Source organism: Luteitalea sp. TBR-22 (genome assembly GCF_016865485.1).
Taxonomy (GTDB): Bacteria; Acidobacteriota; Vicinamibacteria; order Vicinamibacterales; family Vicinamibacteraceae; genus Luteitalea.
The window spans coordinates 2484229-2541214 of record NZ_AP024452.1 but is presented as its reverse complement, the minus strand read 5'-3'; the positions used below and the strand labels follow the sequence as shown (position 1 = coordinate 2541214).

53 protein-coding genes and 1 tRNA gene (2 of these 54 running past the window's edge) are annotated in these 56986 nt (G+C 70.7%); 27 read left to right on the top strand and 27 right to left on the bottom strand.

Annotated features, from left to right (window positions below; translation table 11 throughout):
• On the top strand, nucleotides 1-1215 hold the 3' end of the coding sequence (gene lon / locus TBR22_RS10440; protein WP_239492919.1) for an endopeptidase La. The gene continues 1473 nt to the left of window position 1, outside the view; 1215 of the gene's 2688 nt are visible here — the last part of the coding sequence; its start codon lies beyond the left edge, outside the window; the stop codon is at nucleotides 1213-1215.
• Between the two features lie 3 nt (nucleotides 1216-1218).
• Nucleotides 1219-2316 (top strand): hypothetical protein, encoded by a 1098-nt coding sequence (locus TBR22_RS10435; RefSeq protein WP_239492918.1) that lies wholly within the window; start codon nucleotides 1219-1221, stop codon nucleotides 2314-2316.
• Between the two features lie 70 nt (nucleotides 2317-2386).
• Here the strand turns inward: TBR22_RS10435 and TBR22_RS10430 are convergent, their stop codons facing one another.
• Genes TBR22_RS10430 through TBR22_RS10420 form a run of 3 tightly spaced genes read right to left on the bottom strand, consistent with a single transcriptional unit; the run spans nucleotide 2387 to nucleotide 5473 of the window.
• Nucleotides 2387-3088: a class I SAM-dependent methyltransferase gene (locus TBR22_RS10430; protein WP_239492917.1), complete on the bottom strand. Its 702-nt coding sequence runs from the start codon at nucleotides 3086-3088 to the stop codon at nucleotides 2387-2389.
• A 52-nt stretch (nucleotides 3089-3140) separates the two neighbouring features.
• Nucleotides 3141-5018 carry a bifunctional homocysteine S-methyltransferase/methylenetetrahydrofolate reductase gene (locus TBR22_RS10425; RefSeq protein ID WP_239492916.1) on the bottom strand — a complete coding sequence of 626 codons (1878 nt, stop codon included), beginning with the start codon at nucleotides 5016-5018 and terminating at the stop codon, nucleotides 3141-3143.
• Nucleotides 5019-5026: 8 nt separating this feature from the next.
• A complete protein-coding gene (locus TBR22_RS10420) occupies nucleotides 5027-5473 on the bottom strand; it encodes an NADH-quinone oxidoreductase subunit I (protein ID WP_239492915.1) in 447 nt (148 codons plus the stop codon).
• Nucleotides 5474-5729: 256 nt separating this feature from the next.
• Between TBR22_RS10420 and TBR22_RS10415 the strand changes: the two genes are divergently transcribed.
• From TBR22_RS10415 to lepB, 4 genes are all read left to right on the top strand, one after another.
• Complete coding sequence (locus TBR22_RS10415) at nucleotides 5730-6353, top strand: PEP-CTERM sorting domain-containing protein (protein WP_239492914.1); 624 nt, start codon at nucleotides 5730-5732, stop codon at nucleotides 6351-6353.
• A gap of 125 nt (nucleotides 6354-6478) precedes the next feature.
• Entirely contained in the window at nucleotides 6479-7807 is a 1329-nt protein-coding gene (locus tag TBR22_RS10410; RefSeq protein ID WP_239492913.1) for a sensor histidine kinase, read from the top strand.
• Between the two features lies 1 nt (nucleotide 7808).
• A complete protein-coding gene (locus TBR22_RS10405; RefSeq protein ID WP_239492912.1) occupies nucleotides 7809-8585 on the top strand; it encodes a LytTR family DNA-binding domain-containing protein in 777 nt (258 codons plus the stop codon).
• A 32-nt stretch (nucleotides 8586-8617) separates the two neighbouring features.
• Nucleotides 8618-9253: a signal peptidase I gene (gene lepB, locus TBR22_RS10400; RefSeq protein ID WP_239492911.1), complete on the top strand. Its 636-nt coding sequence runs from the start codon at nucleotides 8618-8620 to the stop codon at nucleotides 9251-9253.
• Between the two features lie 63 nt (nucleotides 9254-9316).
• Here the strand turns inward: lepB and TBR22_RS10395 are convergent, their stop codons facing one another.
• The 5 genes from TBR22_RS10395 to TBR22_RS10375 form a co-directional block, all read right to left on the bottom strand.
• Complete coding sequence (locus TBR22_RS10395; protein WP_239492910.1) at nucleotides 9317-9841, bottom strand: ferritin; 525 nt, start codon at nucleotides 9839-9841, stop codon at nucleotides 9317-9319.
• A gap of 56 nt (nucleotides 9842-9897) precedes the next feature.
• A complete protein-coding gene (locus TBR22_RS10390; protein ID WP_239492909.1) occupies nucleotides 9898-11769 on the bottom strand; it encodes a long-chain fatty acid--CoA ligase in 1872 nt (623 codons plus the stop codon).
• A 58-nt stretch (nucleotides 11770-11827) separates the two neighbouring features.
• A complete protein-coding gene (moaC, locus tag TBR22_RS10385) occupies nucleotides 11828-12325 on the bottom strand; it encodes a cyclic pyranopterin monophosphate synthase MoaC (RefSeq protein WP_239492908.1) in 498 nt (165 codons plus the stop codon).
• Nucleotides 12306-12971, bottom strand: coding sequence for a redox-sensing transcriptional repressor Rex (locus TBR22_RS10380; RefSeq protein WP_239492907.1), 666 nt, complete (start codon nucleotides 12969-12971; stop codon nucleotides 12306-12308). Before TBR22_RS10380 ends, moaC begins: the two co-directional genes overlap by 20 nt.
• A gap of 112 nt (nucleotides 12972-13083) precedes the next feature.
• On the bottom strand, nucleotides 13084-13995 hold the full coding sequence (locus tag TBR22_RS10375) for a hypothetical protein (protein WP_239492906.1): 912 nt from the start codon (nucleotides 13993-13995) through the stop codon (nucleotides 13084-13086).
• A 95-nt stretch (nucleotides 13996-14090) separates the two neighbouring features.
• On the opposite strand from TBR22_RS10375, the gene TBR22_RS10370 reads away from it, so the two are divergent.
• Nucleotides 14091-16031, top strand: coding sequence for an OPT family oligopeptide transporter (locus TBR22_RS10370; RefSeq protein WP_239492905.1), 1941 nt, complete (start codon nucleotides 14091-14093; stop codon nucleotides 16029-16031).
• A 28-nt stretch (nucleotides 16032-16059) separates the two neighbouring features.
• On the top strand, nucleotides 16060-17208 hold the full coding sequence (locus TBR22_RS10365) for an Ig-like domain-containing protein (protein WP_239492904.1): 1149 nt from the start codon (nucleotides 16060-16062) through the stop codon (nucleotides 17206-17208).
• Here the strand turns inward: TBR22_RS10365 and TBR22_RS10360 are convergent.
• From TBR22_RS10360 to TBR22_RS10345, 4 genes are all read right to left on the bottom strand, one after another.
• Complete coding sequence (locus tag TBR22_RS10360) at nucleotides 17178-18302, bottom strand: hypothetical protein (RefSeq protein ID WP_239492903.1); 1125 nt, start codon at nucleotides 18300-18302, stop codon at nucleotides 17178-17180. The two genes, TBR22_RS10365 and TBR22_RS10360, sit on opposite strands and share 31 nt — an antisense overlap.
• 4 nt (nucleotides 18303-18306) lie before the next feature.
• Nucleotides 18307-18912, bottom strand: coding sequence for a DUF4126 domain-containing protein (locus tag TBR22_RS10355; RefSeq protein ID WP_239492902.1), 606 nt, complete (start codon nucleotides 18910-18912; stop codon nucleotides 18307-18309).
• Nucleotides 18913-18991: 79 nt separating this feature from the next.
• A complete protein-coding gene (locus TBR22_RS10350) occupies nucleotides 18992-19753 on the bottom strand; it encodes a lysophospholipid acyltransferase family protein (protein WP_239492901.1) in 762 nt (253 codons plus the stop codon).
• A 113-nt stretch (nucleotides 19754-19866) separates the two neighbouring features.
• Nucleotides 19867-20481, bottom strand: coding sequence for a CarD family transcriptional regulator (locus TBR22_RS10345; protein ID WP_239492900.1), 615 nt, complete (start codon nucleotides 20479-20481; stop codon nucleotides 19867-19869).
• Between the two features lie 224 nt (nucleotides 20482-20705).
• On the opposite strand from TBR22_RS10345, the gene TBR22_RS10340 reads away from it, so the two are divergent.
• The 4 genes from TBR22_RS10340 to TBR22_RS10325 all read left to right on the top strand — a co-directional run bounded on the left by TBR22_RS10340 (nucleotide 20706) and on the right by TBR22_RS10325 (nucleotide 22860).
• Nucleotides 20706-21260 carry a cyclopropane-fatty-acyl-phospholipid synthase family protein gene (locus TBR22_RS10340; protein WP_239492899.1) on the top strand — a complete coding sequence of 185 codons (555 nt, stop codon included), beginning with the start codon at nucleotides 20706-20708 and terminating at the stop codon, nucleotides 21258-21260.
• 64 nt (nucleotides 21261-21324) lie between these two features.
• Nucleotides 21325-21410 (top strand) — tRNA-Leu (locus tag TBR22_RS10335).
• 20 nt (nucleotides 21411-21430) lie between these two features.
• A complete protein-coding gene (locus TBR22_RS10330) occupies nucleotides 21431-21616 on the top strand; it encodes a hypothetical protein (RefSeq protein WP_239492898.1) in 186 nt (61 codons plus the stop codon).
• 197 nt (nucleotides 21617-21813) lie between these two features.
• Nucleotides 21814-22860: a hypothetical protein gene (locus TBR22_RS10325; protein WP_239492897.1), complete on the top strand. Its 1047-nt coding sequence runs from the start codon at nucleotides 21814-21816 to the stop codon at nucleotides 22858-22860.
• 19 nt (nucleotides 22861-22879) lie between these two features.
• Here TBR22_RS10325 and TBR22_RS10320 read toward each other — a convergent pair whose 3' ends face one another.
• Genes TBR22_RS10320 through TBR22_RS10310 form a run of 3 tightly spaced genes read right to left on the bottom strand, consistent with a single transcriptional unit; the run spans nucleotide 22880 to nucleotide 25946 of the window.
• Nucleotides 22880-23788, bottom strand: coding sequence for a hypothetical protein (locus TBR22_RS10320; RefSeq protein WP_239492896.1), 909 nt, complete (start codon nucleotides 23786-23788; stop codon nucleotides 22880-22882).
• Nucleotides 23788-24546 carry a M48 family metallopeptidase gene (locus TBR22_RS10315; RefSeq protein WP_239492895.1) on the bottom strand — a complete coding sequence of 253 codons (759 nt, stop codon included), beginning with the start codon at nucleotides 24544-24546 and terminating at the stop codon, nucleotides 23788-23790. Before TBR22_RS10315 ends, TBR22_RS10320 begins: the two co-directional genes overlap by 1 nt.
• On the bottom strand, nucleotides 24543-25946 hold the full coding sequence (locus TBR22_RS10310) for a phosphatidylserine/phosphatidylglycerophosphate/cardiolipin synthase family protein (RefSeq protein WP_239492894.1): 1404 nt from the start codon (nucleotides 25944-25946) through the stop codon (nucleotides 24543-24545). Before TBR22_RS10310 ends, TBR22_RS10315 begins: the two co-directional genes overlap by 4 nt.
• A gap of 87 nt (nucleotides 25947-26033) precedes the next feature.
• On the opposite strand from TBR22_RS10310, the gene gltS reads away from it, so the two are divergent.
• Nucleotides 26034-27260, top strand: coding sequence for a sodium/glutamate symporter (gene gltS / locus TBR22_RS10305; RefSeq protein ID WP_239492893.1), 1227 nt, complete (start codon nucleotides 26034-26036; stop codon nucleotides 27258-27260).
• 38 nt (nucleotides 27261-27298) lie between these two features.
• Here the strand turns inward: gltS and TBR22_RS10300 are convergent, their stop codons facing one another.
• Nucleotides 27299-28129: a M48 family metallopeptidase gene (locus tag TBR22_RS10300; protein ID WP_239492892.1), complete on the bottom strand. Its 831-nt coding sequence runs from the start codon at nucleotides 28127-28129 to the stop codon at nucleotides 27299-27301.
• Nucleotides 28130-28232: 103 nt separating this feature from the next.
• The gene (locus TBR22_RS10295; RefSeq protein WP_239492891.1) at nucleotides 28233-29066 is read right to left on the bottom strand and encodes a M48 family metallopeptidase; all 834 of its coding nucleotides are present in this window, start codon (nucleotides 29064-29066) and stop codon (nucleotides 28233-28235) included.
• A gap of 133 nt (nucleotides 29067-29199) precedes the next feature.
• Between TBR22_RS10295 and TBR22_RS10290 the strand changes: the two genes are divergently transcribed.
• The gene (locus tag TBR22_RS10290) at nucleotides 29200-30150 is read left to right on the top strand and encodes a PEGA domain-containing protein (RefSeq protein WP_239492890.1); all 951 of its coding nucleotides are present in this window, start codon (nucleotides 29200-29202) and stop codon (nucleotides 30148-30150) included.
• Nucleotides 30137-31024 (top strand): alpha/beta hydrolase, encoded by an 888-nt coding sequence (locus TBR22_RS10285; RefSeq protein WP_239492889.1) that lies wholly within the window; start codon nucleotides 30137-30139, stop codon nucleotides 31022-31024. Before TBR22_RS10290 ends, TBR22_RS10285 begins: the two co-directional genes overlap by 14 nt.
• A 31-nt stretch (nucleotides 31025-31055) precedes the next feature.
• On the opposite strand, the gene TBR22_RS10280 is transcribed toward TBR22_RS10285, so the two are convergent.
• A complete protein-coding gene (locus TBR22_RS10280) occupies nucleotides 31056-32003 on the bottom strand; it encodes a cation diffusion facilitator family transporter (RefSeq protein ID WP_239492888.1) in 948 nt (315 codons plus the stop codon).
• Between the two features lies 1 nt (nucleotide 32004).
• Nucleotides 32005-32496 (bottom strand): hypothetical protein, encoded by a 492-nt coding sequence (locus tag TBR22_RS10275; RefSeq protein ID WP_239492887.1) that lies wholly within the window; start codon nucleotides 32494-32496, stop codon nucleotides 32005-32007.
• A gap of 278 nt (nucleotides 32497-32774) precedes the next feature.
• Here TBR22_RS10275 and TBR22_RS10270 point away from each other — a divergent pair, with 278 nt between their 5' ends.
• Both TBR22_RS10270 and TBR22_RS10265 read left to right on the top strand, forming a co-directional pair.
• Nucleotides 32775-33398, top strand: coding sequence for an RNA-binding protein (locus tag TBR22_RS10270; RefSeq protein ID WP_239492886.1), 624 nt, complete (start codon nucleotides 32775-32777; stop codon nucleotides 33396-33398).
• A complete protein-coding gene (locus tag TBR22_RS10265; protein WP_239492885.1) occupies nucleotides 33395-35002 on the top strand; it encodes a DEAD/DEAH box helicase in 1608 nt (535 codons plus the stop codon). Before TBR22_RS10270 ends, TBR22_RS10265 begins: the two co-directional genes overlap by 4 nt.
• On the opposite strand, the gene TBR22_RS10260 is transcribed toward TBR22_RS10265, so the two are convergent.
• Nucleotides 34999-35490 carry an MOSC domain-containing protein gene (locus tag TBR22_RS10260; protein WP_239492884.1) on the bottom strand — a complete coding sequence of 164 codons (492 nt, stop codon included), beginning with the start codon at nucleotides 35488-35490 and terminating at the stop codon, nucleotides 34999-35001. The two genes, TBR22_RS10265 and TBR22_RS10260, sit on opposite strands and share 4 nt — an antisense overlap.
• Between TBR22_RS10260 and TBR22_RS10255 the strand changes: the two genes are divergently transcribed.
• From TBR22_RS10255 to ispG, 5 genes are all read left to right on the top strand, one after another.
• Nucleotides 35489-35644 (top strand): hypothetical protein, encoded by a 156-nt coding sequence (locus tag TBR22_RS10255; RefSeq protein WP_239492883.1) that lies wholly within the window; start codon nucleotides 35489-35491, stop codon nucleotides 35642-35644. The two genes, TBR22_RS10260 and TBR22_RS10255, sit on opposite strands and share 2 nt — an antisense overlap.
• Complete coding sequence (locus TBR22_RS10250) at nucleotides 35641-36135, top strand: hypothetical protein (protein WP_239492882.1); 495 nt, start codon at nucleotides 35641-35643, stop codon at nucleotides 36133-36135. Before TBR22_RS10255 ends, TBR22_RS10250 begins: the two co-directional genes overlap by 4 nt.
• A gap of 178 nt (nucleotides 36136-36313) precedes the next feature.
• Complete coding sequence (locus tag TBR22_RS10245) at nucleotides 36314-36913, top strand: hypothetical protein (RefSeq protein ID WP_239492881.1); 600 nt, start codon at nucleotides 36314-36316, stop codon at nucleotides 36911-36913.
• Nucleotides 36914-36923: 10 nt separating this feature from the next.
• Nucleotides 36924-37307 carry a PilZ domain-containing protein gene (locus TBR22_RS10240; RefSeq protein WP_239492880.1) on the top strand — a complete coding sequence of 128 codons (384 nt, stop codon included), beginning with the start codon at nucleotides 36924-36926 and terminating at the stop codon, nucleotides 37305-37307.
• Nucleotides 37304-38542: a flavodoxin-dependent (E)-4-hydroxy-3-methylbut-2-enyl-diphosphate synthase gene (gene ispG / locus TBR22_RS10235; protein WP_239492879.1), complete on the top strand. Its 1239-nt coding sequence runs from the start codon at nucleotides 37304-37306 to the stop codon at nucleotides 38540-38542. The genes TBR22_RS10240 and ispG overlap by 4 nt, the downstream gene beginning before the upstream one ends.
• A gap of 118 nt (nucleotides 38543-38660) precedes the next feature.
• Here the strand turns inward: ispG and TBR22_RS10230 are convergent, their stop codons facing one another.
• Nucleotides 38661-41087, bottom strand: coding sequence for an IPT/TIG domain-containing protein (locus TBR22_RS10230; protein ID WP_239492878.1), 2427 nt, complete (start codon nucleotides 41085-41087; stop codon nucleotides 38661-38663).
• Nucleotides 41088-41266: 179 nt separating this feature from the next.
• The gene (locus TBR22_RS10225) at nucleotides 41267-44236 is read right to left on the bottom strand and encodes an IPT/TIG domain-containing protein (RefSeq protein WP_239492877.1); all 2970 of its coding nucleotides are present in this window, start codon (nucleotides 44234-44236) and stop codon (nucleotides 41267-41269) included.
• A gap of 261 nt (nucleotides 44237-44497) precedes the next feature.
• On the opposite strand from TBR22_RS10225, the gene TBR22_RS10220 reads away from it, so the two are divergent.
• Entirely contained in the window at nucleotides 44498-45331 is an 834-nt protein-coding gene (locus TBR22_RS10220) for a DUF4097 family beta strand repeat-containing protein (RefSeq protein WP_239492876.1), read from the top strand.
• On the opposite strand, the gene TBR22_RS10215 is transcribed toward TBR22_RS10220, so the two are convergent.
• From TBR22_RS10215 to TBR22_RS10205, 3 genes are all read right to left on the bottom strand, one after another.
• Nucleotides 45276-46187 (bottom strand): DUF3810 family protein, encoded by a 912-nt coding sequence (locus tag TBR22_RS10215; protein ID WP_239493486.1) that lies wholly within the window; start codon nucleotides 46185-46187, stop codon nucleotides 45276-45278. The genes TBR22_RS10220 and TBR22_RS10215 overlap by 56 nt on opposite strands.
• 107 nt (nucleotides 46188-46294) lie before the next feature.
• Entirely contained in the window at nucleotides 46295-47635 is a 1341-nt protein-coding gene (locus TBR22_RS10210) for an NAD(P)/FAD-dependent oxidoreductase (protein WP_239492875.1), read from the bottom strand.
• Nucleotides 47632-49320, bottom strand: coding sequence for an amidohydrolase family protein (locus TBR22_RS10205; protein ID WP_239492874.1), 1689 nt, complete (start codon nucleotides 49318-49320; stop codon nucleotides 47632-47634). The genes TBR22_RS10210 and TBR22_RS10205 overlap by 4 nt, the downstream gene beginning before the upstream one ends.
• Before the next feature lie 113 nt (nucleotides 49321-49433).
• Here TBR22_RS10205 and TBR22_RS10200 point away from each other — a divergent pair, with 113 nt between their 5' ends.
• Nucleotides 49434-51506: a molybdopterin-dependent oxidoreductase gene (locus TBR22_RS10200; RefSeq protein WP_239492873.1), complete on the top strand. Its 2073-nt coding sequence runs from the start codon at nucleotides 49434-49436 to the stop codon at nucleotides 51504-51506.
• Between the two features lie 54 nt (nucleotides 51507-51560).
• Here TBR22_RS10200 and TBR22_RS10195 read toward each other — a convergent pair whose 3' ends face one another.
• A complete protein-coding gene (locus TBR22_RS10195; RefSeq protein ID WP_239492872.1) occupies nucleotides 51561-52106 on the bottom strand; it encodes a protein-disulfide reductase DsbD domain-containing protein in 546 nt (181 codons plus the stop codon).
• A gap of 7 nt (nucleotides 52107-52113) precedes the next feature.
• Entirely contained in the window at nucleotides 52114-53988 is a 1875-nt protein-coding gene (locus TBR22_RS10190) for an alpha-amylase family glycosyl hydrolase (RefSeq protein ID WP_239492871.1), read from the bottom strand.
• A gap of 252 nt (nucleotides 53989-54240) precedes the next feature.
• Between TBR22_RS10190 and TBR22_RS10185 the strand changes: the two genes are divergently transcribed.
• The 3 genes from TBR22_RS10185 to TBR22_RS10175 all read left to right on the top strand — a co-directional run.
• Complete coding sequence (locus tag TBR22_RS10185) at nucleotides 54241-55200, top strand: HD-GYP domain-containing protein (protein ID WP_239492870.1); 960 nt, start codon at nucleotides 54241-54243, stop codon at nucleotides 55198-55200.
• Between the two features lie 61 nt (nucleotides 55201-55261).
• Entirely contained in the window at nucleotides 55262-55819 is a 558-nt protein-coding gene (locus TBR22_RS10180; RefSeq protein WP_239492869.1) for a DNA-3-methyladenine glycosylase I, read from the top strand.
• 70 nt (nucleotides 55820-55889) lie between these two features.
• A protein-coding gene (locus tag TBR22_RS10175; protein WP_239492868.1) for an ABC transporter permease crosses the window boundary here: on the top strand, nucleotides 55890-56986 show its 5' portion. It continues 142 nt past the right edge of the window; the window shows 1097 of its 1239 coding nt (coding positions 1-1097); its start codon is at nucleotides 55890-55892; its stop codon lies off the right edge, out of view.

Here is a 56986-nt window from a genome sequence, read left to right as displayed (position 1 = left end):
AGCGGGTACACCGAGGAGGACAAGGCGCACATCGCGCGTCGGTATCTCATCCCGCGGCAGATGAAGGAGCACGGCCTGCCCGCCGACGGCCTCGAACTCACCGACGCGGCGCTGAGCCGCGTGGTGCGGGAGTACACGCGCGAAGCCGGCGTGCGCAACCTGGAACGACAGGTCGGCACCATCGCGCGCAAGCTGGCCGCACGCGTCGCCGGCGTCGACACGACGTTCCGCGACCGCGGGGCCGACGACGCCGTGGCGACCGTGGACATGCCCATCCCTGGCCAGCCCGGCGACGGACCGCAGATGCCGCCGCCCCCGCCAGGCCCCGAGCCGGACCAGGCGCCGCGCCAGGATCCCGACCCGCGTGAGACGCCCGGCGTGCCCCATCCCGACGAGGCGCCCGAGGGCGACCCGCCGCCGGCGCAGGATCCGGATCGCGACGATCCCGAGGCCCCCATCGGCGACCCGATGAAGACGCCGGACCTGCCGGTGATGAGTGGCGTCACGCTCGACGCGCCCTTCAAGGTCGACGGCGACGACGTGCCGGAGTATCTCGGGCCGCCGAAGATCAAGAACGACGCGCCATTCCGCTTGTCGCGGCCAGGCGTGGTCACCGGGTTGGCCTGGACCGAGACCGGCGGCGACGTGCTCTACGTCGAAGCCACCCTGCTGCCGGGCGGCAAGGGACAGCTGGTGCTGACCGGTCAGCTCGGGAACGTGATGCAGGAGTCAGCGCGCGCCGCACTGAGTCACGTACGCTCCCGCGCCGCCGCGCTCGGCATCCCTGCCGACCTGTTCGGGTCGCATGATCTCCACCTGCACGTGCCGGCGGGAGCGATCCCCAAGGACGGTCCGTCGGCCGGCGTCACCATGGCCACGGCGATCCTCTCGGCAGCCCGCCAGGTGCCGGTCAAGAACGATGTGGCGATGACCGGCGAGATCACCCTCAGTGGCCTGGTGCTGCCTGTCGGCGGCATCAAGGAGAAGGCCCTCGCCGCGCGCCGGCACGGTGTCAAGCTGATGCTGCTGCCGGCCCAGAACGAGGACGATCTCGACGAACTGTCGGCCGAGGCGCGCAAGGACATGACCTTCCGGCCGGTCTCCACCTTCGAGGAGGTCGTCGCGATCGCGCTCGGGGACGCACCGGCGCCGGCGACCACGAGCGAGACATCGCCGCCGGCGGCCACACCCGCGGAGCCGGCCGTCGCCGGCTGACGCGTGGCCGTCGCGTTCTGCATCTCCGGGCACGGCTTCGGGCACGCCAGCCGGCAGGTCGAGGTCATCAACGCGTTCGGGGCCTTGCGCCCCGACGTGCCGATCACGATCTTCACGGAGGCGTCGCCCTGGCTGCTGGACCGGACCGTGCGCGTCCCGGTGGCGCGTCGCCCGTGGGCCGTCGACACGGGGGCCATCCAGCGCGACAGCCTTCGGTTGGACATCCCCGCCACGCTCGAGGCAGCGCGTGGATTCGAACAGGAGGCCGACGCGTCAGCCGTCGCCCTGGCGGATGCGCTGAGGGCAAACGGCACGCGGGTGGTGGTCTGCGACGCGCCGGCAATGCCTTGCACCGCGGCCGTCCTCGCCGGGGCTCGCGCCATCGTCCTGGCCAACTTCACGTGGGACTGGATCTACGAGGACTTCACCGCCGACCATCCGGGGTTCGACGACCTGCCCCGGCGTCTCGGGCGGCGCTACGCCGAGGCCGAGGCGGCATGGCGGCTCCCGATGTACGGCGGCTTCTCGACGGTCCGGACCGTGCTCGATTTCCCGTGGGTCGCGCGACGGGCGCGGCGCGACCCGTCCGAGACCCGCCGCCTGCTCGGCATGGACCAGGGCCGCCCGCACGTGCTCGTCTCGTTCGGCGGCTATGGGGTGGCGGGCATGACACTGGCGCAGCACGACGGGGCGCCGTACCGGCTGGTCCTGTCCTCGGGCGCCCAGCATGGCAGCACGGACGCGCCCGCCGATGCCCTGCACGCCGACCGCGACCGCCTCGAGGCGCTCGACCTGCGCTACGAGGACCTGGTGGCGGCGTGCGACGTGGTCGTGTCCAAGCCCGGCTACGGCATCGTGTCGGAATGCGTGGCCAACGGCACGGCCCTGCTCTACACCGATCGCGGGCGCTTCCGCGAATATCCGGTGATGGTCGAGCAGATGCCGTCGGTGCTGCGCTGCCGATTCCTGGCCAGCGAGGCGCTGGCCAACGCGCGCTGGGATGAGGATGTCGAGGCGCTGCTCGGGCAGCCGCATCCTGCCGAGCGACCGCTGGTCAACGGCGCCGACGTGGCTGCGGGCATGCTCAGCGCGATGGCCTGATCGAAGGCCGACGGCCCGATGACGAAGGCCGACTGAAGCACAAAGGGCGCCGCAAGGCGCCCTTCAGGTCTCAGTCCTTGATGCAGGTGACCAGCGACCAGATCCTGGGGATGTTGACCTTTTCGATCGAGACCGGCTGGAGATTGGCCTGGGCGAGGAAGGCCGGCAGGTCGAGGTCGGACTTGAAGCCGATGTGGACCATCAGCGGCGAGATGAGCCGCTCGGCCTTCGACAACAGCTTGTTGGGGCTGAGGAAGTGGTTCAGGAAGATGATGCGGCCCCCGGGCTTGCACACCCGGCGCATCTCCTGCGCCACCTTGACCGGGTCGGGAACGACGCTGATCAGGTACGGCGCGTAGACGATGTCGAAGGCGTTGTCGTCGAACTTGAGGTCCTGCGCGTCCATCTGCAGCAGTCGGACGTTCTTCAGGCCCTTGCGAGCGACGCGCTCGCGCGCCTTCTCGAGCATGGCATCGGAGTAGTCGATGCCCGTGATCTCGGTGTTGCTCGGGTACATCGCGCAGTTGATGCCGGTGCCGACGCCCACCTCGAGAATCCTGTCGCCGGGGTGGATCTGCATGCGCTGGAGCGCCTGCACACGCCCGGGGTGCAGCGTGGGCCCGAACGTGAGGTCGTAGACGCTCGCGAGACGGTCGTAGACCTTCTCGACGAAGTCGTTCTCGACAGCCGTCACCGACAGTGCGCGAGTGGCGGCGTCGCCCTGCAGCACCTCTTCGTCGGTACGCGTCCGATCCTGCCCCAACAATGCCATCAATCGGCTCTCCTGCTGCGAACGATGCGGAAGTCTACCACGGCCCCGTTGCTCACGCGGATTGCCCCACCTGGGGCAGGAGGTCCTCCGACCTCGTCAGGGCGCCGAGCACGTCCAGCGCCGTCGCCACCCGACCACCGGCGGCTGCGACGATGATGCCAGCGACCAGCGGCCGGATCGCCACGACGAGTTCACGGGCGATCGTGAGCGCCTCCTCATGCACGCGACCGGTCCGCTCGGCCTCTGCCATGCGCGTCACCAGAGCCTCGGGCACGCTCACGCCGGGTTCCTCGTTGGCCAACTGCTCGGCCTGACGCGCGCTCTCGAAGGGGCGCACGATGGCCAGCACCGGCACCCGCTGCTCGGTCGTCTCGTCGAGGAACTGCCGCAGCGCGTCGACGTCGTAGATGGGGCCCATGACCACGAACTCGGCGCCGGCCTCCACCTTGTACCGATAGCGCGAGAGCTCACGCTCGGGCATCACCGCCGTCGGGTTGGCCGCGACGCCGATGTGGAAGCCGGTGGGCACCCCGATGGGCTGGCCCCCCACATCCTCGCCGCGGTTGAAGCGGGCGGCGACGTTGGTCAGGCCGATCGAATCGACATCGAACACCGCGGTGGCGTCCGGATAGGCAGACCGGCGCAAGGGCCGTCCCGTCACCAACAGGAGGTTGCGCAGCCCGAGCGCGTGCGCGCCAAGCAGGTCCGCCTGCATGGCGTGCAGGCTGTGGTCGCGGCAGCTGTATTCCAGGATGGCCTCGACACCGGCACTCTGCTCCACGGTGACGGCACTGGCCAGGGCGCTCATGCGGGCTCGCGTGCCCGACCCGTCGCTCACCAGCACCACATCGAGGCCGTTGATGCGGGCCTCGCGCGCCTGCTGCGCGATGCGGTCGTGTCCGAAGCCGGCCGGCGGCACCAACTCGACGCCGGTCACGAAACGCCCCCGCCGCAGGGCATTGGCCAGGCGCGATCTCGACTCGACCGGCACGGGCGTCACGGCTTCGCGCACCGGGGTGGTCCCGGTCACCGAGGGCGACGTCGGGGCCGGCGCTCCGAGGGCGTGTACGGCAAGGGCGATCTGGCGCACGTGATCGGGGGTGGTGCCGCAGCAGCCGCCGATCAGCCGCACGCCGGCGCCGACGAACCGCCGCGCGTACGACGCCATGTAGTCGGGCGAGCAGAGATACAGGTTGCGGCCGTCGACGTCGCGGGGCTTGCCCGCGTTGGGCATCGCGGCGAGCAGCGTACCGGGCACGACCTTGGCCAGCCGTTCGACCGTGTCGAGCATCGCCGCCGGTCCGACGCTGCAGTTGACGCCGATGACGTCGGCGCCGAACTCCACCAGTTGCGGCCCGAACTGCTCGACCGGTGTGCCGTCCAGCGTGTTGCCGTCCTCGGCGGTGGTCAGCATCGCGACGACCGGGCGATCACTGACGCTGCGGATGGCCCGGATGGCGGCGCCGATCTCGCTGACGTCCCGGAAGGTCTCCAGCACGAAGAGGTCGACGCCCCCGTCGGCCAGGCCACGCGCCTGCTCGGCGAAGATCGCCGCCGCCTCGTCGAGGCCCGTCTTGCCCCACGGCTCGACGCGCACGCCGAGCGGCCCGATCGAGCCGGCCACCCACGCCCCGTCGCGCGCCGCATGGCGCGCGATGCGCGCGCCGGCCACGTTGATCGCGTGCACCTTCTCGGCCAGCCCGAAGCTGGCCAGCTTCAGGCGATTGGCGCCGAAGGTGTTGGTCTCGATGATCTCGGCGCCGGCGCGCACGTAGGCCTGATGGACCCCGACGACGAGGTCGGGCTCGGTGAGATTCAGGTCCTCGAACGCGCGATTGAGGAAGACGCCGCGGGCGTAGAGCTGGGTGCCCATCGCGCCATCGCAGATGAGCACCCGAGCGCGCAGGGCGTCGAGGAAGGACTCGGTCACGGACGGGGTTACTTGCGCGCCGCCGGCGCCTGAGCCTGGCCAGGCACGGGGACGAGGAGGTCTTCCTTGTCCCACACGAAGTCGTCCTTGCTGTACACGGCCAGTTCGTAGTCCTTGCCCATGAAGATGGCAGACACGGGACAGGCCTCTTCGCAGTACCCGCAGAAGATGCAGCGGGTCTTGTGGATCTGATATGTGCGGGCGTAACGCGGCCCGGCCATCACGCTGCCGTCGTTCTCGGCAGGTTCGAGGTAGATCGCATCGGCGGGACATGCCACGGCGCAGAGCCCGCATGCCACGCACTTCTCCAACCCGTTCTCGTCGCGCATCAAGACCTGCTTGCCGCGCCACTTCGGGAACATCGGAACCTTCTCGTCCGGGTAGTTCACGCTGATGGGCTTCTTGAACATGTGCCCGAGCGTGGTCTTGAACCCGACGATCCAGGGACGAATCATCTGTCTGAGCCTCCGGTGGGCCCCGTCGCCCCACCAGGGCACGGAACCACTTCGTAGTGTAACAACAAGAACGACATGCGGGTATCGAAGGTGGCAGGGGACGGGCCCGGCGCCGCTCGAATTAGTCTACCCCTGCAGAGACAAGAGTCGCGAAGTCTGGATCAATCATCCCTCTTGAGGGTACGGGAGCGTCCGCCGGCTCAGGCGGAGAAAGCTCGGCCCTTTGGCGCATTTGCTGCATAATCAGCGCTCAACAATGAAGCTCACCCATTTCGTCGCTGCCCTCTCCTTCTTCGTCGGCCTGTCTTCCAGCGCTCCGGCGCAGGCGGCGCCGATCTCGGCCACGGGTCAGGTCTCCCTCGGTGTCGCGGACTGGACGCCGGCCGTCCTCATCAACGTCGGGACCACCTTCAACTTCACCTACTCCCTGTTCACGGGCGGCACCGGCGCCCTGACCATCGTTCCGGGCTTCGTCCCGCCGGCCGTGAACCCGGCGGCCGCCGTGGTCACCCAGTCGATCACCGCCACGGTGGGCGCGCCGGTCAGCTTCGATGCCGCCTGGGGCGACTTCACGGGCACGGTGACCACCGCCGCCCTGAACCCGGGCAGCACGTCGACCAACCGATCGGTGTCGGTGACGGCCTTCGGCACCTTCGTGCCGCAGGGGCTGGTCAGCACGTTCACGCCGGGCCCGATGAGCCTCACCTTCTCGGCCACCCAGACGCGCATCGGCGGCCGCCGTAGCGACGACGAACTCGGATCCGTGTCGGCGTCGTACACGGTGGCCTCGACGGTGCGCCGCATTCCGGAGCCTGCGAGCCTCACGCTGGCCGGCCTGGCCCTCGCCTCCGCAGGCCTGTTGCGTCGACGTCGGCGCTGACCGGCTCGGCCTGAATCCGGATCCGACCTGGCCGGACGCGCCCTGCGGCGTGCCCGGCCGTCGTGTTTCTGCAGCCGCCGGCCGGCGCCGACCAGCGACAGCCCGGCCGGAGGTTACACTGCCCTGTGCCCCAGGGTCCGCGCTTCCTGACGTTCGAGCAGTACCTGCTCGTGACGCAAATCGTGCAGCTGGCCGCCGTGGCCGCGCTGTCGACGATGCTGGTGCGGTTCCGGAGGTTTCGCACGCTCCTGCTGACCGAGCGCCGCGACTGGCCGGAGCGGGTCAAGTTCATCGGCGCCCTCGGCATCCCGCTGTCAGCAGGCGTCGCCAGCCGGCTGCTCCTCAATTACGCGGCTGCTGACGTCTCCCTCGGCGGCGCCTACATGGCCGGCCTGGTCGCCGGTCCCTACGCCGGCGCCATCGTCGGCGCCATGGTGGGGCTCACCGCGATGGCCGGCGGCGAGTGGATCGCGGTGCCGCTGTACGTCGGTTGCGGCTTCGCCGGCGGCGGCCTCCGCGAGATCTGCCCCAAGGATGCCATCTGGCACTTCTCCCCGTTCGTGCTGACCGGGTTGCTGCGCTACCTCTGGAAGCTGGTGCGCCGGTTCGAGGTGGACTGGCAGATGCTGCTCATCGCGGCGCCGCTGGCGCTCGAGGTGCTGCATCAGGCCCTCGGCCATCGTTACGGCATCGAACGCCTGTTCTTCTTCCCGGCGCACTCTCCCGGCATGCTGGCCCTGACGCTGCTCGCCACGACGCTCACCGTGGCCATCCCCATCAAGGTCTGGAATTCGGCGCGGATCGAGCACAAGCTGCAGGAGCAGGAGGCGCTCCTGCTCGAGGCGCGCATCGAGGCGCTCACCAGCCAGATCAACCCGCACTTCCTCTTCAACACCCTGACGTCCATCTCGTCGTTGATCCGCACGCGCCCCGACACCGCACGCATGCTGATCAACCGGCTCTCGGGGTTGCTGCGCCGCCGCCTGCGCGCCCACGACCACTTCGTGTCCCTGCGCGACGAACTGACGGCGGTCGACGAGTACCTCGACATCGAGTGCGTGCGTTTCGGCCCGTCGCTCCGGGTGGACAAGGACATCGATCCGGCGACCCTCGACCAGGTCGTGCCGAGCATGATCCTGCAGCCCCTCGTGGAGAACTCGATCAAGCACGGCCTGGCCGACAAGCTCGGCGATCGCGTGATCACCCTCCGGTCGCAGCGACAGGCCGGCCTCCTGGTCCTGGAGGTCGTCGACAACGGCGTCGGCATCGACGACACCCGGCCCGCCCGCAGCACCGGCAGCGGCAGCAGCATCGGGCTGGCCAACGTGGCGGAACGCCTGCGGGTCATGTACGGCGCCCAGGGTCGCCTGTCGATCGACAGTGCAGCGGACCAGGGCACGCGGGTGCGGCTGGAGATCCCGGACATCCTGCTGCCAGGGAGGCGGACGGCGTAAAATGAAGGTCAGCGTCCTTGTGGTCGACGACGAACAGCTGGCGCGGGAGGAACTGTGTTACCTCCTCTCGAAGGACGCCTCGGTCGAGGTGACCGGCCAGGCCGACAACGGCATCGCGGCGCTCGACCTGCTGGACGACCTCGAGCCCGACATCGTCTTTCTCGACGTGCAGATGCCGGGGCTGACGGGGTTCGAGGTGGCGCGGCAGCTCGCGCAGCGGCCGCGGCCGCCACACGTGGTGTTCGTGACGGCGTTCGACCAGTACGCGCTGGACGCCTTCACGGTGAACGCGGTCGACTACCTGCTCAAGCCGGTGGAGCCGGCGCGCCTCGAGGAGGCGCTGGCTCGGGCCCGTAGCCGCATCGACCGGGCACGGTCGGGAGTCGTGTCGCCGCAGGCGCTGGCCGAGATCGTGGAAGCGGTGGCCGCGCGGCAGGCGCGGCGATCGCCCATCGTCGTCAAGGTCGACGACCGCATCCTGCTGGTGCAGGCCGAGGATCTCGTGTACGCCTCATTGAACGAGGACGAGGTCACGATCGTAGCCAGTCAGGTGACGGGGACGTCCAATTACCGGACGCTCGACGAGTTGCAGGCCCAGCTCGACCAGGCGACGTTCTGGCGGGTCCATCGCTCGTACCTCGTCAACATCAACAAGATCAAGGAGATAGTCCCCTGGTTCAGCCGGAATTTCATCCTGAGGATGCGCGACGCGAAGTCGACGGAGATCCCCGTGAGCCGGGCGCAGACCAAGCGGCTCCGGGACTACCTGCAGCTCTGACGATCGAGCCGACGCCGTCCGGCTTCTCCCCCGTGGTCGGGCCCAACCCGCCGTCCGGCTTCACCCCGGTCGTGGCGCCGGTGAGCGCCCAGGCCGCCGACGAAGCGCTCAGGGCCGCAACGGCAGAGGTGCGTCGCCCCTCGATCTGGATGCGCGCCGCCGAGGAACTCTTCACGTGGTTCAAGACGCTGGCCTCGGCCGCCGTCTACGCCACGCTCATCGTCACCTTCGGGTTCCAGGTGGCGCGGGTCGAGGGCCAGAGCATGGCCCCCACCCTGTCGGATCAGGACCGGCTGATCGTCAACAAGGCGATCTACAAGGTCGGCGAGCCGCAGCGCGGCGACATCGTCATGCTGTGGTACCCGGTGGATCCGGACAAGTCGTTCGTCAAGCGCGTGATCGCCGAGCCACGCGATCGCGTGCGCATCGTCGACGGGCGCGTGTTCGTCAACGACGTCCAGCTCGAGGACGCCTACGTGCCGTCCGAGTACCGGGGGCACGACGACTGGGGGCCGCAGGAGATTCCGGAGGGCTACTACTTCGTGATGGGCGACCACCGGAACAACAGCTCCGACAGCCGCCACTGGGGCACGGTCCCCAAGAAGTACATCATCGGCAAGGTGCAGTTGCGCTGGTGGCCGCTGCCCCGGGCGACGGTGTTCGAGTGAAGCCCCCCGTCGCAGGCGACAGGCCGACGGCCTGATCGCCTGCCGTGGGTCGGCCCGAGCCGTTCACCCTCGCGCGCCCTCGCCCCCCGTGCCGCCGCCCTCGCCGGCCCGCGCACCGAGTTCCCGATCGATCTCCAGCAGGGCCCGCGCATCGCTGCCCGCCATCTCGAGCTTGGCGATGACGTCGCGCGCCGACTTCTCTTCCTCGACCTGCTCGGTCACGAACCACTGCATCTCCACCACGGCCGCGAAGTCCTTCTCCTGCATCGCGATCTCGTAGAGGGCGTCGATCTGCTTGCTGACCTGCTCTTCCTGGGCGAGCGACGCGCGGAACACCTCGAGCAGCGTGCGTACGGGCACGGTCTCCACGTGAATCTGGCGAAGGGTCACGCCGTAGTTGCGCGCGTGGATGAAGTCGAACAGGCGCAGGGCATGCCCACGCTCTTCCTCGCTCTGCACGCGGAACCAGTGCGCCGCGCCCGGGAAGTTGAGCTGCTCGCACACGCCCGACATCGCCAGGTAGCTGTGCGACGCCGAAAGCTCGTTGTTCACCTGATCGTTGATGGCCTCGTACACCCGGGAACTCATGCATCCTCCTCGAAAAACGGTTGGTGGGTCGCGACACGTCAGGCGAGACGGGCGCCCTACGGATTCTCGTACAGCCGATCGACGACGGCCTGCCAGCGTTCGAGCACGACGCGGCGACGCAGCTTGAGCGTCGGCGTCAGCTCACCACCGGCGATGCTGAACTCGGTGGGCAGCAGCGCCACCTTCTTCAGGCGCTCGAACTGCGCGAGATCGCGGTTGAGCGGCTCGACCACTTCCTGGTAGAGCGAGACCACGTCTTCACGCACGACCAGTTCCTCGCGCGGGCCGAGGGGCATGCCCAGCAGCTTGAGACGATGCTCGAGTTGCGGGAAGTTGGGCACGATCAGCACGGCCGGGAACTTGCGCGCCTCGCCGACGATCATCGCCTCGGCCACCAGCGGGTGCCTCTTCAGCAGCGCCTCGATCGGCGCCGGCGCGATCTTCTTGCCCCCCGAGGTGACCAGCAGTTCCTTCTTGCGGTCGGTGATCGTCAGGTAGCCGTCGTCGCTCAGCGTGCCGATGTCGCCGGTGTGGAACCAGCCGTCCGGTTCGAGCACGGCTGCGGTGTCGTCGGGCCGCTGCCAGTAGCCCTTCATGATGTTCGGGCCGCGCGCCAGGATCTCGCCGTCGTCGCCGATGGCGAGTTCCACCCCGTCCACCGCGCACCCGACGGTCCCGAACCGCGGTCGCGTGCGCGGGTTGACGGTGAGCACCGGCGAGGTCTCGGTGAGGCCGTAGCCCTCGATGAGCGGGATGCCGACGGCGTTGAAGAACACCGCGATGTGCGCCGGCAGGGGCGCGCTGCCCGACACGGCGAGCTTCAGCCGACCGCCGACCTTCTCGCGGATCTTCGCGGCGACCAGGCTGTCGGCCACGGCCTCCTGCATCTTGAGCAGCGGCGACAGGGACCGGCCGGAAATGCGCGCCGCCGACGCCTCGGTGCCGATGCGCACGGCCCACTCGAACAGGCGGCGACGGAAGGCAGGCGCGTTGGCCGCGACCTCGTGGATCTTCGCGTGCAACTTCTCGTACACGCGCGGCACGCCGGTCATCACCGTGGGCCGCGCCAGTTGCAGGTCGCGGGCCAGCGTGTCGAGCGACTCGGCATGGCACACCGTGAGGCCCTCGTACATGTAGAGGTACGTGACCATGCGCTCGAACACGTGGCTCAGCGGCAGGTAGCTCAGGGCGACGTCCTGCGGCGTGAGTTCGAGCACCGGCGAGACCGCGCGAAGGTTCGACAGCACGTTCTCGTGCGTCAGCATCACGCCCTTGGGCTCGCCCGTCGTGCCCGACGTGTAGATGATCGTGAGCAGGTCGTCGGGCCTGACCGCGGCGATGCCGGCCTCGTACCGCGCCACGGCGCCAGGATCGGCAGCCCGCGCCGTGCCGCGCTCCACCAGGCCCTCGAGCCGGAGCACCGTGTGGCTGCCGCGCACGGCGGCGGGCGGCACCTCGTCGGTGAACACGACGATGAACTCGAGCTCGGGGAGCAGGTGTCGCACCGAGAGGATCTTCTCGGCCTGCGTGGCGTCGGACACGAACACGCCGCGGGCACCCGAGTCCTGCAGGATGAAGCGGGCCTGCTGCCCCGAGATGGTCGGATAGATCGGCACGGTGACCAGCCGCGCCGTCACGATGCCCATGTCGGCCAGGACCCACTCCTGGCGCGTCTCGGACATGATCGCCACGCGATCGCCGGGCGCCATGCCCATGTCCGTGAGCGCCAGCCCGATGGCGCGCACGCGCTCGACGAAGGCCGACGTCGAGCAGGGCACCAGCCCCGACGCCGTGCAGACCTGCAGCAGGTCGGGGCGGGGGTACGTCCGCAGAAGGTCTCCCGGCAGCTGCGCCAGTGACGAGATGCGTGAGGCGATTGAGGGTGGGAAGCGATGGGAGCGGACTTGCGACGCGACGGCAACGGGCATGCGGGGCACCTCGGGGTCCGGTGTCGGGCCGACGCGGCCGGGCACCGTCTCTCCCAGTTCAGGATGTGCGTGCCTTGAAGGTACCACTTTGCCCGCCGCGCTTCTCGACGAGCCGGATCCGGTCGATGACCATCTCCCTGTCCACGGCCTTCAGCATGTCGTAGACGGTGAGTCCCGCGACCGCCACGGCCGTCAGCGCCTCCATCTCGACACCCGTCTGCCCGGTGGTCCGCACGCTGGCCTCGATCGCGATCCCGCCGCGCGCCAGTTCGACCGAGACGTCGACCCCGCTCAACGGCAGGGGATGGCACAGCGGGATGAGCGTCGCCGTCCCCTTGGCGGCCATGATCCCGGCGATGCGCGCCGCTTGCAGGGGGTCGCCCTTCTTCACGGTGCCGGTGCGCACCAGTCGACGCGCCGCTGCCGAGACGTGGACGAAGCCACGCGCCACCGCCACGCGATGGGTCACCGGCTTGGCCGAGACGTCCACCATCCGGACGCGGCCCTCGGCGTCGGCGTGCGTGAGCGCGCGGGGCCTACGGGGCGACGTGGCCATGGGCGAGGAAGAACGAGAGGCTCTCGAAGGTGACGGTGAGGTCCATGCTCTTCAACTTCACGTGGGACGGGACACGCAGGTTCCCGGGGGAGAAGTTCAGGATCGCACGGATGCCGGTGGCCACGACGTCGTCGACCGTGCCCTGGGCCGCCTCGGCCGGCACGCTGATGACGGCGATGTCGATCTTCTCCCGCTCGACCAGCCGCGCGAGGTCGCGGACGTGCCGGATCGGGACGCCGCTGCGGGAGTACTGCCCCACCTTCTCCCTGGCCGTGTCGAGCAGCGACACGACGTCGAAGCCGTCCACCCTGAATCCGGGGTAGTCGGCCAGGGCGAGCCCGAGGTTGCCGGCGCCGATGATCACCACCTTGATGCTGCGGTCCAGGCCGAGGATCTGCCGCAGGTGGCGCTTGAGGTCCTTGACGTAGTAGCCGACCCCGCGGATGCCGAACTCGCCGAAATGCGCCAGGTCCTTGCGGATCTGCGCCGCATTCAGCTGGAACTGCGCCTCCAGCCCCTGCGAGGAGACGGTCTTGACCCCGGCGGCGTCGAGCGCCTCGAGGCACCGCAGGTAGACGGACAACCGCGCCGTGGTGAGTTCGGAGACCTGGTCCCCACCGGGCCGGTCACGCGCGAGGTCGGACACGGAGGACAGGATAAGACATCAGGCGACGGGCCCCACGGAGGGAGGACATCACCGAGAGGACGCACACCAGGGAGGCAGCCACTGTCGGCCGTCAGCCTGGTCGGCGATGGTCTCAGAAGAACGGAACTCCCGGCCGCAGCACCACCTGGAAGAACAACAGGGTCAACATCACGGCCACCGCCGGACCAGCCACCTGCAGGCCGGAGGCGCCGCCGAGCGGAGTGACGCGCGCGGCCGGCCAGGACCACGCCTGCACCCACGCGATGCCGACCAGGGTCACGATGACGGGGGGCCCGACGACTTCGGGCAGTTCCCGCGGCACGCGAAACGCGATGATCGGCAGGATCGCAACCAGCGCCGGGACCGTCGCCAATCGCAGGACGACGCGGGCCCGCGGGCCGGCGGTGGCCAGTGCGCCAGGGTCGTCGACCATCGCCAGCACCGCTCTCGTCACGGTGAGCGCGACCGCCACGATCGCAACCACCGCCAGAACGGCAGCCGTCGTCTGCAGGCCATCACCGAGCCCGATGAAAGCGAAGGCCCGTCCGACGTCGCTGCGCGCGTCGAGGACCGCCGCCACCACCTGCAGCAACGCCTGCACCGCCCCCTGGTACGTCATCCAGATCAGGAACAGCGTGGTCGTCGGGCGCCGCGTGGTGGCACGCCGCAGCAGCAGGCACACCGCCGCGGAGACCAGGATGGCGAGGGCGCCGGTCCCCTGGAACAACTCGGCAAGGGGGTGATCGCCGCCCCAGTCATGGTTGTTGTGATAGAGGACCGGCCGCAGGCCGGGCGTGAGGGCCTTCGGCACCACGAGGAAGAGTTCCTGGATGAAGAACGTGACGTTGAACGCCAGCGTGTAGAGCAGCGCCGACGAGCAGCTCGCCCTCCAGTTCCACGGGGGCACTGCTGATGCGACGCCCGGACGCGGCCGCGACGCGAGCACCGCGCCGAGCGCGTTGGCGACCAGAGGGGCGGCGACCAGCAGCAACAGCGCCGCAAGTCCTGTGATTCGGGCGGCCATGGGTCGCCTCATCATAGCCACGCGATGGCGGACAGCGTGGGCTCGAGGCCCTCGCGTGTCCCGTTGTCACCTGATCTGCGGTACCTTCCCCCTCCATGGCCCAGCCCACGTTCACCCCGTATGTGCCCCCGGACCAGGCCCCGCCGGAGTTCACGGCCAAGGCCGTGCTCCTCGGCGCCCTCTTCGGCCTGCTGTTCGGCGCCTCCACCGTCTACCTCGGGTTGCGGGCCGGACTGACCGTGAGCGCGTCGATTCCCATCGCGGTGCTCGCCATCTCGGTCCTGAAGAAGTTCGGCGGCTCCACCATCCTGGAGAACAACATCGTCCAGACGATCGGCTCCGCAGGAGAGTCGGTCGCCGCCGGCGTGGTGTTCACGATCCCGGCCCTCATCTTCCTCACGCCCTACGGCCCGGCCTATTTCAACTACTTCCAGATCACCATGCTGGCCTTTGCCGGCGGCATCCTCGGCGTGCTGCTCATGGTGCCGCTCCGCCGGGCGCTGATCGTGAAGGAGCACGGCGTGCTCCCCTACCCCGAGGGCGCCGCCTGCGCCGACGTGCTCATCGCCGGCGAACGCGGCGGGCAGTTGGCGACGCTCGTGTTCCAGGGACTCGGGATTGGCGCCCTGTTCAAGGCGCTCCCCTGGATCTTCCAGCTCGTACGCACCGAGGTGGGTTACACGACGCCGAAGACCAGCGCCTTCCCCAACGCGACCCTCAACGTCGACATCTCGCCCGAGTACATGGGCGTGGGGTACGTCATCGGGCCCCGCATCGCCGGCGAGATGGTGGCCGGTGGCGTGCTCTCCTGGATGGTGCTGCTGCCCCTGCTGACGATCCTCGGCGCCTACATGCCGACGCCCTTCCCGCCCGCTCCGCCCGACGGCCTGCGGATCGTCGACATGGCGCCGGGCCAGATCTGGAGCCAGTACATCCGGTACATCGGCGCCGGCGCGGTGCTCGCGGCGGGCCTGATCACGCTGGCACGCACGATTCCGACGATCATCGGCTCGTTTCGCGACTCGGTGAAGGACTTCCGCGCCGACTCGGCCGGCCGCACGCAACTGCGCACCGAGCGGGACGTGCCGGTGGCGGTCGTCCTCGGCGGCACGTTGCTGCTCGCGGTGGTGCTCGCGATCGCGCCCGGCATGCCGACGCAGGGCAACCCGCTGGCCGCGGCGCTCGTCGTCATCTTCGGCTTCTTCTTCGTGACGGTGGCCTCGCGCATCGTCGGCCTCATCGGGAGTTCGTCGAGCCCGGTGTCCGGCATGACGATCGCCACGCTCATCCTGACGTGCACGATCTTCGTGAGCATCGGCTGGACCGGCGATGTCTACGCGCCCATCGCCCTCACCGTCGGCGCCGTCGTGTGCATCGCCGCGGCCAACGCGGGGGCGACGTCGCAGGACCTCAAGACCGGCTTCCTGGTCGGTGCCACGCCCCGCTCACAGCAAATCGGTCTGGTGATCGGCGTGCTGGTGTCGGCCCTCATCATCGGCGTCACGACGCTGTACCTCCACAAGGTCATGGTCATCGGTTCCAACGCGCTGCCGGCGCCGCAGGCCACCCTGATGTCGACCATCATCAAGGGCCTCCTGAGCCAGAACCTGCCGTGGGGCCTCGTCCTCACCGGCGTGTTCATCGCCGTCACGATGGAACTGTGCGGAGTGCGGTCGCTGTCGTTCGCGGTCGGCGCCTACCTGCCGATCGCGACGACCGCGCCGATCTTCGTCGGAGGCGTGGTGCGCTGGCTGGTCGAGCGCTCGACGGGCCAGCACGAAGAGTCCGAGGTCAGCGCCGGCACCCTGTTCAGTTCGGGCCTGATTGCGGGCGGATCGATCGCGGGCATCATCTACGCGGTGCTCTACGGCTCGCGGGAGTACATGCCGACGGCCCTGCGGGTCGAGGACGCCCAGGAGAGCCTCGGCCGCATCCCGGCGCTGCACGAAGGCACGGTCGGGCACCTGATCGGACTGGTCGTCTTCCTCGGGCTGGGCGTCATCCTGGCGCGGGTCGGCCGACGTCGCGTCAACTGAGACGGCTCGGCCGGCGTCGTATCACCATATGCTCCAGCGCGCGTTCGCCCTTGCCCTCGTCCTGGTCCTGGCCGGCAGCGTCCCGGCCCGCGCCCAACTACGGGCGGAGACCTCGTCGGGGCGCAAGGCGACGACGCTCGACGCGCTGGTCGCGTACGCCGGCTTCTACCACCTGCAGGCCGTACGGGTGCGCGGCAAGCTCGTCACCGACCAGGTCGGCACGGCGTTGCTGAGCGGGCAGACCCGCCTGCTGACCGTCGGCGAGGCCGCCGTGGCGCAGGTGGAAGGCGAAGTCGAAGCCACCGGCACGTTCATCGACGTCGGGCGCCTGCAGCAGGACGACCAGCGCGTCGGCACCTACAGCCTGGTCGCCCTGTCGCAGAAGGTCCTGCAGCGCGACTGGCCCGGGCAGGGCGAATTGCCGGTCCTGCTCGTCTCCGAGGTGAAGAAGTCCGAGCCGCTCACCGCGGCGTCGGTGCGCGCGCTCGCGCTCGAGCCGGCGCGGTTCGAGGGGCAGTCGGTGACCGTGAGCGGCCGGTTCCGCGGCCGGAACCTGTTCGGCGACCAGCCTGCGGCCCCGGCCCGCAGCAAGTTCGACTTCGTGATCCAGTTGGCCGACGCCAGCGTCTGGGTCGTCGGCCGGCGCCCCAAGGGCCCGGGCTTCGACCTCAACGTCGAAGCCCGCGTCGACACCGGCCGCTGGCTGGAGATCCAGGGCGACCTCCGCACGGCCAAGGGCCTGGTCTACATCGAGGCCATCTCGATCAGGACGACGCAGGCGGTCACCGACGCGGCACCGGCCGAGACGGTCACGGAAGTCGCGCCGCCCCCGCCCGCGCCGCAGGTCGTGTTCAGCACACCGACGGCCAACGAGATCGACGTGCCGGCCGACGCCCGGGTACGAATCCAGTTCTCCCGCGACATGACCGCCGAGTCGTTCAAGGGCAACGTCCAGGCCGCCTACGACCCGAAGGAGGCCGCCGAGCGCGGCGTCCCCCAGACGCAGCCGCCGCCGTTCGTCGCCAACTACGACCAGGGCCGGCGGATGCTCGAGCTGAAGTTCTCGGGCCCGTTCGATCGCTTCCGCACCGTGATCATCCGGCTCGCGCCCGGCATCGTCGCCTTCGACAACCAGCCGCTCGCCCCTTACGAGTTGCGCTTCACCGTCGGCGGCTGACCGGTCGCGGGCGGGGCTCCGGCCACGGCCAGGTCGACCAGCAGGCGCGCGATGCTCGCCCAGGCACGGTCGGCACGCACCGCCTTGCGCACGTCGGCGAGCCGCCGGGCCTGATCGGCGGCATGCTCGACGAGCGCCACCACCTCGCGTGCCAGGCGCGCGCCCCGGAAGTCGTCGTCGACCAGTTCCGGCACGACGAACTCGCCAGCGACCCGGTTCGGCCATGCCTCGAACGGCACCACGCGGCCCCCCAGGCTCGGCGCAACGGCCTGCGCGGCGCGTTCGGTCCACGTCCGTCGACGCGCGAGCAGCAGCGGCGTCCCCAACAGGGCCGCCAACAGCGTCGTCTCGCCATCGCTGCAGAGGGCGACATCGGCCGCCGTCACCACGGTGCGCGCCGGCGCGGCATGCACGGTGACACCGGGTGCGCCGCCAAGGAGCCGACGCGCCGGGTCGGCCTGCGCCGCGCCCGATACCGCGATGGCGACCTGGAGACGCTCGCCACTTCCCTGCCAGTGCCGCAGCGCCTCGCGGAGCACCGGCGCCAGGCACGGCAGGTCGCCGCCGGCCGCGCCCGCGCACACGGCCACCACGGGCAGATCCTCACCGAGCCCCAGCGTGCGGCGCGCCGCCGCGCGGTCCTCCGCCAGCGGCAACGTCACGTCGTCGGCCATCGGATGGCCGACGCGGTGCACTGTCGCCCCGGCCGCCAGCAAGTCCTCCACGTCGTCGATGGGCGACGCAATCACGAGATCGCAGGCCGCCGCGAGCCGTGAGGCCGGCCACGGCCACTGGATGCGGGCAGGCCCTGCCAGGATCGCCACCGGCACGCCATGCCGACGCAAGCGCCTGCCCAGCCTCGCCTGCCCCACCCGGCCACCGCCCACCAACAGCGCCGCGTCGACGGGCGTGCGCTGCAGACCGGACGTCAGCGAGCCGCTGATGGCGATGTCGCGGGTGTCCTCGCGGGCCAGCGCGATGCCCCCGAGGCGAGAGACGTCCAGCGACGGTGCCACGGTACGCAAGGCCCGCACCACGCCGACGGCAAGACCGTCGGCGTCGGACTCGAGCACCGCCACGAGCAGGTGCAGCACGGCGTCAGGCGGGCTGGTCGCCGAGCAGGGCGCGGCGGCGACGGGCGAACAGGCGCTTCAGGCTCCCGATGACCATGGAGAGCGCGACCAGCGACACCACGAACGCAATCGCGACGACGGCGAGGGCGAGGACGGGGTACCTCAGCGCGAGCATGGCCAGCCCGAGCACGAAGACGTCCTCCGACAGGCTCAGGATCCAGTTGGAAAACGGCTCTGGGCTCGCATTCACGGTGACGCGCGCGCCCGCCTTGGTCAGGTGGCTCGAGGCCGCGAGCCCGCCGCCGAGCAACGCGACGAGCCCCTGCATCAGGGGAGAGGCCTCGCCGAGCGTGCTGACGGCGATCAGCGCGCCGCCAAGGGGACGGATGGCGGTGTGGACGCTGTCCCACAGCGTGTCGACCCAGGGAATCTTGTCGGCGACGAACTCGATGACGAACAGGGCCAGTGCCGAGTAGATGATCGCGTCGTGGTCGAACACCTTGAACTGCGCGGGCAGCGAGACCCACCCGTACCGAGCGGCGAGGCCGAGGATGCCGACGGTGGCGTACAGGTTGACGCCCGCGGTCATCGAGAAGCCGAGGGTGCGGCCCAGCGTCACGAGGATGTCCATGTCTGCGCTCCTCGGGAGCACCCGGCGCCCCCGCCTCTCAGGCTACCCCGAAGCGTGTCCGGGCGGCGGGGTGAGTCGCTCAGCCGCGCGTCGACGCGGCATCGGCGGCCGCCGCCTCGACCAGCAGGCGGGCCACCTCGTTGCGCACGCGCTCGGTGAGCTCGTCGCGCTGCGCGATCTGCAGACCGACGGTCTCGACCGGGGGCCCGAAATGGACGCGCACCGTCGTCGGCCAGATCAACGGGCTGCCCGGTCGCATGGCGCGCGCCGCTCCGAAGATCGCCGTCGGCACGATCGGCGCCTGGGCCTTGAGCGCGAGCACGAAGGCGCCCTTCTTGAACGGCAGCAACTCGCCGGTCCGGCTGCGGGTGCCCTCGGGGAACATCAACAGTGAGTTGCCCGACTGCACGCTCGCGGTGGCCCGATCGATGGCCTGCGTGGCGCGCTCGCGGTTCTCGCGCTCGATGGGGACGAACCCCACCTGGTCGAAGCCACGGCCCAGGATCGGCGTCTTGCGCAGCACGGCCTTGTAGACGACCTTCAGCTTCGGCGTCAGGCTGCGCAGCACGGCGAACAGGATGGGGGGCTCGACGTTGCTCGCGTGGTTGACCGTGTAGAGCGCGGAGCGGTGGTGCTGGATGTACTCGCTGCCGACCACCTCGGCGCGGATGCCCAGGATGGCCATGGCGATCCGGACGCAGTTGATGCCGAGGACGATCAGGTGCCGGTGGGTGTTGGTCAGGAGGGCGACGAGCAGCGCCGGCGTGCCGATGATCACGATGTACGCAATCACGAAGACGTAGGCGACGATGCTGCGGATGGCGGTGATCAGCGTGAACACGTGGGCGTCTGTCTCGGCCGGGGAAAGGCGGGCGCTCTACGCGAAAGAGCCCGGCGATCTTTCGACCACCGGGCTCCCCGCGGTTTCATCGGGAACCGTGGACTGCGCGGAACCTAATTGCCGCTGAGGGCGCGGCGAGCCGTTGCACGAGACGCCGTCGCCACCTTCGGCGCGACCACCTTGGCCGCCATGGCGACTGCCGGCCGGCGAGCCGGGGTGGTCTCGTCCTTGGTCTTGAAACACCGGCACAGGGCTTCGTCGACCATGGTCTCGACGCCGGCCATCGGCTGGTGGGTGACTTCGGAGATTTCCGAGATGACGAGGAAGCGGGCCCTGTCGAGCATGCGCTTCTCGCGGAAGGAGAGGTTCTTCGACTTGCTGAGGTAACAGAGGCTCTTCAGTACTTCGACCACATCGTAGATGGAGCCCGTTCGCATCCGATCCGAGTTGTCCTTGAAGCGACCCTTCCAGTTCTGGTGACTGTCGATGTTGCCGTCGGAAAGCAAACCGTACAGCTTCTGGATTTCTTCGTCGCACACCGCGCGGCGAAGGCCGACGCTCTCGACGTTGTTGACGGGCACGAGCACCGTCGTCTCGTTTGCCACCATGCGCAATTGATAGAAATCGCACACGGTTCCCAGAATCGTCTTGGTCTCGATTCGTTCAACGACACCGAGGCCATGATTCGGGTAGATGACCTTGTCACCGACCTGAAATGTCACAGGCACCCCTCTCTCCGGAATGATGCACAGGTAGCGGTTCCAGCGATATGGTCCGAGAAACGCTGTCAGTATAGCGTAGAACGTGAGCGTCTTCCCAGCCACCGAGACCCGCCATCCAACCAGGTGCGGGGCCGGGACGTCGTAAGGGCGCCGGCAGGCCCGCGTTCGACTGCCGTGGAGAGACCACACCGATGAGTTTACGCGTGTTCCGTTCGCTCGGCGCTCTGTCCATGGCACTCACCATGTTGGCGCCCCCGCTTGCCCTGCAGGCGGCCGGGCCTGCGCCGGCAGCGGGCCAGCCGACGCTGGCGCCCTACGTGCCCACCCCACAGGACGTCGTCGAGCGGATGCTCACCATGGCCGGGGTCGGCGCCAACGACGTGGTCATCGACCTCGGCTCGGGAGACGGCCGGCTGGTCGTGACGGCGGCAAAGAAGTTCGGGGCCCGGGGCATCGGCATCGACATCGATCCGGCCCGCATCGCCGAGGGGCGGGCCAATGCCAAGGCGGCAGGGGTCGAGTCCCGCGTCGAGTTCCGACAGCAGGATGCGTTGGAGGCCGACCTCTCGCAGGCGACCGTGGTCACGCTCTATCTCCTGTCGTCCTCGAACGTGAAGCTGCGGCCACGACTGCTGAGCCAGTTGAAGCCGGGTGCGCGCGTCGTGTCGCACCAGTTCGGTATGGGCGATTGGCAGCCGGACAAGGTCGAAACGTTCACCGACGCCAACGGCACCAGCCGCACGCTCTACCTCTGGACGGTCGGCGCCAACACGCCGAAGCCCTGACCTCGGCCGCCGCCCGGCAGGGCCGCGTCACGAATCGGCGGCGTTTTGGTAGACTGCCGTCCGCGCCCGCTTGGCGAAATGGCAGACGCAGGGGACTCAAAATCCCCCGCCCGCAAGGGCATCTCGGTTCGAGTCCGAGAGCGGGCACCATACTTCTTCCTCGGCATCCCATGACCTCCTGGGCTGGCCTGCTCCTCGCCGCGACGAGCCTCTGGGCGATGCTCTCGCTCGTCCTCGGCCAGCCGACGCCCGGCAACGCCCGGACGCGGATGGCGTTCGTGCTCGCTTGGGGGATGGGCGTGCTCGGCGCGGGATGGCTGGCCCACAGGGGCCCGACCAGGCTCAGATCACGCTGACCCGGCCGATGCCAGCAGTCGCCACGGCTGGCCCCGAATCGGGGGCCCTCGTCCGCACGCTTGCCGGGCTCTCGCGCTACGAATGCCGACACTCGGGCAGTTGCTGTCGGGCGGGGTGGCCCATCCCGGTCGAGCCAGCACCGCTGCTGCTCCTGCGCCAAGGACTCGTCGCTGGGCGGGTGTCCACACGAGCAGATGTGGCCGTTGAAGAGGGCAATATACTCGGTCGTTTGACCGACGGCGAGTGCGGTTTTCATGCGAGTCACGCCGAGCAGCCGGGGTGCACGCTCGAGCAGCAGCTCGGCCATCTGGCCCTTCCCCACAGCTGCCGCCAGTTCCCCCGGATCCTGCTGCTCGACGCGCGGGGCTGGCAGCAGACCCTGTCGGCGTGGTGTGGCTCCTCGGCCGCGCTCCTGCTCGATGACTCGGTCAGCACCGCAGGATTTCTATCGTTCGCCCTCATTGAGGCTGTCCCAAGGGTCCATGTCGAGGGCCTCGATGCGAGCACGACATGGCCTCCGCTCCTGAGACCGGGTGTCCTGGCGGGCCACGATGGCTATGCCGCCTGGGAGCGGGTCGTGCTTGCCGACCTCCTGCCGAGGGCCGGCACCGCCCACTCGCTCACGGTCGTGCTAGAGACGTTGGTCCACTTCACGTCTGCGGTGAGAGAATGGCAGGCCACAGACGCCGCCCTGGTTGATTTTGTCGACAAGCACGCTCGCGCCCTCCAGTGGCGCGGCAGGCGCGCGACCGCGGACGGCGACGACCCCCTGGGATATCTGCTGAAAGACCTAATAAATAACGTACCCGAGGACTGGCGACCGTCAGACTGGCCTGCCGACCTGCCGGAGCCTTCGTCGGACGATCGTCCACTGACGCGCCCACATGCCGAACGCGCCCTGGCGCGGTACCTCGGCACGCGGCTGTGCGCGTCATGGGTGGCGTATCAGGGTGAGGGCTTGCTGTCGGTCACCGGGTCGCTGATCGCCTGCCACGCGCTGGTCGTCCTGGCGCTGACGTCGAGTCCTGACGCCCCCATGACATTTGGCCGAATGACCAATGCATTGCGCGCCGCCGACTGGCTGGTGCTGCACCTCCTCGATCGCGACCGATGGGCCGCGTCGTGCAGCGAGAGCGAAAGCTTCAGCGGAGCGACACGCCTTCACGCGTTGGTGGCGGCGGCCGGGGCCCGCCTCGATCGCATCCGATGGGCCTCCCGCCTGGACGACACCGGGGCCGGCTGAAGGGCGCGGAAGGTCGAGCCTAAGGGTTGGAGGGGGTGTCGAACGCCGCGACGGCCGCCGCCGCCGCCGCGAGCGCCTCCTGTCGGCGCTCGGCCTCTCGCGCCGCCGCGTCGAGCGCCGTGCGCCCGGCCTCCACGGCCTGAGTGGCCGACGCGAGCCGCGCGCGCGCGGCCTCGAACTCCCGCTCGGCGTCGTTCAACTCGCCGGAAGCAGCCTCGAGGGCACGCTCGAGTTCCACCCGCCGTTCCCGGGCCAGAGCCTCGCGCTCCTGGGCATCGGAGAGACGGGCCTCGGCGGCCAGCCGCTGTGGGTCGGGCGCGCGCGGCACCGCGGGTTCGGGCGTCGCCTGGCGGGCCACGATCTCGAAGCGCCGGGCAGGGGGTGGCGCTCCTGCTGGCAGGACCAGGCCGGCGAGGGCCTGCAGTCCCGGCAACGGCACCTCCTCCACCAACTGGCCGTGCGCGAGTCGCCCGTCCCGTCCGTGTGCGGCCAGCGCCTCGAACGAGGCGCGGACCGGACCGGCAAGGCTCTCGCCGATGCCCATCGCCTCGCTCGAGGCCATCGACAGGGCCTCGTCCACCGCCGCCTGGACGGCCTGGTCGCGCAGGCGCAGGGTGAGCGAGAGATCGGCGTCGCCGTCCCCGAGGAGCCGAGCCTGCTGCGCGGCACGCGCCGCCATGCCGGCGTCGAGCAGCGCGTCGTACGCCGGGCGGGCGCGCCAGAACACCTGATTCACCAGGTGCGCGGCGCGCGAGGGCTTGGCCGCGGTCGCGAGTCGGGCCGCCACGTCCTTGTGCCCGCTCGCCTTCAACTGCGAGACGACGGCGCGCCGGCGCGTGATGAACTCGGCCAGCGGGCCCTGATAGAGCGAGGCCAGCGCCGCGCTCGTGTCGACCATGGCGCCCTCGTCGGCAGTCCGTGTCGGCATCAGCAGAGGCCCAGGCCTTCCGCGCGCAACCACGCCCGCGAGGTCGCGTAGTCGGGGCAGACTGCGGCGACCTCCGCCCAGAATCGGGGCGAGTGATTCGGTTGCCTGAGGTGCATCAGCTCGTGGAGCAGCACGTAGTCGCACACCTCCGCCGGCATCTGCAGCAGCCGCCAGTTGAGCGCGATGCTGCCGTCGCGCGAACAGGACCCCCAGCGCGAACGCTGGCTGCGCACCGTGACTCGTGACACCGTGAGGTCGTGCCGCGCGGCGAACGCCAGCAGGCGCGGTGGCAACTCGGCGGCCGCACGGGCCCGCATGAGGGGTTCGATCACGGGCCGGTAGTCGTCGCGCGGAGGCACCGTGGCCACAAGGTCGCCGCAGCGCACCACGACGCGGGTCGCGTCGACCTGCGCCACGTCCAGGATCACCGGCAGGCCGCGCCACCAGATGCGCTGGCCCTGACGCCACCGCAGGTCGTGCCGCCGCCCGGCAATCTCCTGCCGCCGCTCGTCGATCCAGCGCGTGCGGGTCCTGACGAAGGCCTCGGCCTCGCGCCGCGATCCGTAACGCGGGATCGTCACGCGCACCGTCGCGTCGGGCAGCACCCGGAGGATGTAGCGGCGCGCGCGGCCGTTGCGCACGAAGGTGAGCGCCGGCGAAGGCATCGCCGGCGAAGGCGCCACGGCCAGCATCGGCGCCGCCTCGTCGCGTTCGGCGCACTCGCGCCAGGGGAACGACAGCTGTGCCGGACGACTCACACCTGCTCCTTGAGCAACGATGCCAGCAGTTCCTGGCCGCGCGTCAGCACGCTGCGGCGTTGCCAGTCCTCGCGCGCCACCGGCTGGCTGGCCGCCAGATCCTCCTCGAACAGGTCGGTCATCGCGGCCACGAAGCCCGTGTCGCACACGCACACGCTCGTCTCCTCGTTGTGGGCGAAGGACCGGTTGTCGAAGTTGCTGGTGCCCACGGTACACCAGCAGCCGTCCACGAGCATGACCTTCTGGTGCAGCATCGAGTGGTGATACTCGTACAGACGCACGCCGCCGTCCAGCAGGACGCCGTAGAGCCGGCGGCTGTTCTGACGGGCCAGCCAGTTGTCGGTGCGGCGTCCGGTCATGAGGACCCGCACCTGCACGCCCCGCGCGACCGCCTCCACCAGCGTGTCGATCGCGGTCTCGTCGGGCACGAAGTAGGGATTGACGATGTCGATGCGGCGTCGCGCCGAGACGATGGCCAGGTAGTACATCAGCCGCGCCGATGACGCGCCGGCATCCGGCGACGAGTGGATCACCTGCACCTCGAGCGGCCCGGCCTCTCGCCGCGGCGGGAAGAACGCCTCGCCCTGCACGATCTCGCCCGTCGTGCGCAGCCAGTTCTGCGCGAACCCCGACAGCAGCGGCCCGACGGCTGGCCCCTCCAGGCGGAACATCATGTCGCGCCACTCGTCGGGCGGCTGCGCCGTGCCGCGCCAGTGATCGGCGATGCCCGCCCCGCCGGTGAACCCGACGCGGCCGTCGACCACCACCGTCTTGCGGTGCGTCCGGTTGTTGAACCGCCCGACGGTGTACCACCGGATCGGCGTGTACCAGGCGATCTGGCAGCCGGCCTCCGACAGCGTGGCGTACGCGCGCTCGCCGAGCGTCGCTGATCCCACGGCATCGAGCAGCAGCTTGACCTGCACGCCGGCGCGGGCCCGCTCGGCCAGCACCGCGCAGAACGCCTCGGCCGTCTCGCCCGCCCAGAAGATGTACTGCTCGATGCAGATCGACCGCCGCGCCTGTCGCAGTGCCGCCAGCATCGCCGGGTAGAACGCGTCGCCGTTGTTGAGGATGTCGATCCGGTTGCCCGGCACGAAGTCGACGCCCGTCACCCCGATCATCGTGTCGAGGAAGCCGCGCGACCCCGCCGGGTCGGTGTGCTCGAGGCCGAGGCGCGGCGGCCGCTCGGCCGGCCGCAGCACGAACGTCACGAAGGCGAGCGCCAGCATTCCGGCCGACCAGTACCAGCGATCCTGGATCAGGAACCAGCCGGTCAGCAGGGCCCATGGCTGCCAGAGCCAGATCACCCGGCGGATGCGCGTGCTGAGCCACGGGGCGCCGCGCGGCCGGCGCTGCTCCTGCAGGGTGCGCCAGCGACGCGGAACCGGGCGCTGACGCAAGGCGTCCAGGTGCGCCCTGGGCCGCGACGAGGGACCGCGCCGGGGGGAAGCCATGGAGGCCGGGACGGCCTTGTGTATCATCGCGGCGTGTTCGCGATCAACGCCATCCATACGCTGGCCTTCGCCGGCGTCGTGCTGTTTGCCGGCTACGCGATCCGGCGTCGCCTCGGGTGGCTGGCGCGACTGAACATCCCGGCGCCGGTCATCGGCGGCCTGCTGGTCTCGATCGCGATGACCGTCGGCTACGCGCGCGGCCACGTGCCGTTCACGTTCGACACCACCCTGCGCGATCCCCTCATGATCGCGTTCTTCACCAGCGTCGGCTTCGGCGCCAGCGTCGGCCTCCTCAAGCGCGGCGGTCCGCTCGTGCTGTGGTTCCTCGCCGCCTCCACGGTCTTCACCGTCCTGCAGAACGTGCTCGGCGTGGTCGCGGCGCGCCTGCTCGGTCAGCCGCCACTGTTCGGCGTGCTCGCCGGTTCGGTCACTCTGGCCGGCGGCCCCGCCACCGGCCTCGCCTTCGCGCCCCTCTTCGAGCAGGCCGGCGTCGCCGGCGCCGAGACCATCGCCGTGGCGGCCGCCATGGCGGGCATCGTCACCGGCGGCCTGCTCGGCGGCCCGGTCGGCACGTGGCTCATCGAGCACCGGCTCCACCGGGGCCTGCGCCCCGGCGGCGGACACGAGGACCTCGTCGCCCACCATGTGGTGGAGTCGGCGCTGCCCGGATCGGCCGAGGCTCCCGGCAGCGAGGACCGCGAAGCCTACGCCCTGTTGAAGGCCACCGCGCTGCTGCTCTTCGCCATGTGGGTCGGCGCCGGCATCAGCGACTGGCTCACCGCGATGGGCGTCATCCTGCCCCGCTACATCGGCGCGATGCTCGCGGCCATCGTGCTCAGGAACCTCGACGAGTTCACCGGCTGGTTCGGCATCTCGCAGGCCATCATCGACGACCTCGGCACGGTCGCCCTGGCGTTCTTCATCGCCATCGCGCTGATGACGCTCAAGCTGTGGCAGCTCGCCGGCCTGGCCCTGCCTCTCGCCCTGCTGCTGGTCGTGCAGGTCGTCTTCGTGGCGCTGGTCGCGCCGCCGCTCATCTTCCGACTCATGGGACGCGATTACGACGCGGCCGTCATGTCGAGTGGCTTCATCGGGTTCATGCTCGGCACCACCGCCAATGCGATGGCCAACATGGAGGCCCTCTCGGAGCGGTACGGCCCCGCCCCCCGGGCCTTCCTCGTGGTGCCGATGGTCGGGGCCTTCTTCATCGACGTGGTCAACAACGTCGTGATCACGACCTTCCTCAACATCTACCGGTAAGGTCCGACGGTCGGCGGCAGGGTCCTGCGATTCCGGTCTCATCGGCGTGGCATCGGCCGGGCGGCCGGCAGGCTCGCCAGTCGACGACGGGCATCGGTGAACGCCGCGCTCGTCCGACGGCCGGCCGGCGCCCGGGCCACCAACTGGCTCAGCTCGCGCACCCGGCTGGCCGGCGCCGGATGCGTCGACAGGAACTGCGCCACCGACCCCGGCGACCGTCCCTCCTGCCGCGCCAGCACCTGCATGAACTCGAGCAACCCGCGCGGATCGTAGCCAGCTCGCTGCAGCAGGCCGACCCCCTCGCGATCGGCCTCGCGCTCGTCGTCTCTCGAGAACTTCAGCATGAAGGAGTTGGCCGTGACGCCGGCCGCCACCTGCGCTGCCGCGGCGCCGGCCCCGCGGTCGCCGACGATGGCGCCGAGCAACCCGAGCAACCCGTTGGCGACGGTCCCCTTGGTGATCTGCTGCGCCGCGTGCCGCTCCGAGATGTGCGCGATCTCGTGCGCCAGGACGCCGGCCAGCTGCGCTTCGGCGTCGGCCGCCTCGAGGACGCCGCGATGCACCCACACGGGGCCGCCGGGCAGGGCGAAGGCATTCAGTTCACGGTAGTCGGCCACCGAAAAGCTGTACGGGTAGGCTTCTCCTGACGCGTGTGACGCCAGCCGCGCGCCCAGATCGGCCACGTAGGCGCGGACTCGGGGGTCGGAGACCTCGGGCGTCTGACGCCGCAACTCCTCCTGGGCCTGCCGGCCCAGCTGCACCTCGTCGCGCACCGAGATCAGCTGGAACGCCGCCACACCGGCCGATGTCAACGAGAGCGCCAGGAGCAGGGAGCCTGTTCGTCGAGCGAATGCACAGGGTCGTGACATGCCGCCAGCCGGTGCAAAGCGGCTGCCATGGGCCAGCTCGACGAGCCGGGAGTCGGGAGTCGGGAGTCGACTCGATCCCCGACAGGTCCCGGCTCGAGGCTCTTCAGGGCATCGGCTGCGCGGGCCCGAGTCTCGAGAGGCGCTGCTTGAGCGCGGAGAACTCCGCACTGTCGCGACGGCCCGGCTCGGCATCGGCGATGAGGAGGCCGAGGTCGCGCACACGGCTCTTCGGATCGGGATGGGTCGAGAAGAAGCGCGCGACCGCGTTGGGCGAGCGCCCCTGCTGCGCGTCGAGCATCTGCATGAACTCGAGCAAGCCGCGCGGATCGTATCCGGCCTGTTCCAGGATCCGCACGCCTTCGCGGTCGGCCTGCTTCTCGTCGTTGCGGGAGAACTTGAGCAGCACGCTGCTCGCGGTGACCATGGCCGCGAGGTTGACCGCCTGCGCGCGCCAGTCATCGTCCCTGCCGTCGATGGCCGCGGCGATCGCCCACAGGATCCCCGTCGTGACCAGGCTCTTGGTCATGTGCCTGGCCGAGTGACGCTGCGACACATGCGCGATTTCGTGGGCGAGGACACCGGCGACCTGCGCCTCGTTCTCGGCCGCGTCGAGCACCCCGCGGTTGATCCAGATCGGCCCGCCCGGCAGGGCGAAGGCGTTCAGGTCGCGATAATCGGCCGTCGTGAAGCTGTACGGGTAGTCGGCGCCCGACGCGTAACCGGCCAGTTCTCGGCCGAGGCCGTCGACGTACTGGCGCACGCCATGATCCCGCACCACCGGCACCTCACGGAGCAGTTCGGCCTGCGCCTCGCGTCCCATCTGGATTTCGTCCTGCACCGACAACAGCGCGACCGCGGCGACGCTCCCCGATCCCATGGCCACCGCCAGGGTGATCGCCGTCGTCGACCGCGCGACACGGGAGAGGATGGTAGGCATGCCCGGCGACTCTGCAATCGGACTGCCACTGTCGAGCCGCCTTGCCGTCTGGTGAAGCGGACACTCGGGGGCGGCCGCCGAGCCGTGACCGCCGCCTTCGGTTGACGCTGCGTAGTCCGTAGGATACAAACCGATGGTGACTGAACCAGAACGCCCGGCCGGCGCGCCCTCCGGGGGACCTACCCCGGAAGAAATCAGCGCGCGCCTGGAGGCGCTCCTCAAGAGAACGCACGCACTCCGGGCCGAGCGGGCCGCGTCCCCGACCGGCCCGCCCCTCAGCGTCACGTGGCCCCCACCTGACCGCGAGCTCGACCACTACGACGTGGTGGATGTCCACAACGACGAGGGGCAGGGAGCCCAGGGCGCGTCCGTCGCGGCGCCGGCCTCGGCAACGCCTGCCGCACCCGCGCAGTCCTTCTCGCGGCCGGATTGGAGTGAGTTGCGCCTGCGGACGTCGCCTGTCGAGGTGCCCGAGCGCTCCCCGTGGATCGGCGTCGTCGCCGCGCTCCTGGCCGTGCTGGCGCTGGCCGAAGCCGGCTACATCTGGTATCTCCACTCGGCCCAGCCCGTCGTGACCGAGGGGCACCTTCGCGTCGATGGCCCCGACGGCGCCGAGGTGCGGATCGACGGCCAGCCGGTGGGCCGTGCCCCGGTCGAGCAGGACCTCGCCCCGGGTGTGTATCAGGTCGAGGTCCAGGATGGAGGCTCGGCCGTGCGCGCCGAGCGGGTGGCCATCAGCCGTGGGCGCACGGTCGTCCTTCTGCCACTCACCTCTCCGGCGTCCGCCGCCCAGGCGGGGCCGCAGGGGCAGGCGACCGCAGCCGACGGGACGCTCGCCTCGCCGGCGCCGGGCTCGGTCGCTGCCGCCGGCGGGGCCGACGCGGTGTCCGAGACGACCGGTGCCGTCGCCATCGAGAGCACGCCGCCCGGCTTGCCCGTCACGATGGGCGGCCGCCCGCGCGGCGTCACGCCCATCACGCTCGGACAGATCAAGCCGGGACGTCACGACGTGCTCGTCGGAGGCAGCGCCCGGCAGGTGGACGTCCGCGCCGGCCAGGTCACGACGCTGCGTGTCTCGCGCTGACGACACCGCCGCACGGCGCTTCCTGCGCTGGAGCCTGCGCGGCGCCCTGGCGGCCGTGGTCCTGGCCTACCCCACGGCGATTGCGTACCTGATGGCCAACGAGGTCTCGCTGGTCTTCGTGCCGCCGCAGACGACGCCGGCCGTCCCGCCCGCTCTCGCCGCGGGCCTCGAGCAACTGCCTCGCAGCCTGCCGGACGGCGCGAGGGGTCGGCTGTGGGTGCTGCGCCAGCCGGCGACACCGCAGGCGCCGTGGGCCGTCTACCTGCACGGGAACGGCGCCACCGTCGGTGCCTCGGTCAACGTCGAGCGGTACCAGCACCTCCGCGATCTCGGGCTGCAGGTCGTGGCTCCCGAGTACCCCGGCTACGGCGGGCTCCCCGGGGTCCCGTCGGAGCAGGGACTCGTCGCGGCGGCACGCGACGCCTACGCGTGGCTGCGATCGCAGGGCGTCGCGCCGACGCGCATCGTGATCTACGGCTGGTCGCTGGGATCGGGCCTGGCCACGGCGCTGGCCAGCGAGGTGGACGAGCGCGCGGTCATCCTCGAGGGCGCGTTCACCGGCGTCGACGATCGCGCCGCGGAACTGTACCCGTGGCTGCCGATCCGGCTGATGATCCGCACGCGGTTCGCCTCGCGCGATCGCATCGGCGCGATCGGCAGCCCGCTGCTGCTCCTGCATGCGGCCGACGACACCATCGTCCCGTACGCGCACGGCCAACGCCTGCTCACGCTGGCTCGTGAGCCGAAGACGCTGGTCACCCTGACGGGGGGCCACGTGCACCCCAACCGCGCAGACGCGGCGCGCTACCTCGCCGCCATCCGGACGTTCCTGGCGACGTCTCTCGGCAGCGACGCGCCCGCCGCGTCGCGCTGAGCGGACCTCGTCCGGTCCGCCCGGCGACGCCTCACGCCTGACCGTCCCGCGGCGGCGTCGCCCGTGCCGCGTCGCCGAGCCCGGCCGGCTCGACGTGCACCAACACGTCACTCACTTCCTCGACGTCGAGCCTGATCCGCTCGCGAACCCGCGTGGCGATGTCGTGGCCGGCGTCGACCGAAATCCATCCGTCGACCTCGAGGTGCAGGTCGACGTGGTACTGGAGGCCGGTCTTGCGGCCGAACAGCTTCTCGACGCCACGTACGCCGTCGACGCGACAGGCGACGCGCCGCACCTGGTCGAGCAGCGATTCGGGCGGCATCGTGTCGATCAGGTCCGCCGAGGTGGAGCGCACCACCCCGAGCCCCGCCACGATCACGAAGACGCCGACCAGCACGCCGCCGACGTGGTCGGCGGCCCGGTAGGTCTCCGGGTCGTACAGCGTGAGTCCGAGGGCCAGGATCGCCGCCAGCGACGACAGCACGTCGACACTGTCGTTCCAGGCATCGGCCAGTAGCGCCTGGCTGCCGGTCCGGCGGCTCACGCGCACCTTGGAGACCATGAGGGCGGTCTTGACGGCCAGGGCGATCGCCAGAGGCCACAGGGTGTAGGTCGCGGGCGGCGGATGGACGGCGTAGACGTCGCGGAGCGCGTGTACCGCGATCGATCCGCCGATGACGAACAGCGCCAGGCCGATCAGCAGGCCGGTGAGCGTCTCGGCGCGGCCATGGCCGTAGGGGTGGCGGTGGTCGGCGGGGCGCGACGCGTACCAGAAGCCGAAGAGCACCGCCAGCGACGCCACGACGTCGGCGGCGAACTCGATGCCCGACGCGACGACGGTCAGCGAACCGCCGCGCGTCCCCACGCTGACGTTGAGGGCCGCGAGCAGCGCGTTGACCACGACGCTGATCGCGGCGACGCGCCGCCCGGAGTGCAGGCCACGGGGGGCCGGCGCGCGCGGCTCGGAGGACGGGGTCACCTCAGAAGAAGGCCCTGGCGTGCCACGTCTCCGAGGCCGGCGACTCCCAGCGGCCGGCGCGCAGGGCGCCGACGGTGGGCACCGTGTTGTCGAAGACGGTCGTGGCCAGGTCGACGCCGCCGCTGGCGACGGCATCGGCGAACGCCTCCCGCGAGACGCGCCGCACCGCCTCGCCGTCGCGGTAGAAGACCGAGGCGTGATCGAGCAGGTCGACGCCGAGTTGCTGTCCCAACCCCTTCATGGTCCGGACCAGGCTGTCGACCGAGCAGCCGGACACGCCGGAGGCGGCCTCGTCAACGCCGACGAGCAGGAACTGGTCGTGGCGCAGCTCGCGCGCGCAGGCCAGCGGCACCTTGTGGGCGTTCCACTGGTCGAGGAACGCGTCGGCGGCGGTCAGGAGCGCATCGCGTTCCTGTGAGTCGAGGGGACGCGCCGCGGCAAAGACCCACAAGCGGGCCGAGTCGGGCAACGAGGCGAAGGGCTGGCGTGGCATCGGTCGAAAGGAGGAAGCAGGTCGGGCTCCCAGTCTACTGGTTGCGCCGGGCAGGAGAAGTATGCGATTCTGACGCGCCGCCTTCCAGCCGAGTACCGCATCGAGCCCATCAGTCTTTTCCCCGCCTTCTCCGTAACCCAGTTCCCCGTGGTGTCCCGCATCGCTGCATGCGTCGTTCACCTGTTTACCGCCAGACGGAGGCCTGGCCAGCCCGTGAGGACGTCGTGAGCGTTCGCTTATTCATTGGAAACCTTCCGTACAGTGCCACCGAAGCCGACTTGCGCGCCCTCTTCTCCGAGGTCGCGGAGCCGCAACAGGTGGTGCTACCGACCGACCGCGAGACAGGACGTCCACGCGGCTTTGCGTTCGTCGACTTCGCCGAGCGCGAGCACGCTGAACAGGTGGTGCAGCGGTACAACGGCCAACCCTTCAACGGTCGTCCCCTCGCCGTCAGCGAGGCGCGCGCCCGTGAGGATCGTCCCGCGGGACCGCGTCCCGGCGGGTACGGCGGACCGCGCCCCGGTGGCCCCGGCGGCTACGGTGGAGGTGGGTACGGCGGCGGCGCTCCGCGGCCGGGCGGCTTCGGTGGGCCGCGGCCCGAGGGGGGAGGCGGCTTCGGCGGTCCCCGCCCCGGTGGCCCTCCGCGCCCGTTCGTCCCGCGCGATCCGGGCATGCCGCCGCCTGCCGGCGACAGCCGACGCGCGCGGGGTCCGGCCAAGGGACCGGCCCGCAAGCAGACCTACGAGAAGGGTCCCCGCGGCCCCATCAAGGAGCGTCCGGTCAGCCGGTTGTACGACGAGGACGAGGATCTGGAAGCCTCGGTCGAGTTCGACGATCCCGCAGCCAGCCGCAAGGATCCGGACGTCGACCAGCCCGATGACGTGACGGACGACGAAGAGTGAGCCCACGCCCTGAACGAGGCGCCCGGACCGGCCGCAGCCGGTCCGGTCCGCGTCGCCCCCCCGCCCGCCCCCAGGCGTCGGCCCGCAACGCGGAGTTGCTGGCCAAGTTCGAGACCCTCACGCCTGACACCGCGCCACGGCGTTTTGCCGACCTGATCACGGTGCCCGAGTTGCTGCTGGGCGTCGAGGACCGACGGTTCGAGCAGACCACGCCCATCCAGAGCGCCGTGTTCGACACCGTGGCCGCCGGGCACGACCTGGTCGCCTGCGCCGAGACCGGCACGGGCAAGACCGCGGCGTTCCTGCTCCCGCTGATGCAGCGGCTCCTGCAGGAGAACCGCGAGCGCGAAGGCTCGGCCCGCATCCTCGTGCTCGCGCCGACCCGCGAGCTCGCCGTGCAGATCGAGGACGACGTGCAGGGGTTCGGGTACCACACCTCGATGCGCTGCGCGGCCGTCTTCGGCGGCGTCGGCATGGACATGCAGGAACAGGCCCTCAAGGCCGGCGTCGACATCGTCGTCGCCACGCCGGGGCGCCTGATGGACCACCTGCGCGCCGGGATCGCCAAGTTCGACGGGCTGGAGATCCTCGTCCTCGACGAGGCGGACCGCATGCTCGACATGGGGTTCTGGCCCGACGTGAAGTTCATCGTGTCGCAGCTGCCCACCGACCGGGCGCGGCAGACGCTGCTCTTCTCGGCGACGATGCCCGAGGAGATCATGGGCTTCGCGCTCGAGATCATGCGCAGCCCGAAGCTGGTGCAGATCGGGTCGCGCAACGCGCCGGCCGCCACGATCACGCACAAGGCCGAACTGCTCGGGCGGCACGAGAAGACCGCGTGGCTGGCCAGGTTCCTGCGCCGAGCCAGCGGGCCGACGCTGGTGTTCTCGGCGACCAAGCGGGGCGCCGATCGGCTCGCCCGCGACCTGCAGTCACAGGGCATCCGCGCCGCCGCGCTGCACGCCGACCGCACGCAGCAGGATCGGCTGCGGGCCGTCGAGGGATTCAAGTCAGGGACGCACAAGGTGCTGGTGGCGACCGACATCGCCGCCCGCGGCCTCGACATCGACGCCATCGAGACGGTCGTCAACGTCGAGGTGCCGTTCAACCGCGAGGCCTACGTGCACCGCGTCGGTCGCGCCGGTCGCGCCGGGTCGACCGGCACGGCGATCACGCTGGTGTCGCCCGACGAACGGCAGGACATGGAAGCGATCGCCGACGCGTTCGGGCTCGTGCTCTTCGAGGACGCGCACCAGGAACTCGTCGAGGCCGGCGAGCAGGTGGATGGCCCCGACGGCGTGACCCCCATCGCGCCGACAGAGCCCGCGCCGCCACGCGCCCGTCGGCCTCGTCGTCCGCGTGGCACGGTCACCGCCGTCGCGACGCCGGAAGCCGACGCGCCAGCCCCGGATTCGGCGGAAGGCGCGGCACACGTCGACGGCGAGCCGGGCGAGGCGCCAGAGGCCACCACCGCCGACGGCGACGCACCCAGGAAGCGCCGCCGCCGGCGCCGGCGGCGCAGCGGACCGCGTGCCGAGGGCGTCGAGGCCGCGGCAGACGACGCGCCGCCATCAGGCGGTGAGGATCAGGACACCGAGGCCTAGGCCTGCAGTTCGAGCGTGGGTTGTCCGGTCGCTTCCCAGCGTACCGGGTCGCCCACGCGCACCACCCCGCCGGTCACCACTTCGCCGTACACCCCGCCGCCGAGGTCGGCCGCCAGCGCAGCGCGCAGGCCGTCGGCCGCCTCGTCCATGCGTTCGCAGGGACGCGTCTCGCCCTTGATGCGCACGCGCGCCTCCCCCAGGCACAGGATGTCGCCGCGACGCAGGTCGAGGACGATGCCGCCGACCATCACGTTGGCGCGCCGCACCGAGGGGTCGGGCACCCAGCCCAGCGTCGACTCGACACGCCGCCAGCGCTCCTCGCTGATCAGCGTGACCTGCCGGAAGCGCGACCGATCGGCGCTGCCGAGCACGCCCTGGCCTTCCACGAAGGTCACCTCCCGCGCCTCGTCCATCGGGCCGCGATGCGCCCGCTTCACCCAGAGCGCTTCGACGCGGCCGTGCTGCGTTCCGTCGACCTGATCCACCATGGTGTTCGTGCGTGCCCTCGTCACGGTCCTCGTCGTCCTGCCGCTGGCGTTGCCGCTCGTGCAGAGCGCCGCCCCGCACGCCTACAGCATCGCCCATCGCGGTGCCTCCGCGTATGCGCCGGAACACACGCTGGAGGCTTACCGGCTCTCGTGAAGGGCAAGGCCGGCCTGTTCCCCGAGTTGAAGGGCCCCGGCCGCCTGCGGGCCAAGGGCCTCAGCCTCGAGGATGCCGTGGTGGCGGCCCTCACCCACAACGGACTCACCGAGGCCAGCGTGCAGGGGCGTCCGGTCGTCTGGCGGCAGTCTTTGGAGGAAGAAAGCCTGCAGGTGCTGGCGGCGCGGCGGCCTGCCGTGCCGCGGACCTTCCTGCTGGGGAACGACGAGGCCGCCCGGCGCTGGGTCACGGCCGACGGCCTGCGCAGGGCGATCGAGACCGACCGGGTGGACGGCCTGTTCACCGACAACCCGGACCTGTTTCCGCGGAGCCGCCCCTACGGCCAGGGCCGACGGCTGCAACTCCCGACTCCCGTCCAGGACGCGCCGCGCGTCACCGCTGCCGGCGGCGAGGGGGATTGGGCGGGAAGGTGCTCCTCAGCCAGAAGATCACCCGGCCGAGGGCCCACGACAGCACCATCAGGGCCGTGATCCCGAGCACGAGCACCACCAGGGGCCGACTCATGCGGCCATCCACGTCGTCATGCGCCGATCTTAGGCCGTGACCGGGTGGACCGCATCGCCGTCCGCCAGGAGGGTAGAATGACGGGATTGCCCAGCCGCGCTCGCGCGCCGGGCTTCACAGAAGGCTGCGAGGCGCGAACCGCACGTGGAGTATCTGATCCGCCATTACGGGCTCGAACAGGGCGCCCTCGAGATTGAATACATCGAGGAATTCTTCGGCGAGTTCGCCCGCCGCAAGACGTCAGCCGAGATCACCGCTCGACTCGCCGATCGCGAGCATCTCATCGTGATGGCGGTGGCCGCCCTCCCCGACGACCCCGGCTCCCTGGTGCCCGTCGCCTACAAGGTGTGCCACGAGCTGTTCGCCAACGAGTCGGATCCGCGCCTGGCCGACCTCGCGGCCCAGCTCGAGGACGTCGTGCAGTTCGACGGCCGGCGCGTGCTCTACAGCTGGATCGGTGGCACGCGGATCGACTGGCGTGGCCAGGGCCAGTTCCGCGCGCTCACCGAGGAGCAGGAAGCCTGGGCGGTGAGCGCGGGCTTCGATGAAGTGGTCGTCAAGACGAAGAACCGCCACTACGAGATGCGCGGCACGCTGGCCAACCTGCACTTCAACGTGATCAAGTACGCGCCCAACCCGATCGAGAACCTCGAGTCCAAGGTGTTCCTGAGCAAGCAGCTCGGGCCGCACGTGCTCGACCTGCATCGCAGCGCGCGGACCCGCCTCGAGGACGGTCGCCGCTAGGCTGATGGTGATGCCGGATTCGTGGACGCCCGACCGTCGCCGGGCCGATCGCCGGCCGGTCACCATCGCCTGCCACGCCGTCGTGCAGGGCGAGGACGAGCCGTGGCGGGTCCACGAGCTGAGTGCCGGTGGGATGGTCGTGGCATCGACGCGGCCGCTCGCGGCGGGCGATTCGCTGCGCTTCACCCTCGGTGCCGGTGCGACGACCATCGGGCCGCTCGACGGACACGTCGCCCACAGTCGCCTGATCCTCGCCGTGCGCTATGGCGAGCCGCCGGCGTGCCTGGCGGGAGTGGCGTTCCAGCACGTGTCGCCCGCGCACGCCGCACAGTTGTCGGCGCTGCTGCAGGCCCTCGACGCCCCCCGCGTCACCCTCTTGCAGGACCATTCATGACCATCGCTCGTCTCCATCGCACCATCGGCGTCAAGGTCGGCCACGTCCAGGTCGGCGGGGGCGCCCCGGTCGTCGTCCAGTCGATGACCAACACCGACACCGCCGACGTCGCCGGGACGGTGTCCCAGGTCGCGGCGCTCGCGGCCGCCGGCTCGGAGATCGTCCGCGTCACCGTCAACGTGCCCGAAGCGGCCGCCGCGGTCCCCGAAATCAAGCGCCGGCTGCTCGACCAGGGCTGCACGGTCCCGATCGTCGGCGACTTCCACTACAACGGTCACCTGCTGCTGACGCGATATCCCGAGTGCGCCAGGGCGCTGGACAAGTACCGGATCAACCCGGGGAACGTCGGCACCGGCGCGCGGCGCGACGAGCAGTTCGCGATGATCTGTGCCGTGGCGCGCGAGCACGACAAGCCCGTGCGGATCGGCGTCAACGGTGGGTCGCTGAACCAGGAACTGGTGATGCGCCGCATGCAGGAGAACACCGACGGCAACCTCGGCAAGTCGTCGGACGAGATCCTGAACGACTGCATGGTGGAGTCGGCCGTCACCTCGACCGAGCTGGCGCTCGAGGCCGGGTTGCGCGAGGACCAGATCATCATCTCGTGCAAGGTGTCGCGGCCGCTCCATCTGATCGACGTCTACCGTCGGCTCGCCCGGGCGACGCGCCAGCCGCTCCACCTCGGGCTCACCGAGGCGGGCATGGGCATGAAGGGCCTGGTGTGGTCGTCGACCGCGATGGGCGTCCTGCTGCACGAGGGCATCGGCGACACGATCCGCGTGTCGTTGACGCCGCGGCCCGACGGCGATCGCTGCGAGGAGGTCTACGCGGCATGCGAGATCCTGCAGGCCCTCGGCCTGCGGGCCTTCAGTCCGAGCGTGACCGCCTGTCCCGGGTGCGGCCGCACCACCAGCACCACCTTCCAGGAACTGGCCGAGCGCATCCAGGGTTACATCCGCGAACGGATGCCGACCTGGAAGCAGGAGTACGAGGGCGTCGAGGAGATGACCCTCGCCGTGATGGGGTGCGTGGTGAACGGCCCGGGCGAGTCCAAGGCGGCCAACATCGGCATCTCGCTGCCCGGCACGGGCGAAGCGCCCAACTGCCCCGTCTTCATCGATGGCCGGCACGCGATGACGCTGCGCGGCACGTATGAGGAACTCTCGGCGCAGTTCCAGGCGCTGGTCGAGGACTACGTGGCGACGCGCTACCGCAGGTTGACGCTTGACGTCTAACGCTTGACGGGGCTCAGCACTCAGGGCTCGAGGCTCAGGCGAAGCGCCCAGGCGAAGAGGTACCGACGTCAAACGTCAGACGTCAAACGTCAGACGTCAGACGCCAGACGTCAGCCCCCTACGGCAGCGGCATGGCCACGGCGTTGGTGCCGGCGGCCCAGGTCGTGGTCGCCGTGCTGCTGTACGAGGCCCGCTCCACCACCAGGGGCGCCGTGCCCGTCACGCTCTCGACCAGCACGCTGAACCGGCCGCTGGCCACTTCCGGGAAGGTCGCGGCCACGTCCAGCGAGTACCGCCCGTTGGCCGTCACCGTGTCCTGCACCGTCCGCCCCGCGCCCTGCTCGGTCAGCAGCGTGAACTTCACGCCCGCCGCCGTCGCGCCCGTGTTGGCCACCAGCACGTAGGTGCTCGCCTGCCCTGGGCCCCCGGCCTCGCCGTCGGCTACCAGCCACCGCGCCGCCGTCGTCGTCGTGCCACGGCTGTTGTGCGCTTCCACCCACTCGCCGTCCGGTGTCGCCCGCCACCACATCGAGCGCTCCACCACCACCGGCGTCGCCGTCAGGCACTCCACCACCACGCTCACTTCCGCGTTGGCCAGTTCCGGCGCTTCCTGGTCCACCCAGATGGTCAACCGGCTCTGGGCCGCGGCCGTGTAGGTCTTGACCAGCGGCGCCTTGCCCGCCCGCAGGTAGCTCACCCGCAGCTGCGCGGCCGCCGTGTTCGGGTTGGCAATCAGCACGAACTCGTCGAAGGTCCCGCCCGTCGCGCCCTCGGCCAGGAACCACCGCAACGCCGGCGCGTCCACCGCCGCGCTGTTGTGCCCGGCCGAGAACAGCTCGTTGCCGTTGTTGCGGTACATCGACCGCTCCACCACTACTGGCACGTCGTTGAGCGAGGTGATGCTGGCCGACATCTCCGCCGCGGCCAGTGCCGGATCGTCCTTGTTCACCCAGATGTTGGTCCGCGACAGGGGCGCCACCGGGTGGATCTTCTCGATCCGCTGCCCGGTCGCCAGCAGGTACTGCACCTTGACCTGCGCCGCCGTCGTCGTCGGGTTCTGCAGCAGGTAGAACGTGTTGAACCCGGCAATCGTCGCGCCCTCGGCCAGCACCCACGAGGTGCGCGGGGCCTCGACGCCGATCTCGCTGTGCGCGCCGTACGCCAGCCCGCCGGCCGCCCACGTCATCGTCCGCTCCACGCCGATCACCTTCGGCGCCTCGAACAGCGTCGCGAACGCCTCGGAAGCCAACGCCGGCCGGTTGTTCTCGTCGATGGTCAGCCGGGCCCGCGCCGGCAGCGTCACCTGCATCGGCGTCGCGGTCCCCTGCGTGTCGGTGAAGGTCACCGTCACCGGCACCGCCTCGTCGTGCGGGTTGGCCAGCGCAAACCGCGTCTGGAAGAACCCGCCCGACGCCCCTTCGGCAAAGTACCGCGTGAACGTCGCCGCGGGGTCGACATATGTGTAGGCGTTCACCGCAGTCACCGACAGGCCATCGCCGTTGCGCACGAGCACGCTCGCGACGCCGGCGGGACGGGCCGGTGCGCGAACCGTGATCATGTCGGCTGCGCGGGTGACCACGGCAGCGGCGACGCCGCCGATGGTGACGCTGCTGCTGGCAAAGCCGCTGCCGACGATGGTCACCGTGTTGCCACCGGCCATGGGCCCGGAGGGAGGAAGCACCTGCGTGATGGCGGGGCCACCGGCCACGTAGGTGTAGGCGCTCGCCTTCCAGGCCAGCTGCGAGTCGGGATTGGTCACCGTGATGCCGACCACCGCCTCGGCATGCGGAGGCATCTGCGCCACGATGCGCGTCGCGGTCACCGAGAGCACCTTTGCGGTGAGCGAATTGATGGAGACGCTCAGGCCGGGCTTGAAGTTGGTTCCGTCGATGGTCACTTCGGTGCCGCCCGCTGCGGGCCCGCGCGCCGGCGTCACCGTGGTCACGGTCGGGGCGGCGCCCCGGTACGTGAACGCCTGCGGCACCTGCACGCCGTTGCCATCGGGGTTGACGACCGAGATCGCGACAATGCCCTCGGCGCCGGCGGGGGTGCGGGCGACCAGGCGCGTGGTCGTCACGTTGGAGACCACGGCGGCGGCATTGCCGAACCTGACGACCACGCCGTTCTGGAAATTCGTGCCCGTGATGACCACATCGGTGCCACCGGTCACCGGCCCGAAGGCGGGCCCGAAGCTGGTGACGGTCGGCGCAGTGGGGGCCACGCCGGTCCCGACGACCACGCGGACCTCGTTGGAGTACCCGCTGTACACGTTGGCCGCGTTGAACGCGCGGATCGCGAAGTAGTACGTGCCGTCAGACAGGTTGGTGAACTCGTGGGTGACGGCCGACGGCGCCAGCGTCACCGAGGTCGTGTACGTGCCGGGGAGCCGGCCGTACGCAAGGACATACCCGGCCAGGTCGGCTTCGGTGTTGGCGTCCCAGTAGAGCCGCACGTTCCCGGCTGCCGCCTGCCCGACCTGCGCCCACAGGAGGAGGAATCCCACCAGGAGGGCGCGCAGCAGCGGGGAGCAGGTTCGACGATCCACGCCCGAGGTCAGGGCAACGGGCGTGCCCCTGACTCGACCGATGCAATCACGCGAATTCCCGAGGAATTCGGCGAACCTGCCGTTCGTCAGGCATTGTGCCGGAGGTGCCCGATCACAGATTCGTATGCCGTCTTACGCGATTGGTGCGCCCTGCCTGGGTCATGCCTCACGAGCCGTGCCTAGGGCAGCGGCATCGCCACGGCGTTGGTGCCTGCCGCCCAGGTCGTGGTCGCCGTGCTGCTGTACGAGGCCCGCTCCACCACCAGGGGCGCCGTGCCCGTCACGCTCTCGACCAGCACGCTGAACCGGCCGCTGGCCACTTCCGGGAAGGTCGCGGCCACGTCCAGCGAGTACCGCCCGTTGGCCGTCACCGTGTCCTGCACCGTCCGCCCCGCGCCCTGCTCGGTCAGCAGCGTGAACTTCACGCCCGTCGCTGTCGCGCCCGTGTTGGCCACCAGCACGTAGGTGCTCGCCTGTCCCGGCCCCCCGGCCTCGCCGTCGGCCACCAGCCACCGCGCCGCCGTCGTCGTCGTGCCACGGCTGTTGTGCGCCTCCACCCACTCGCCGGCCGGCGTTGCCCGCCACCACATCGACCGCTCCACCACCACCGGCGTCGCCGTCAGGCACTCCACCACCACGCTCACTTCCGCGTTGGCCAGTTCCGGCGCTTCCTGGTCCACCCAGATGGTCAACCGGCTCTGGGCCGCGGCCGTGTAGGTCTTGACCAGCGGCGCCTTGCCCGCCCGCAGGTAACTCACCCGCAGCTGCGCGGCCGCCGTGTTCGGGTTGGCAATCAGCACGAACTCGTCGAAGGTCCCGCCCGTCGCGCCCTCGGCCAGGAACCACCGCAACGCCGGCGCGTCCACCGCCGCGCTGTTGTGCCCGGCCGAGAACAGCTCGTTGCCGTTGTTGCGGTACATCGACCGCTCCACCACCACTGGCACGTCGTTGAGCGAGGTGATGCTGGCCGACATCTCCGCCGCGGCCAGTGCCGGATCGTCCTTGTTCACCCAGATGTTGGTCCGCGACAGGGGCGCCACCGGGTGGATCTTCTCGATCCGCTGCCCGGTCGCCAGCAGGTACTGCACCTTGACCTGCGCCGCCGTCGTCGTCGGGTTCTGCAGCAGGTAGAAGGTATTGAACCCGGCAATGGTCGCGCCCTCGGCCAGCACCCACGAGGTGCGCGGGGCCTCGACGCCGATCTCGCTGTGCGCGCCGTAGGCCGGCCCGCCGGCCGCCCACGTCATCGTCCGCTCCACTCCGATCACCTTCGGCGCCTCGAACTTGGTCGCGAACGCCTCGGAAGCCAGCGCCGGCCGATTGTTCTCGTCGATCGTGAGCCGGGCCCGCGCCGGCAGGGTCACCTGCATCGGCGTCGCGGTGCCCTGCGTGTCGGTGAAGGTCACCGTCACCGGCACCGCCTCGTCGTGCGGGTTGGCCAGCGCAAACCGCGTCTGGAAGAACCCGCCCGACGCGCCCTCGGCGAAGTACCGCGTGAAGGGCGCCGGGGCGGACGTCTGCTCGTAAGTGAAACTGGCCGGCGCCACCGCCGACTGACCGCCTGCCGTCACCAGCGACACGCCCACGGTCCCCGCCGGGTGCGCCGGCGTTTCGGCGCTAACCACCGTGTCGCTCGACGACAGCACCCTGGCCGGCCGACCGTCCACCGCCACCGTCGGCTGTGCGCCGAATCGCTGCCCCGTGATCGTGATGACGGTGCCGCCCGCGACCGGTCCCTTCGCAGGTGTCACCGAGGTGATGACCGGCGTGGTGTCGTCGTAGCCATAGCCGTTGACGAGCGTCGCCGACTGTCCGTCGGCATTCTTCACGAGCACGCTCACCGCACCGCTGGTGTGGGCGGGCGCCTTGACGACGAGCGTGTCGGGCGCGAGCGAGGCGATCACTGCCGGCACGCCGCCGAACGACACCGTGGCGCCTGCCGCGAACGCTGATCCGCTGATCGTCACGGCATTTCCACCCTCGGTCGGTCCGTTGGCGGGAGCCACCGCCGTGATCGTCGGCGCGGCGTTCACGTACGTGTAGACGGCAGGGGCCCAGGCCAGCTGCGCATCGGGGTTGGTGACGGTGAGTCCGACGGTCGCGGGCGCGTGGGCCGGCATGCGAATCACCAGCCGCGACGCCGTGACCGAGATCACCGTCGCGGGCAGGGCATCGACCGACACGCTCACGCCCGCATCGAAGTCGGCGCCGTCCACCTGCACCTCGGTGCCGCCGACACTGGCGCCGATGGCCGGCGTGACCGACGTGATGCGCGGCGCCGGGCCGCGGTACGTGAACGCGTTGGGCAGTTCGACGCCGTTGCCATCAGGGTTCACGACGCTGATCGCGACGGTCCCCCTCGACTGTGCGGGCGTCCGAGCGACGAGCCGGGTGGTCGTCACGCTCGACACCGTGGCCGCGATCGCGCCGAAGCGGACGATCACGCCGTTCTGGAAGTTGGTGCCCGTGATGACCACGTCGGTGCCGCCCGAGGTCGGGCCCAGCGCCGGTGCGAAGCTGCTGATCGCCGGCAGCGCCGACGCCACGTAGGTGAACGCCGCGGCACGGCTCGCCGTGCCGCCGTCGGGATTGGTGACCGTCACCGCCGCCGCGCCCGCCGCGCCCGCCGGCGTCCGGGCGGAGATCGCCGTCGCCGACACCGAGAGGACCGTCGCGGCCGCGGATCCGACCCGCACGGTGGCGCCTGCCACAAAGCCGCTGCCGGCGATGGTCAGGGTCGTACCGCCCTGGGTCGTGCCCGTCGCGGGCGTGACCGAGGTGATCGCCGGTGTGGAGATGGACGGGGCCAGCGTGACGACCACCTCGTTGGAGTAGGCGCTGTGCTGCCCGGCCACGTTGAAGGCTCGGATGGCGAAGTAGTACGTGCCATCGACCAGGCCGGTCACGTCCTGGGTCACCGCCGTGGCGGGGACGGTCAGCGACTGGCTGTAGCTGCCAGGCGAGGTGCCCCACACGAGCACGTAGCCCGCGAGATCGGGCTCGGTGTTGGCGTCCCACGAGAGGCGCACGGAACCGGCGACGGCGTGTTCGACCTGCGCAACGAGCAGGAGGCACAACGCCAGGAACGAGCGACGGAGGTGGCTGGCGAGGCCCGGGCGTACCATGCCCCCGAAGTGGGCACGGCGCATGCCCTGGTGGCGTCGCCGCAGGATCGCTGGATTTCTGCGGGAATCGGCACAGGTGGCATGTCTGCGCGTGTGAAGACGGTCACAACCCGATTACGTTTTTGAAGCAACAATGTCGAAACTTTGTTATTCACCACCATGGATAGTGTTCGCTGAAGGTTGACCCACCTTGGATAGCGTGCGGCACGGTGCGTTCGTCGCCGGCTGGGGTGAACAATGGGAACATCGCCGGCGTCCTGACGTAAGGGTCTTGCAGGAGATCCCATGCAACTGCCGTCGCGTGCCCTGTGGGCCGGTGCCCTGTTCCCCTTCGCCTTGCTCTCAGGGGGCTGCGAGCTGATGATCGCCGGGCCTCGCGCCCAGGCGTCGGACCGCTGGGAGAAGACCTACGCCGTCAACCCCGGCGCCCGCCTCGAGATCGAGAACACCAACGGCGCCATCCAGGTGTCGACGCACGAGGCGCCGTCCTTCCAGGTCGTCGCCCACCGCACCGCACGAGCCGTGAGCGAGCAAGGGGCACGCGAGCTGCTCGAACGCACTCGCCTGGAAGCAGGAGCCACCGCCGACCTCGTGCGCCTGGTCACCCCCCGTTCCCAGGGCTTCACCAAGGGGCAGCAGGTGGACGTGCGCTACGAGATCCTCGTCCCCTCGAGCGCCTCCGTCACCCTCACGACCGTCAACGGACGGGTCGAAGTGACAGGCGTGGCCGGCGCCGTGGCGCTCGAGACCGTCAACGGCGGCATCGACGCGCGCGCCATCCCGACCCTCACCAAGGCCGAGACCGTCAACGGCAGCGTCCGGCTCGAACTCGCCGGCCTGCCCGGACCGGGCGCCCGGATCGAAACCGTGAACGGCAGCGTCAGCGTCTCGCTGCCCTCGCGCGCTGCCGCCGACGTCTCGGTGCGGACCGTGAACGGCGCCATCACGGTCGACGGATTCAGCCAGTTGCAGGAAGGCGAGCGTCGCCGCCGGCATTTCGAGGGCAAGGTCAACGGCGGCGGACCCACGTTGCGCGTCGAGACGGTCAACGGTGGGGTGACGATCAACGGCGGCGCGGCGCCGGCCACGGCGACGGCCGCCGACGCAGAGTCCCGCTGACGATGTCGCCGGCGCCGACCAGGACCCGCGCGACAGCGTCGTAGCGCGCGACCCCCTCGGCCACACGGTTCGCCTTCAGGAACCGGTCGTAGGTCTGCCACGCAATCAGCTGCACCCACGGGCGCTGCTCGGCCAGCCGCGCCGCAATCGCCCGCAGGTCGGCGCGGGGGCCCTCGCCCAGGGCCGCCAGCACGCGCTGACGCCGCTCACGATCCAGTCCCGTCAGCACATGGGGCAGCACGGCCAGGCCGCTGCTGTACTTGAGCGCCGCCGAGCCACGCTGGCACGCCAGCCAGGCCACGATGCTCGCATCGGCCTCGTCGGCAAAGCCGGCCAGGTGCGCGTACTCGTGCGCCGCGAGCGCCGGCAGTTCCATCGGCAACACACGGCTGTTGAGCAGCACCTCGAGGCCGAACGGGTTGGTCATCCCGTCGATGCCCGCGTTCCGGAAGTACACGTCCAGCATCGTGCGGCGGGGCCTCGGCAGCCACGGCGTCCAGGGTTGCCCGACCTGCGACAACGCGTCGGCCATCAGGGGAGCGAGCACTGACGGCAGTTCGGGCCGCGACGGAAAGCCGGCTGCGTGCGCCGCGCCGTGCAGGGCATTGAGCTGGGCGACGAGCCCCGCCGCAAAGGCTTCGCCGCGCTCCACGGTCACCTCCGCGGGCGTCAGGCCGAGGCGGACCTCGACCGTCGGCACCTGGTAGTGCCAGCCCCAGGCCAGCAGGAAGACCAGCCACGCGGCGGCGACTGCGGCCAGGCCGAGCACCACGGGCATCGGCCGCAACAGTGCGAGGCGGCGCGACCAGACCAGCCACGCCAGTGCGCCCACGAGCACCAGCAGGCACGCGTCCATGGCCGACACGGGCAACCTTGCGCTGACGCGCGAGACGAGTGGTTGCAGCGCCTCGTAGCCCCGACGCCACGCCGCGAGGACGGGCGCCGGCAGGCGCGCGGCAGCCGTCAGCGCGGCGAGGGCGACGAGGAGGACGGCGGCGACGAGGCGACGGGGTCCTGCCCCGTGATGAGCCGGATGCCGCGCTGGTGCGTGAGGTAAGCCCATGCCCACTGGACGAGGACGGCCAACCGATTGCGGAACCCGGTCAGCTTGAGGACGTGAATGAAGAGCCACAGCCACCACGCAAGGGCCCCGGAGAACCGCCAGCGTCCGCCGAAATCGGCTATCGCCGAGTGCCGGCCGATGGTGGCGAGGTTGCCCAGATCGTGATACCGGAACGGCCGTGGCGGCTGGTTGCCGAAGCGTCGGAGGATGTTCTCGACGGCGTGCGCGCCCTGCTGCATCGCGACCTGCGCGACGCCGGGCAGCAACCGGCCGTCCTGCTCGACATGCGCGAGGTCGCCGACGACGTACACGTCGTCGAGGCCGGGCACGGTGAGGTCCGGCTGGACGATCACGCGGCCGACACGGTCCACCTCGACGCCCAGCGAGCGACCGAGCGGCGAGGCCGCGACGCCGGCGGCCCACAGCACCGTCGACGCCTCGATGCGGCTGCCGTCGGCCAGCGTGACGCCCTGCGCGTCGATCGCGGTGACGGGCGTCTGCTTGCGCACCTTGACGCCGAGCCGCACGAGCGACGCTTCGGCTCGTGCCTGCAGGTCCTCGGGAAAGGCACCGAGGATCCGTGGCCCGGCTTCCACGAGCAACACCTGCGCGCAGCTGGTGTCGATGGCGCGGAAGTCGCGCGCGATCGAGTGATTGGCCAGTTCGGCGAGGGCGCCGGCCAGCTCCACGCCGGTCGGCCCGCCTCCCACGATCACGAACGTCAGCGCGCGACTGCGGGCCTCGGCATCGGGCGTGCGTTCGGCCTCCTCGAACGCCAGCAGCAGGTGGCGGCGGATCAGCCCCGCGTCCTCGAGGGTCTTCAGGCCGGGCGCGTGCGCCTGCCACTCGTCGTGGCCGAAGTAGGCATGTGTCGCCCCGGTCGCCAGGATCAGCGCGTCGTAGCCGAGTTGCCCGACGTCGAGGTGCAGGACGCGCGCCTGCGTGTCCACCCGCTGCGCCTCGCCGAGCAGCACCTGCACGTTCTGCTGACGACGCAGGATCCACCGGATCGGCGACGCGATGTCGCCCGGCGACAGGCCGGCCGTTGCCACCTGGTACAGCAGCGGCTGGAACACGTGATGGTTGCGACGGTCGACGAGCACGACGTCGACGTCGGCCCAACGCAGGGCGCGCGCCGCCTGCAGTCCGCCGAAGCCGCCGCCGACGATCACCACGCGCCGGCGTCCGGGCGTGGTGCGCACGGCGACGCGGGCGTCGCCGCCGGGCACCGACCCGGTCATCGCGTCCCCCCGACCGGCACGGGGGCGGCAGTGGCCGGGCGGACGACTCCCGGGCCGAGCAGTCCGCGCCCGGCCCGCTGTCCGGTCAGCTTCCCGTCCCGCACGGTCACCACCCCGTTGACCACCACGGCGCGCATGCCTTCAGGGTACTGCCTCGGACGCTCGAAGGTGGCGCGATCGCGGATGGTGGCCGGGTCGAACGCGACGAGATCGGCGAACCAGCCCGGCCGCAACTGGCCCCGCTCGGCGATGCCCATCTGGGCGGCCGCGCCACTGGTCATCCTGCGGATCATCTCGGGCAGCGCCACGAGCTGCTCGTCGCGCACGTAGCGTCCCAGCACTCGCGGAAAGGTGCCGAACCCGCGCGGATGCGGACGGCCGACCGCCATCGGCCCGTCGGCCGGCTGTGCCGACGAGTCGCTGCCGATGCTCACCCACGGCTGCCGCAGCACCTCGCGCACGTCGTCTTCGTGCATCAGCGCGTACAGCGCGGCCACGTGCCCGTCGTGCTCGATCAACAGGTCGAAGAAGACGTCCCAGGGATCCCGGCCGCGCTGCTGCGCGACCTCGGTCAGCGTGCGCCCGATCACCGACGTGTCGCCGCCCTGCCGCACGTCGGCGATGGTCACGCCGTCGAACCCGGCGCTCCGCAGGAAGTTCTCCCAGCCATCGTGGCCCCGGGTGATGTCGCGCTTGATGCGGGCCCGGGTCGCTGGATCGGCGATGCGTCGCAGCATGGCGGTGTCGCCGCCGTCGTGCACCCAGTCGGGCAGCGAGGCGTCGAGACTGGTCCCCGCGACCGGATACGGGTAGGCAGTCGCCGACACGTCGAGCCCGCGGGCACGCGCCCGCTCGATGCGCGCGACGATCGCCGGCATCGACTTCCACTTGCTGCGCGTGGCGACCTTGAGGTGATAGACGACCACCGGGATGTCGGCCTGCTCGGCGATGGTGATGGCCTCGTCGAGCGCCGTCTCCAGCCTGTCCCCTTCACCGCGGATGTGCGACACGTAGCGCCCGCCGTGCGCGGCGGCCGTCCGCGCCAGCGTGACGATCTCGTCGGTGCTCGCATACGACCCGGGCGGGTAGATCAAGGCGCTGGAGAGGCCGAACGCGCCCTCGCGCATCGCCTTGTCGAGGCGACGACGCATCTCCTCGAGTTCCTCCGGCCGGGCGTCGCGCTGCGCCGTGCCGACCACGTCGACGCGCAATTGGTTGAGGGGCGCCAGCGTGCCGACGTTCACCGTGATGCCGCGCCCGGCCAGCCGCGTCAGGAACCCGTCGACGCCGCCCCAGTCGAAGGCGATCCCGAGCCTGGTGAGGAACGGCAGGTCGGCCGAGCCGGGAATCCACAGCGCCGGCGTGCTCGCTTCGCCGATGATCTCCGACGTGATGCCCTGGAGCACGTGACTCGCCCCGGCGCCGTCCTCGAGCAGCGTGCGTCCCGATTGCCCCTGCGTGTCGATGAACCCGGGCGCGACGACCAGTCCCGTCGCGTCGAGCGTCGCGACGCTGGCGCGCCCCGACAGATCGCCGATCGCCACGATCCGATCGCCCTTGACCCCGACGTCGGCACGCATCGCCGGCGTGCCGGTGCCATCCAGCACCCAGCCGCCGCGCACGGCGAGATCGAACTCGGGTGGCACCGCCCGGCACCCGCTGAGGGCGACGGCCAGCGCTGCCACGACGGTCCAGCGGAACGCAGACGAGGTGCGTCGCCGACGGGCGGATGCGTCGGCGGTGATGCACGTGACGAGGGGTCCGGGGCACCCAGGCATGCTGTGCCAGAATACCGGCAGTGCCTGCCAATCCCCGCCGAAGAAGCCCGACCGTCGTCGAAACCGCCTGTCCGCTGGACTGTCCCGACTGCTGCAGCCTGAGGGTCAGCGTCGAGCAGGGACGCGTCACGGCGGTCGACGCCGGACCGGCGAGCCCCACCACCGGCATGTTCATCTGCGGCAAGGTGCGCCGCTTCACCGAGCACCTGTATGGCGAGCAGCGGCTGCTGACGCCGGAGATCCGCGACGGAGCCAAGGGGCTCGGCAAGTTCCGGCGCGCCACCTGGGAAGAGGCGATGTCGCTCATCGCCGATCGGATCCGGGAGGCCCGCGACCAGTTCGGCGGCGAGTCGATCCTTCCCTACTCGTACGGGGGCTCCAACGGCTTGCTGACCCACCAGAGCACCGACGCCGACCTCTGGCGGGCGCTCGGCGCCTCCCGTTTGGCCCGCACCGTGTGTGCCGCACCGACCGGAGTGGCGGCGCAAGCCATGTACGGGAAGATGGCGGGCGTCGCCTACGAGGACTACGCCAGGGCACGCCTGATCATCGTCTGGGGCGCGAACCCCTCCGGCTCCGGCATCCATCTGGTGCCCTTCCTGAAGCAGGCACGCGAGGCTGGCGCGACGCTGGTCGTCATCGATCCCAGGGCCACGCCCCTGGCGCGCCTGGCGGACCTGCACCTGCCGGTGCGACCGGGCACCGACCTCGTCCTCGCGCTCGGCCTGGCGCGCGACCTGTTCGCGCGCGGCGCCGTGGACGAGGCGTTCCTCGCGCGCCACGCCTCCGGCGTCGAGGCGTTCCGCGAACGCGCCCTGCCGTGGACCTTCGATCGCGTCGCGGCCATCACGGGCCTGCCCGAGGCGGCCCTGCAGCGGCTCGCCGACCTGTACGCGACGACCAGGCCGTCGGTGATCCGCTGCGGCTGGGGGCTCGAGCGCAATCGCAACGGCACCGAGGCGGTGATGGCCGTGCTGGCGCTGCCGGCGCTCGTGAACGCCTTCGGGGTGTCCGGCGGCGGCTTCACGATGAGCAACAGCGGGGCGTGGAAGATCGATGGCGAGCGCTGGCGGCGACACCCCGAGCCGACGACGCGCGTGATCAACATGAACCAGCTCGGCGAGGCGCTCGCGCCGGCCACCACCCCGCCGGTGAAGGTGCTGTTCGTCTACAACAGCAACGCCCTGGTGACCTCGCCGGACATGAACCGGATCCAGCAGGGTCTGCAGCGCGACGACCTGTTCACCGTGGTCTTCGACCAGGTGCGCACCGACACGGCGCGGCTGGCCGACGTGATCCTGCCGGCCACCACCTTCCTCGAGCACTACGACATCACGCGCGGCTACGGCAACTACGCGATGCAGTTGGTCAAGCCGGTGATCGAGCCGATCGGCGAAGCGCGCCCCAACGTCGTGGTCTTCAGCGACCTGGCCGCACGCCTCGGCCTCGGCGAGGAAGAGGACGAGACCGACGCGCTGCTGCGCGTCACCGCCGGCCTGCCCGAGGACCTCGCCGCCAGGGTGATGGACCAGCAGGCCGTGCCGCCGCCGTCAGGGGCGCGACCGGTGCAGATGGTCGACGTGTTCCCGAACACGCCCGACGGTCGCATCCATCTCTACCCGGAGACGCTGGCGACGCAGGGGCCGCTCTACAGCTACGAGCCCGACCCGGCCTCGGCCGAGTTCCCCCTCGCCCTGATCTCGCCGGCGAGCGAGAAGACGATCAGTTCGACCTTCGGGCAACTGCGCACCAATGTCGCGCGCCTGCAGATCCACCCGGCCGACGCCGAGCGTCGCGCCATCGGCGATGGCGACCCGGTACGCGCCTTCAACGCCCTCGGCGACGTGCACTGCATCGCGCAGGTGACCCCGCTCGTCGCGCAGGGCGTCGTCAGCCTGCCCAAGGGGCTGTGGCGGCAGAGCACCATGAATGGCGAGACGGCCAACGCGCTGGCGCCGGCCACCCTCGAGCGGCACTCGGGCGGCGCCTGCTTCAACGACGCACGCGTCGAGGTGGCGCGCATCGTCAGCGCGTCAGTCGGCAGCTCGGAAGTCAGCCTCTTCGTGCCCGCCAGCCCGCGCGACGTGCACTGACGGCCCGCGCGCCGCAGTTTCGGGCTCGGGAGGCCGGCCAGGCCAGCCCGCCGGTCATCGCGGTCGCAGGCGGACGGTCAGGCTGCGCTGCTCGGCGCGATAGCAGACGCGGTCGTCGCACGCCTGGTATCGCACCAGCAGCGTGATCGGCACACCGTCGGCCGACGTACGCACCTGATCGCGCAGGCGCCCCTTGACCGTGAACCCGCGCGTCACGCGGAACGGCCTCGTGTAGACGTTGGAGGTCTCTCCCGTCGGCGCGAACACCGAGATCTCCGAGGCCGGATAGGCGTGCGAGCCGCCGACCAGGTCGGGGCGCGACTCGAACTCCAGCCGGAACGCCGTATAGCCCTCGGCGTCGTGTGCATAGATGTGCATGCGCGGTGAGGGCGTGACCGCCAGCGTGATGCTGCCGGTGCCGTCGGGACCGACGCGCGACTCCCCCACGACCTGGGCCTGCAGGTGACGGGTCTGGATCCCCCCTTCGGGCAGGTCCGCCTCGCCCGGCAACACCAGGGCGGGCTGGCCCGGACGGCCCTGGGCGACCAGCACGAGGGGCGCGGCGATGACCAGCAGCGCGCAGGCGGCGAGGACTCGCATACCTCGATTACACCACGGCCGTGAGCCAGGCCACGCCGTAAGGCGGCAGGTGCACGGTCAGGCGGTCGCCCTCGGGGCGGTGGGTCCGGCGCGACAACACGTCCACCCACATCTCGGCCGGTCCCGTGACTGCCGACGGCACGTCGGCCACCTGCGACTCCGCCGTGACGTTGACCAGGGCCAGCAGCCGTTGCACGCCGGGCCGTTCCCGCAGGACGCCGAAGACGTGCGGCCCGAGATCGAGCACGGCCTGTGAGGCCGCCGGATGGAACGCCGGCTGCGCGACGCGGCGACGCACCAGGCGACGCATGCGCCGGCCGACCTGTGACTCCCGGCTGGCCCGGTCCTCGAGGGCCCGCACCAACGTCGCCTCGTCGTACGTCCGCCGGTTGATGCTGCGCTTCTCGGCCCCCCGGCGCACCGTCTCGGTGTCGTTGGTGGCCCCGAACAGCGTCGGCAGGTAGATGCCGGGGACGCCCTGCAGCACCAGCGCGAGGGCCCGCGCCGCCACGAAGCGGGCCACCTGCAGCGCCTGCGGCTCGCCGGCGTCGTCGCGATTGAGCGCGCTGTACCACGTGATGTTCAGCTCGTACGGACTCTCGGTGCCATCGCCGTTGGACCGGTACGAGACGTACCCGCCGTGGGCCCGGGTGCGCGCGACCAGGTCACCGATCTGCTCGTCGGTCAGGATGCCGCGGGCGCCGAGCAGGCCCACGCCGTCGTGCGACGACAGGAAGTTGAAGAACGTCGTCGTCGGCGAGGGCGGCGCCAGGGTGCGGGCCCACCGGGCCAGCGCGTCGCACGAGCCCGTGTGGAACGTATGGAGCACCAGCGGCGGCAACGCGAAGTTGTAGACCAGTTGCGCCTCGTCCGAGCCGTCGCCGAAGTAGGAGACGTTGTCGACGTGCGGCACGTTGGTCTCGGTGATGAGCGCCACGGCCGGCGCCGCCGCATCGAGCACCGCGCGGAACAACTGCACCACGGCATGTGTCTCGCGCAGGTGCGCGCAGCTGGTCCCCAGTTCGCGCCAGATGTAGGTGACCGCATCGAGGCGCACGAGATCGGCGCCGCGCCGCACGTAGGCGAGCAGGATCTCGACGACCCGCAGCAGCACGCGGGGGTTGCGGAAATTCAGGTCGACCTGGTCGGGCGAGAAGGTGGTCCAGACGTACCGCGTGCCATCGAGGGTTGCGAAGGGCGTGAGGAGGTCCGAGGTGCGCGGCCGCAGGATCAGGCGCAGGTAGTCGGGAGCGATGGCGTCGCGCGTGGTGAAGGCCACGAAGAAGTCCTCGTAGCCGGGGCGACGGTCGCGGAAGTGCTGGAACCAGCGGGACCGGCTCGACGCGTGGTTGAAGACGCCGTCGAACATCAGCCGGAACTCGCCCGCGAGCGCCGCGATGTCGTCCCACGTGCCCAGCCGCGGGTCGACCTCTTCGTAGTCGATGATCGCGAAGCCGCGGTCGGACGAGTACGGGAAGAACGGCAGGATGTGCACGGTGTTCATGGCGCCACGCATGAAGCGGCGCAGGAACCGCGCGAGTACCTGCAGCGGCGGGTGGCCCGGAGAGGTCAGCAGGTCGCCGTAGGTGATCAGGACGACGTCGCGCTCGCTGAAGCGATCCTCGGGGCGGAAGGCCGCCTCGCGCCTGCGCAGGTCGTCGCTCTTGTGGGCCTCGTGGACGCGCAACAGGCGTTCGAGTTCGGGGAGGATGCCATCCACCGCGTCCTCGCCGTACATCACGCCGAGGAGCCTGGCGAAGCGGCGCCGCTGGTCGTCGGTCAGGCGAACGGCGGGACGGGTGTAGTCGGGCTCGGTCGCGTAGGGGACGGGTCGGCCGCCGGGGGTCGCAGGAGCGCCCGTGGGCCGGGAGTCGAGGGCCATGGGTCACCCTAGCAGACCGATGGCGCCACGGAGCTCAGCCATGGTCGGCGACCCGACGGGCGATCACGAATCTGTCGGTCCGCCGGCCGGAACCGTGCTCCAGCGCCTGCGCCGCGCGCCGATCTTGCCCGTTTCGCGCTCGACGGCTGAGGCATGGCACTTGCTCTGCCCCTGTGCGTGGCGACCCCGGCACACGCAGTCCGAGCAGCGGCCGACGGCCCCGAGGGGGCAGTACGGGCGGCGTTCGGACACGTGCGGCCCCTCTACATCCCGGTCCAGCTCGACGGCCTGGTGATGGACTCGGTGGTCGACTTCCACCTCTACCTGCAGACCTCGCCGGGCCACTTCATCCTGTTCCGCGGGCCCGACCTCGAGTTCACGACCGTCCACCATCAGCGGCTGCTGGCCAACAACGTCCAGACCCTGTGGCTGAAGGGAGACGAGCGCCGCCGGTACGAACAGTACGTCGAGCGACACCTCGAGACGTTGCTGGCCAACCCGCAGATCGCCACCCCGCGCAAGGTGGAACTGCTGCGGTCGGCAGCCCAGACGACCCTCGAGTCGATCATGGTGGACCCGCGGCACACCGACGCGGTGCCCCGGACGCGCCGGGTCGCCAACCAGACCGTGCAACTCATCGTGCGCGAGAAGGAGGCGCTGGCCCACATGGCCGCCCTCATGGCGCGCGATTACGACACCGTCCGTCACTCGATGAACGTCAGCGTCTTCGCCACGGGCCTGGCGGTGGCGGCCGGCGTCAAGAATGCCAGCGACCTGCGCGACATCGCGCTCGGCGGCCTGCTGCACGACATCGGCAAGAGCGAACTGCCACGGGAACTGATCGTCAAGCCGGGTGCGTACACCGAGGAGGAGATGGCGCTGATGCGCACCCACGTGGTGCGCGGCGAGGCCATCCTGCAGCAGGACGGCCGGATGGGGTCGCTCGGCATGGTCGTCGTGTCGCAGCACCACGAGCGGCTCACGGGCCTGGGCTACCCGCGGGCGCTCGAGCCGCAGCACATCCACCTGTTCGGCCGCATCGCCGCGATCTCGGACGTCTACGATGCGATGACCAGCGACCGCAGCTACCAGCGGGCGATGAAGCCCGTCGATGCCCTGCACCTGATGTCCACGCACCTGGCCTCCCACTTCGACCAGGACCTGCTGCAGCAGTTCGTCAAGTCACTGCGCGCGCCGCGTCCACAAGCGTAGCGACGGACGCCCTTCGGCCTTCGGCATTCGCATCGCCGCATCGCGGCACTATCCTGTCCGCATGCTCCGTTGCTCCTGGTGCGGCACCGACCCGCTGTATGTCGCCTACCACGACGAGGAATGGGGCGTACCGCTCCATGACGACCGCGCGTTGTTCGAACTGCTGATTCTCGAGGGCGCCCAGGCTGGGCTGAGCTGGCTGACCGTCCTGCGCAAGCGTCCGGCGTACAGGGAGGCGTTCCACGGCTTCGACATCGCCCGTGTCGCCGCGTACGGCGAGGAGGACGTGGCCCGGCTGCTCGCCAACCCGGGGATCGTGCGCAACCGCCTGAAGGTGCGTGGCGCCATTCGCACCGCCCGCGCCGTGCTCGACCTGCAGGCCGCGCACGGCTCGCTCGACGCCTTCCTCTGGGCCTTCGTCGGCGGTACGCCCCGGATCAACAGGCCCGCCACGTTGGCCGACGTGCCCACGGTCACGCGCGAGGCGACGGCGATGAGCCGGGCGCTCGTCAAGGCGGGCGCCACCTTCGTCGGCCCGACGATCTGCTACGCGTTCATGCAGGCGGCGGGACTGGTCAACGACCACGTCGCGACGTGCTGGAAGGCGCCGGCTGCCTGACGCGCCACGAGTCGTGCGCTCATGACTCACGAAACGGAACTCGCGCCGGCCGCCCTCCGTCTCCTGCCCCGTGCCTGCTGCCGTTTCCACCGGGCTGGACGCGCTTCGTGCCAATCCGCTCCGCACGCTGCTGTCCACGGTCGGCGTCGTGATGGGTGCCGCCTCGCTCGCCGCCGTGCTCTCCCTGGGCGACGGCGCCGAGTCGTTCGCCCGTGAACGCATCGCCTACGAAGGCATGCAGCGCGTGGCGGTCGAGGCGAAGACGTCCGACCTGATCGACGGACACCGGGTCCCCCGGGAGCGGTACCCGATCTTCACGCCCGACGACGCGCAGGCCGTGGCGACCGTCCTGCCGGGCACCGAGGTGCGCCTCGAGGAGACCGGCACCGCCCTCACCGGCTGCTCGTCGCCCGGATGCGCCGCCGCGCCTGGCGCACCCGCTCCCCACGCCGTGCGGATGCTGGGTCTCTGGCAGGCTGGACGGCAGGCCGCGCCGCCGCTGATGGCGGGCCGGTGGTTCACCGAGGACGAGTTGCGCACCGGCGCGCGCGTCGCCGTGACGACTCCGCACACCGTGCGCATCGTCGCGGGGCAGGAGCCGGCCATCGGCCAGTTGCTCACGCTCGGGCGGGCGTCGTATCGCGTCGTCGGCCTGGTGGCCGACCGGCCCGGCAAACCGGAACTCACGGTGACGGTGCCCCTCGACACGGCCGCGGATGCGCTGGTGCCGGTGCCGCAGCCGCGGGCTCGGTCGCTGGTCGTCGTGGTCGACACCGTGGAGCAGGCGCCCGACACCCGCGCCAGGCTGGAACGCCTGGTGCAAGCCCGCGCCGACTGGCGAGGCCAGGCACAGGTGATTGCGCACGGGCCCGAACGCCTGGCACAGGTCGCCCAGGGCATCCTGGTCATGAAGCTGCTGCTCGGGGCCTTCACGTCGATCTCGCTGCTGGTCGGCGGCATCGGCATCATGAACGTCCTGCTGGCGTCGGTCGCGGAGCGCACCCGCGAGGTCGGCATCAGGAAGGCCGTCGGGGCTCGGCGGCGCGACATCCTGGCGCAGTTCCTCACCGAGTCGGTCGCCATCTCCGCCACGGGCAGCCTCATCGGGGTGATCGCCGGACTGGCCGGCGCCTACCTGGTCACCGCCGTCATCCGCGCGCGCACGGA

Excerpts from the sequence above, each read along its gene's own strand:
- TBR22_RS10210 (WP_239492875.1), bottom strand. The coding sequence starts at position 47,635 with ATGACCGGGTCGGTGCCCGGCGGCGACGCCCGCGTCGCCGTGCGCACC.
- TBR22_RS10375 (WP_239492906.1), bottom strand. The coding sequence starts at position 13,995 with ATGGCCGCCCGAATCACAGGACTTGCGGCGCTGTTGCTGCTGGTCGCC.
- TBR22_RS10195 (WP_239492872.1), bottom strand. The coding sequence starts at position 52,106 with ATGCGAGTCCTCGCCGCCTGCGCGCTGCTGGTCATCGCCGCGCCCCTC.
- TBR22_RS10300 (WP_239492892.1), bottom strand. The coding sequence starts at position 28,129 with ATGTCACGACCCTGTGCATTCGCTCGACGAACAGGCTCCCTGCTCCTG.
- TBR22_RS10415 (WP_239492914.1), top strand. The coding sequence starts at position 5,730 with ATGAAGCTCACCCATTTCGTCGCTGCCCTCTCCTTCTTCGTCGGCCTG.
- TBR22_RS10395 (WP_239492910.1), bottom strand. The coding sequence starts at position 9,841 with ATGAGTTCCCGGGTGTACGAGGCCATCAACGATCAGGTGAACAACGAG.
- TBR22_RS10290 (WP_239492890.1), top strand. The coding sequence starts at position 29,200 with ATGGTGACTGAACCAGAACGCCCGGCCGGCGCGCCCTCCGGGGGACCT.
- TBR22_RS10340 (WP_239492899.1), top strand. The coding sequence starts at position 20,706 with ATGGCACTCACCATGTTGGCGCCCCCGCTTGCCCTGCAGGCGGCCGGG.
- ispG (WP_239492879.1), top strand. The coding sequence starts at position 37,304 with ATGACCATCGCTCGTCTCCATCGCACCATCGGCGTCAAGGTCGGCCAC.
- TBR22_RS10370 (WP_239492905.1), top strand. The coding sequence starts at position 14,091 with ATGGCCCAGCCCACGTTCACCCCGTATGTGCCCCCGGACCAGGCCCCG.
- TBR22_RS10190 (WP_239492871.1), bottom strand. The coding sequence starts at position 53,988 with ATGGCCCTCGACTCCCGGCCCACGGGCGCTCCTGCGACCCCCGGCGGC.
- TBR22_RS10355 (WP_239492902.1), bottom strand. The coding sequence starts at position 18,912 with ATGGACATCCTCGTGACGCTGGGCCGCACCCTCGGCTTCTCGATGACC.
- moaC (WP_239492908.1), bottom strand. The coding sequence starts at position 12,325 with ATGGCCACGTCGCCCCGTAGGCCCCGCGCGCTCACGCACGCCGACGCC.
- TBR22_RS10240 (WP_239492880.1), top strand. The coding sequence starts at position 36,924 with ATGCCGGATTCGTGGACGCCCGACCGTCGCCGGGCCGATCGCCGGCCG.
- TBR22_RS10320 (WP_239492896.1), bottom strand. The coding sequence starts at position 23,788 with ATGCCGACACGGACTGCCGACGAGGGCGCCATGGTCGACACGAGCGCG.
- TBR22_RS10180 (WP_239492869.1), top strand. The coding sequence starts at position 55,262 with ATGCTCCGTTGCTCCTGGTGCGGCACCGACCCGCTGTATGTCGCCTAC.
- TBR22_RS10430 (WP_239492917.1), bottom strand. The coding sequence starts at position 3,088 with ATGGCATTGTTGGGGCAGGATCGGACGCGTACCGACGAAGAGGTGCTG.
- TBR22_RS10420 (WP_239492915.1), bottom strand. The coding sequence starts at position 5,473 with ATGATTCGTCCCTGGATCGTCGGGTTCAAGACCACGCTCGGGCACATG.
- TBR22_RS10225 (WP_239492877.1), bottom strand. The coding sequence starts at position 44,236 with ATGCGCCGTGCCCACTTCGGGGGCATGGTACGCCCGGGCCTCGCCAGC.
- TBR22_RS10405 (WP_239492912.1), top strand. The coding sequence starts at position 7,809 with ATGAAGGTCAGCGTCCTTGTGGTCGACGACGAACAGCTGGCGCGGGAG.
- TBR22_RS10330 (WP_239492898.1), top strand. The coding sequence starts at position 21,431 with ATGACCTCCTGGGCTGGCCTGCTCCTCGCCGCGACGAGCCTCTGGGCG.
- TBR22_RS10255 (WP_239492883.1), top strand. The coding sequence starts at position 35,489 with ATGGTGTTCGTGCGTGCCCTCGTCACGGTCCTCGTCGTCCTGCCGCTG.
- TBR22_RS10260 (WP_239492884.1), bottom strand. The coding sequence starts at position 35,490 with ATGGTGGATCAGGTCGACGGAACGCAGCACGGCCGCGTCGAAGCGCTC.
- TBR22_RS10295 (WP_239492891.1), bottom strand. The coding sequence starts at position 29,066 with ATGCCTACCATCCTCTCCCGTGTCGCGCGGTCGACGACGGCGATCACC.
- TBR22_RS10215 (WP_239493486.1), bottom strand. The coding sequence starts at position 46,187 with ATGGACGCGTGCCTGCTGGTGCTCGTGGGCGCACTGGCGTGGCTGGTC.
- TBR22_RS10220 (WP_239492876.1), top strand. The coding sequence starts at position 44,498 with ATGCAACTGCCGTCGCGTGCCCTGTGGGCCGGTGCCCTGTTCCCCTTC.
- TBR22_RS10275 (WP_239492887.1), bottom strand. The coding sequence starts at position 32,496 with ATGCCACGCCAGCCCTTCGCCTCGTTGCCCGACTCGGCCCGCTTGTGG.
- TBR22_RS10390 (WP_239492909.1), bottom strand. The coding sequence starts at position 11,769 with ATGCCCGTTGCCGTCGCGTCGCAAGTCCGCTCCCATCGCTTCCCACCC.
- TBR22_RS10365 (WP_239492904.1), top strand. The coding sequence starts at position 16,060 with ATGCTCCAGCGCGCGTTCGCCCTTGCCCTCGTCCTGGTCCTGGCCGGC.